Genomic DNA, 46954 nt, shown 5'->3' with positions numbered 1-46954 from the left:
GCCGCACCGGCCTGGAACGTGACACTGGCGGGACTGCCGAGGGTAACCGGGGTGCCGTTGACCGTTGCCGTGACGGCGAAGGTACCCGACGTGGCCGAGGCGATGGCGACGGTTGCCCGGCCGTTTGTCGCGCTCCGCGAGGAAGCGACACCCACGATGTGGGCCGGAGCCTCAACGGTGTAGACCACCGTAGCGTCGGTAATAGCGTTGCCAAACTTATCCACAACGGTAAGGGAGGCCTGATGCTCGGCCGCGTTATCGGCCAGAACCGAACCCGGCGTGGCCTCTACCGTGATACCGCCCGTGCCAAAGTAGGGCGCACCGGGCACGAAGCCCACCTCATCGCCACTATGACGCAACTCAACGCCCGCAGAGCGAGCCGAAACTACCCAGGTGCCCGCCTTCTGCGACGAAACCGTCACCGTAGCGTGACCGGTCGCATCCGTGATCGACGTGGGAGCCGACAGGGTGGCCGACGAGGCAAACTGCGTCTCGGTGCCCCCGATGGGGTTGTTGTACAGATCGGCAAGGTAGACCCCTGCCGTATGGGTCTCGACGCCAGCCACACGGTCGCCCGTGGACAGGGTCAGAGCAGAGTACTTTGCGTCAACGGGACCAGCGACGTAGCTGAGGGTGCCTCCGCTGCCGGGAATACGGGTGGGCGAGCCGTAGACCGTTCCCGTGATGGTTGCCAGCGCGGCCGTGGTGGAGGTCACGGTCACCGTGTATACGCCGGGGGTCGTCTCCACTGCATTACCGAACGTGACTTTCTGACCGGCCGGAGCCGCGAGCTGGATCATATCGCCAACGTTGCGCACGAGGTTACCGTTGGCATCCCGCAGGGTCACCTCGACACGGTGCTGATCGACGTTGTTGGCAATGCGAGCATCTGTCGTCAGGGTCATCTCTGAGGAGGCCGCAACGGGCGGACCCGTCAGGAAGGTCACCGTTGTACTGTCTTTGTCGCTGGCCGTTCCATTGATGGTGAAGGAGACGGTTGCCTCGCCAGCCACGGTCGAGACGAGCGTGACCGAGTAGGTGCCATCGCCATTATCCTTCACGGCACCGAGCGTGCCACGCGTCGTGGTGAACTCCACCTTCTCGCCACCCGTGAGCATCTGCTGGCCCAAGTTATCGCGAGCCGTGACGGTGATGATGCTGGTCTGCACGCCGTCGGCCGCAACCGTGGAGGGTGCGGCGGCGGTCGTGGATTTGGCAATGTTCAGAACCTGCGTAACCGTGACCTTCTGCGCATCACCACAGTAAGCGAGCGAGGTGTCAGAGCAGGTCGTCAGGTCGATGTACTCGGAGGTCGCGTTGGTCACCTGCGAGGTCCACGAACCGAGTTTTGTTGCCTTCGCCGTGATCGTGAGGGTTTTACTTTGACCGCTGGCCAGCGGTCCAACCGTCCACCCGCCGGTGGTCGCATCGTAGGAACCAGCCCCACCCGAGACGTAGCTCATCCCCGCGGGCAGCTTATAGACCACCGAGGTAGAGGGGGTGGCATCCGGGCCGTCATTCGTGACGTTTACCGAGTAATCAACCGTGCCGCCCTGCTCAACCGAGGTCTTCGACACGGAGGCGTTGACCTGAAGGTCGCTGAACCTCATGTTCTTGTCGTATGACGAGTAGTAGGTGCGCGTAGCGGTCTCGCCGCCAGCCAAGCTTGTCTTCCAGGCAATCGTGAGGCCGTTATCCAGGCTCGCGTTACAGTTGGCGGCCGAGAAGAGCAGGTTAACGTCGGGGCAGCCTGCCGGGAACTGTGAGTAGTTGTACGCCAGACGATAAGCCGCGTAGTAGTTTCCAGCGGCCAATTGGGCCCCCGGAGACACCGCGATGAAGGAGATCGTGGCACCCGAAGCGGCAATACACGAGCCAATCGAGCCGTCCACTGATGATTTTCCGTTGTCGGACCCGCCGAGGAAGCAGTCAGCCCACGAAGCCAGTTGAACGTCGGTGCGCGGCTGACCCGCTTTGACCGTCACGCTGATGTCGGAACGCACGTAGTTGGCCCCGGGAACGTAGCTGTCTTTCTTGGTGACCGTTGCCGGAACACCGTTAGTGGTGTCCTGGGTGGTGGATACCCAATAGGGATCTGCCGCTGTACCCGTGCCGCCGAAGTCTTGCTTCGAGACACTCGCGTACGCGGACTGCGTTGTTGTCGTCGGGGTTGAGACGAAGATGCCGGTGTTTTTTGCACCCGTCGTATCCGTGGGCTCGTAATATGCACCACCAAGAGTGCTTGAGATGAGCTGACTTTTGCCGGTGGCGTTCAGCGCAACCTGCTTGATCGGGCTACCGGGGGCAAGAATAACGCCCGTCGAAACCGAACCTGTTGCCGCCTGGGCCGTATCGGCCTGGATACCGACAAAACCACCAACCAGTAGCACTGATGCGGTGAGGAAAGCGAGCGGTCGAACTAGGCGAGCGACCCCCCGGCGTGGTGTGGTGTTGTGCTGCTCTCGGTGCAGTTCAGCGCGTCTGTGGTGCGCGGAAATAGACGTAGGTGGCTTCCCCAAAGTTGGTCCATTCATGACGTTACGATTCCAATAGTGATTGTGAATCGAATCCCCCGCCAAGAGCGCTGACGCGCCCCTACGGGCGCACCAGAGCGCGCCCGTTCAATCCCTGGCCCAACAATACCCGAAGCGCTGCTCATGCCGAAGAAGGGTTATTCCTCGATTTCGCGGTTTCTCAGCGTTATTCCGCCCCAGAAACTCGGTTAAATCACGCGCATCACGCTAAAAAATCACCATCATTTATCCAAAAAATCACCCGGACAAACCACAAACCGCGGTGCTGCCCGGACCGAGAGGGTCAGGCAGCACCGCGGCAGGGTGCGGACCGAGAGGTTATCGGGCGAGCGGGGCGAAGCTGTAGGCCACCAGGTAGTCACCGTTCGCCTTCTGTAACACCAGGGTGACGGAGCGCTTACCGTTATCCATGGTGTAGGTGCGCTCGTCGGGGTTGTCTTCGAGGGAGCCATTAAGGGTGTAGCCGGAGTCGAGGAGAGCCTCGCGGGCCGCATCCTGCGCGTCCTTGTCCGCGACCTTGACGGTGGCTGACCAGCCCTCATCACCCATCTGCTCGGCCCGGACAACCGACCCCTCGGCGAGCTTAAAGTCTTTGGGGAAACCCTCTGGAAGCGAGACCTCCTTGCGCTGCTCGGTAGTGGTGTCTGAGGTGCACGCGCTGAGCGTTGGTGCCAGCATGAGCGCTCCAACAAGTGCAACGGCGGCCGTAGCTCGACGACTAAACATTGATTATCTCCCCTAGTTTGGCCCGTCTCGGGCGAGCACTCGGCACCTGCGATGTGGTCAGCCGGAGTACAACCGCCGATCTGACGACGGACGAATACATAACGGTCCAAGGTTACCCGACCGACCTCGACCGAAGCTGCACTACACCCGTGAAAATACCTCGGATTACTGCGCCTCCGGTGCAGGAGTGCTCTGTTCTTCCGGATAAACGACAGTGGGGCCGGAAGCGATTGCTTCCGGCCCCACTGGTCTTCCCGAGGAAAGACCTACATTGCGTTGACGTCGAGGGGGATGCCGGGACCAAACGTGGTCGAGACGGCACCCTTCTGGACGTAACGGCCCTTCGAGCTCGACGGTTTCAGACGAATAACCTCGTCGAGCGCGGCCGTGATGTTCTCGCTGAGCTGCTCCTGCGTAAAGGACACCTTACCCACAATGAAGTGAACGTTGGCGTGCTTGTCCACGCGGAACTCAATCTTTCCACCCTTGATGTCGGTGACAGCCTTGGCGGGATCCGGGGTCACAGTGCCCGTCTTAGGGTTGGGCATCAGGCCACGGGGACCCAGAACCTTACCCAGACGACCAACCTTACCCATGAGCTCGGGTGTGGAGACGGCCGAGTCAAAGGAGGTGTAGCCAGCGGCCACCTTCTCGATCAGCTCGTCGCCACCCACCTCATCGGCCCCGGCGGCGATGGCGGCTTCGGCCGCTGCACCGGTTGCGAACACAATCACGCGCGCAACCTTACCGGTACCGTGGGGCAGGCTCACGGTTCCACGAACCATCTGGTCGGCCTTACGGGGGTCAACACCCAGCTTGAGGGCGACCTCAACGGTGGAGTTGAACTTTGCAGACCCGGTCTCCCGGGCCAGTGCTACGGCCTCGGCCGGGGTGTAAAACTTGCCGTCTTCGATCTTCTCGGCGGCGGCGCGGTACGCTTTTGACTTCTGTGCCATGATATTTCTCCTCAGCCTTACTCGACCGTGATGCCCATGGAACGAGCGGTACCGGCAATGATCTTCGATGCAGCCTCAATGTCGTTGGCATTGAGGTCAGCCTGCTTGGTCTCTGCGATCTGGCGAACCTGATCCTTGGTGATCTTCGCAACCTTGACGGTGTGCGGGGTGCCCGATCCCTTAGCAACACCGGCGGCCTTCTTGATCAGCTCGGCGGCCGGAGGAGTCTTCAGGACGAATGTGAACGAACGGTCTTCGTACACCGTGATCTCAACCGGGATAACGTTTCCACGCTGTGACTCGGTTGCGGCGTTGTACGCCTTGCAGAACTCCATAATGTTGACGCCGTGCTGACCCAGCGCAGGGCCAACAGGCGGTGCGGGGTTAGCGGCGCCGGCTTGGATCTGAAGCTTAATCAGACCCGAAACCTTCTTCTTGGGTGCCATGTTATGTCCTTTTCTCTTCGAGACTCCATCGCCCCGGGGGGGCGAAGATTCTCTCCCGGGAACACGGTATTTCCGAGCTCCGGTAACCGCCGACAGCTGTCGGCGGAAATCTGTAGTTGTGGCGCACCACCCCATCGCAGCGCCCCGGCGATCATACCCGATCACGGCGCGCGACAACAGAGCTATCGCTAGATTTTGGTGACCTGGTCGAAGCTCAGCTCGACGGGAGTCTCGCGCTCGAATAGGGATACCAGCACGGTGAGCTTGCCGCTGGCCGTGTTGATCTCACTGATCGACCCCGGTAGCCCGGCAAACGAGCCCTCCTTGATCGTGATGGTCTCACCCACCTCGAAGTCGATCTCCGCCTGAATAGCGGACTGGGCCGAGGCCTTGCCCGCACCCGAAGCGGCGCTCGCACCCGCGGCATCCCCCAGCTGGACGGTGGTTTTAAGCATCTCAAAAACTTCGTTGAACCGCAGGGGCACGGGGTTATGGGCGTTACCCACGAAACCGGTCACGCCGGGCGTGTGGCGCACAACGGACCACGAGTTTTCGTTGAGGTCCATGCGCACCAGAACGTAGCCGGGGATGCGCACACGGGTGACCATCTTGCGCTGGCCGTTCTTGATCTCGACCACGTCTTCCATCGGAACCTGGATCTCGTGGATGTCGTCGAGGGCACCCATCGTCTCGCGGCGGTTCTCCAGGTTGGATTTTACCTTGCGCTCGTAGCCAGCGTAGGAGTGGATGACATACCACTTGCCGCGGCGAGTGCGCAGATCGCGCTTGAACTCATCGTACGGATCGACCTCGGGAACATCGACCTCGGGAACATCGACAGCCTCGCTCTCGGCGACGGGGGCCGCATCATCGGCATCCTCAGCCGACGCCGTTCCCTCGGTGTCCGAAAGCTCATCAGCGGACGTCTCACTCACCTCAGAAACCTCGGCATCGTCTGCACCCGCCTCGGGCTCGGCACCGCTGGTTGCCTCAACAAGCGCATCGAGGGCAGCGTCGAGTGTGGCCTCGGGGTTATTCTGGGTTTCTTCGTTCTGCATGACCTTGTTTTCTTAGCCTTGTCGTAATGAATATCGGAGGACTCGGTACCGTCTAAGGGCCGCAACACTGATGCGCAACACCCGGGACCACTAACGACGGCGTTACGCCAGCGGGAGGTGAGGCGCTCGTTGGTAGCTACATCATTGAGGCATCGCCAAACACGAACACCACCAGGAACCCAAACGCCTGATCGAGTACCCAGACGATGCCCATCATGATGAGCACAAAGACCAGAACAACACCGGTGAAGCTGAACAGCTCCTTACGGGTGGGCGTTACAACCTTCTTCAACTCGGCAAAAACTTGCTGAATGAAGAGGATAATGCGACCGAACCAGGTTTTCTTTTCGGCGCGCTCCTGCTTCGCGGAGGCGACAAGCTCCTCGCCGGGCTCGTCTACTACGTTGTCAGTCACTTATTACCAACCTTTCCGGTCCCGTTGGATTCACACCCTCTGGGGTTTGCAGGGCGGACAGGACTCGAACCTGCAACCTGCGGTTTTGGAGACCGCTGCTCTACCAATTGAGCCACCGCCCTAGAGAGGACTGAGATCCCGCAACTTTACCGCGTTTTTCTCTCCTCTGAAGAGGCTAAATAGGCGCAAAAAAGTATTGGGGAAATCAATCACCTCGGATAACTTTACGGGAGATCGGGCGCTGTGTAAAGTTCGGCGAACCCTCCCCCGGAAACATGCGCGGCAGGGGGATGTACGGAGTTCCCGCCAAAAACGGCCACCCTCACCAACGGCGCGGGTGGCCGGAATGGCGTACTGTGGGGAAATGTGGAGCCACTGCGGCTCCCAATGAGGGAGTGACGATGCCCAGCCCAGCGTACAAAGTATTCACGACCGCGTCACGAAGGGTCCGGGGATGCAGAAGCTGACCCTGGGCGTCCTCGCGACGTCATCAATGGAAAACGAGCTGAGGCTGCCCCTGCATCCGGCACACATTGAGCGGATCGACGCCGACCTACGCGCCCGTATCCTGCTGGAGCGCGGCTACGGCGAACGCTGGGGGGTGTCTGATGCGCACCTGGGCTCGCTCGTGGCGGGCATTCACAGCCGCAACGAGGTGATCGCCGCCGCCGATGTAATCCTGTTGCCCAAGCCGCAGGCCACCGACCTTGCCGATCTGCGCGACGGGCAGACCCTGTGGGGCTGGCCGCACTGCGTGCAGGATCGCGCCGTCACCCAGGAGGCGATTGATCGCAACCTGACCCTGATCGCGTTCGAGGCGATGAACCACTGGACGAGCGACGGTGGCTTCGGGCTGCACGTCTTTCACAAAAACAACGAGTTGGCCGGGTACTGCTCCGTGATTCACGCGCTGCAACTGACCGGGTCAACGGGCGACTACGGACGACGCCTGAGCGCGGTCGTCATTGGGTTCGGGGCCACGGCTCGGGGTGCGGTGACGGCGCTCAACGCCCACGGAATCCACGATGTTCAGGTGTTGACGAATCGGGGCGTGGCGGCCGTGGGCTCGCCCATCCACTCGGCGCAGATCGTGCACCTGGACCGCGATGACACCGACCCGGATCGCAGCCGCGTGATGACCGAGGACGGGCCAGCCGAACTGGCGGAGTTTCTCGCACGGAGTGACATCGTGGTCAATTGCACGCTGCAAGATCCGGATGCACCCATCACCTACCTCACCGAGGCCGACCTCCCCGCGTTTGCCCCTGGCTCGCTCATCGTGGACGTGTCCTGCGATGCGGGAATGGGATTCAGCTGGGCGCGACCCACAACGTTCAGCGAGCCGACGGTGACGGTGGGCGACGGCATCCTGTACTACGGCGTCGATCACAGCCCGTCCTACCTGTGGAACTCGGCAACGTGGGAGATCAGCGAGGCGCTCCTGCCCTTCCTGGGCATCGTGATGGGCGGGGCGGAGGCCTGGGCCGCGGACGAGACGGTGAACCGGGCCATTGAGATTCACCTGGGACGGATAGTCAACCCGGGAATCCTGTCCTTCCAGGGGCGCTCGGCAGAGTACCCCTACCCGGCAGAATAGCCACGGGCGGGCGCTCCGAGGCCACAACACTCAGCCACGGGTCGGCGGTGGCAGAAGATCGCGAAGACCCGCGATGAGACTACTGCGCCAGCACGCGTAGTCGTGGCCCCCCGTGAACTCGGTGTAGTGGTGCGGGATGCCCCGAGCGGCCCACTCCGCCGCGAGCGACCGGTGATCGGCAAGCAGAACCCACTCCTGCGTACCCACATGCAGTGAGACGCGCGTGCCCGGCGAGGGGAGGAGGCCGACGGTATCCACACCCCACAGGGAGGCGGAGAGGCTGACGGCCGCGGTGAAACCGTGCCGGGGTGGGGCTGTGGGAGTCGCGGCCGATGGGGTGAGCCGACCCGCAAGAAGTTCGAGCGCGAGACGGCCCCCGAGGCTCTGTCCGGCGAGGACAGCGTCGCGGGGGGCAGCATCCGGAATCCGCTCGGACACCCACGGCAGGAGAGCCGCGAGGAACGCGGCAAAGTCGGCGCGGTTCTCGTCCAGATCGCGCCAGCGGGTAGGGGTATCACCCGCGTCAACACCCAGCAGGATCAGCGGGGCGAGGTGACCGGCGGCCACGGCACGCTGCACGGCATCCGCGAGACCGAAGCGACCGCACCAGGCATCACCGTCGAGGACGACCACAATCGGAAGCGGGCCGGGTGGGGCACCCCGGGCACACCGGCCGGGGGCCGGGCGGGGGTGGACCCCGTGGACGGAGAGCCAGAGGGCTCGCGGGGTACCGCGATAGGGCAGCGTGTGGCTGGGGGGACAGCCGCGGGGGAACCGGGTGGGCGGCGGGGCGCGAAACCAGGGCTGGGGTGGGGCATCCGGGAGTTCCACCACGGAGACGGGGCCACCGGAACGGTTGCGCATACGCAGGGGATTACGGGGGTCGGCCCTCCCGGAGTCGAGCAGGGCGCGCAGGGCGCGATGGTCGGCACCACCCGCAGGATCAAGCCGCCACGGTGGTGCGGTGGCGGCCGCGTGGCTGAGAAACGCGTAGCTGGCGCGCCAGGTGGTGGGCATCCGGACGGTGCGGGTCCAGAGGTCCGTTGTGCCCAGGCGGCGCATCTCGCTCTCCTCCGGCTGGGTCTCATCCGTGATGCGGTTGAGGAAAAGGAAAACCGCGGTAGCCTCGGCGTCGCACCGGAGAAAGGTCACCTCGGCCTGAGGCGGGGCACCGGAGTCACCGGCACACCCGGGTATCGGGCGGATGAGGGGCCAGGCCGGTTCCGCGCGCAGCGCCGCGACGAGCGCGCGCCGAGCAGCGGGGTCGGCCGCGGCAAAATCCCGCTCCAGGCTGCCCTGCATGAAAGGGCTCGGGCCGGGCCGGGGAACCTTGGGTGGGCGAGGTGGTCTGCTCATCGGCATCTCGATCCCGGCACTAAGCTGGGGGCCACTATCTCACACTCTCGAAGGGGGCCGCGTGCCTAGCCGTGGAAGTTCTCGCGTGAGCCTCACGATGACCGAGTTGCGTAGCCGCATCCGTAGCGGTGCCTGGCCGGTGAACAGCCGCATCCCCACCGAGGCCGAACTGGCCGAACTGTTTGGGGTGGGGCGCAGCACCATTCGCGAAGCCGTCCGCAGCCTGGCCAACCTGGGGATGCTCGAAACGGCGGCCGGACGCGGCACCTTCGTGCGCTCGCTGGCCCCCGTGCCGCAGGTGGTGACCGAGACGCTGGGGGCACACCGGCTGGCCGATATCCTCGGCTTCCGGCGTGCGCTTGAGGTGGAGGCCGCACGGCTCGCCGCACTGCACGCCACCGACGAGGGTGTGGCCCGCCTGCGCGCGCTCATCGCGAGCGAGGCCGCGGCGCTGGGGCGGGCCGAACACGACCGGGTAGAACACGCTCAGAGCCGGGCGGTGGAGCGCGGCGTGACCCCGGGGGCCTTTCACTTTGCCGTGGTGGAGATGTCTAGCAACACCCTCCTCACGGAGATGTACGCAAGCGTGATGATGAGCCTGCGCACTGGCCTGGCCTCGGGCGCGGTGATCCACGGGGCAAGCCACGCCGTCCGGCAGGAGGACCACACGGCCCTGCTCACCGCGCTGGACGAGCGCGACGCCGAGGCCGCCGCCCGGGCAGCCGCCCGGCACTCGGACCGCGATCTGGTGGTCGCGAGCGAGCCTACGCATCCGACGACACCTCCCCCGGCCGCGACGGGGTAGCGGGCGGGCCGCCCGACGCGGTGCCGCGGATGCTGTGGCAGATGACGGGGCGGTCATCCGATTTTGCGCCATTCCCTGACGAGCAGCCCGATCAGGTAGAGGCCACCGAGCGCTCCCGAAACCACACCAACCGGCAGCTGAGTGGGGGCGTAGAGGCGCTGAGCGATCAGGTCGCTGCCGAGCACCAACAGGGCACCGGTGAGCGCGGCCAGCCCGAGGCCCACGCCCGACGAGCGGCTGAGCCGGGCCGCGATCTGCGGTGCGGCGAGCGCGATAAACGCGATGGGACCCGCGAGAGCGGTCGCGGTGGCGACGAGGGCGACCCCCACGAGGAGCAGGGCGAGCCGCACCCACTGGACGCGCACACCGAGACCGGTGGCGATGTCGTCCCCCAGGGCGAGCATCCCGAGCGGGCGGCTGAGGGCGGCGGCGCACGGGGCGAGGGCGGCAACCGCGGCGGCCGCGAACAGAACACCACCCCACGGGAGCGCGTTCAGGGAACCGGCCAGCCAGTGCGCGGCATCCTGAGCGGAGTCAAGGTCGGCGCGCACGACGAGCAGCGAGTTGAGCGCAGCGAGCACGGCGGCCACACCGAGGCCCACGAGCACCAGCCGGTAACTGGTGAGGCCACCGCGGTAGGCGAGCGTGTAGACGAGGGCCGCGGTCACGGCCCCACCCGCGAAGGCCCCGCCAGCGACGGCCAGCGGGGTGCCCCCGAGGAGCACAATCACCACGAGTGCCCCCGTGGCCGAGCCGGTGGTGAAGCCGATCACGTCGGGGCTGCCGAGCGGGTTACCGGAGAGGCGCTGGAAGATGCCACCGCTCATCCCCAGGGCCGCACCCACGGTGAGGGCGGCGACCACCCGAGGGAGACGGATATCAGCAACAAAGTAGCTGCCGAGCGGGTCGGTGGCCGTACCCGCAAGCGCACGGAGGATGTCCACCGGCGCAATCCGGTAATCCCCCACGAGGAGACCAACGGTGCCGAGGGCGAGCAACGCAACCACGAGGCACCCGGCGACAACCACACTCCGCCGCTCGGTGCGCAGCGAGACGGGGCCGACCCGAATGCGAAAATAGCGCGCGTGAGCGGGGTAGCCGGGGGCGGTCACAGCGACTCGATCCGGCGACGGCGCACGATCATCACGAGCAGCGGGCCACCCATGACGGCGGTGATGATACCCACCTGGACCTCCTGCGGGGCCACGACCACGCGGGCGAGGAGGTCAGCAACGAGAAGAAACACGGGACCGAGCACAAGGCTGAAGGGCAGCACCCAGCGCTGGTCGGGGCCACACAGCGCACGGGCCGCGTAGGGCACACCGAGCCCCACGAAGCTGAGGGGGCCGACCGCCGCGGTCGCGGCACCGGCGAGGAGGGTCACGGCGAGCATCACGAGCCCCCGGGTGAGGCCCACGCGGACGCCGAGCGCGCGAGCCGTCTCCTCGCCCAGGGCGAGCGCGTTGAGGGCGGGGGCGAGCGCTACGGCCAGCCCGAGGCCCACCAGGATGAACACAACCACCGCGCAGAGCACCGGAAACCCGCGACCCTCCATCGAACCGGCCGCCCAGAAACGGAACTCGTTAAACACGTTCTGGTTGGCCAGGATGATCGTCTGCACGATCGAGGAGATCGCCATGCTCAGGGCCACCCCGGCGAGCGCGAGCCGCACGGGAGTCGCGCCGCGGCGGCCCACGGACCCCAACACGTACACCGCAACCGAGGCTGCGGCCGCACCGAAAAAAGCGCACCACAGGGAGAACCAGATACTCGACACACCCGTGATCGCCACGGCGAGGACCACCGCGAGCGACGCACCCGCGTTGATACCCAATACACCCGGTTCGGCCAGCGGGTTGCGCGTGAGCGACTGCATCAGCGCACCGGCCACGCCGAGGGCCGCACCGACCGCGAGCGCGAGGAGGGCGCGGGGTACACGCTGGCCGTGGATGACGGTTGACAGGAGGCCACCATCCGGGTGCCCAAGCAGGTGCCAGACCGTCCCGGGCGGGATCGGGTTGGAGCCCACGAGCAGGCTGAGCGCGGCGACCAGCAGCACCAACGCGGTGACGGCCAGCAGGAGGCCAGCACGGCGGCGGGTGCGGCGGTGAGCGCGGCGGTGAGCGCGGGGGCGGCTGCGGCGGCGCGGGGGCGGCTGCGGCGGCGCGGGGGCGCGATTCGGGTAGGGGGCACGGCGGGTCCCGGGGGCGGGGGCGCAGCGGGGGGCGCAGCGCTGGGAGGGCTCAGCGCAGGGGGGCACGACGCAGGGGGGCACGTTCACGGTCATGGGTGCCTCCGCTTCACGGCACCGCGCCGCGCATCCGGCACCAGCCCCCACCCCACGAGCCCCGTACTCAGCAGCAGGCAGCCGCCCAGCACACCCAGGCCCGCCAGGGGCAGCGATCCCGCGGGGGCGGTTTGCACGTTCTCGGCGGCACCAGCGGGGGCGGGATCGACCGCGACCTCCCCCGCCGCCCAACCGATCAGCGCGCCCTCCGCGTCGAGCGCGGCAAACCGGTGCACACCAGCGGGCAGATCGTTCGTGGGCACCTGCACGGTGCCGTTGGCCGCGACCCGCTGCCAGCCGAACGGGGTCGGCTCGGAAAACGCGTAGACGAAGACCCACTCGGCGGCGTAATCATCGGGTAGATGGAGCACCACTCGGCCCTCAGCCGGAATCGCAGTAACGCCCCCCTCCGGTGCCGCGGCCAGCGCCGCCCCCGAGGTCGCGGGCGGCGCTGGCACCTCCGCAGGCTCGGCCACCGGCTCGGGCCGCACGGCCACGGCGACCCCACCGCTCACGGTTGGGGTCGCCCCGCCGCTGGCGGCGCTGCCGGGAGCACCGGGAGCCGCCGGGCGGCCCGGGGCGCTCGCCGAGGTATCAGCACCGGCCGCGACGACCGTGAAGTCGGAGTTTCCACGGGCGGTGAAACCGAGCGTTCCCGCCGCGGGGGTGGCCGGGTCCACGGCGGCGGAGGCTAGGAAACGCAGCCAGTGCGCACCGGCGGGTAGATCGTGGGGCAGCACGAGCGAGCCCGAGACCACCCCGCTGGACGGGATGACCTGGGTGTGGATGACGCAGGCACCGTGCGCGGAGACACGACAAACATCCGGGCTGCCGTCATCCAGCTTGATATAAACGGTCTCTCCGGCGGGGAAGCCACCGAGGGAGAAGGTGAGCGCCTCGCCGGGGGCCACGCGGGCGGGCGAGACGCTCGCCCAGGTACCGGGGGTGTCGGGGCTGGGACCGTCGGGCGGCAGGGCCCGGGCACCACCGGCGACCCCGAGGAGGAACAGCACCGCCGCGACGGCCACGAGCAGGGGGCGAAACCTCATCGGGTAACCCGCACAATCCGGGCGCTGCGCAGATGCAGGGTGCCGAGGGTGGCTGCGGCGAGCAGCAGCACGCCGAGCACGCTCAGCAGCAGGTTGCGGGCCCACAGCGGACCGGAGACTAGGCCGACGGCGAGCGGGATACCGGTCCGCGCCCGACTCACCGGTGCGGCCGAGTCTGCGCTGACCCCGGGTCCCGACACCACGGTTGGCACATCGGGTACCGTCCCGACGAGCACACCCGCCCACCCGATCAGCCCGCCGTCGGTGCCGAGTACCGCGATCTTGTGGCGGCCGGCACCCAGATCGGTGATGGTGAGTCGCACCTGGCGGTCCGCATCCGGCTGCACCCAGCCGACGGGTGAGACCGCCTGGCCGGTGTAGGTGTAGAGGAAAACCCAGTCGCGGGCGGGGCCTGCGGGCACCGTGAGGGTGACAACACCGTCCGCGGAGAGCGGGTCGAGCCCGCCACGGAGGGCGCTGGTGAGCTGGCTGGCCCGGCTGACGGGGGGCCCGGGCACCGTGGTGGGGGCCGCCGAGCGCACTGGCTTCGCGGCGATACGGCGGGGGGCAGCTTCGGGAGTGTCCACCGTCACGGGTGGGGCCGCCCGCACGGGTGCGGCGGGCGCGGCCGGAGGGGCAACGGTGACCTCGGCCCACCCGGAGAGCAGCCGCACGCCGGGCTTCGCCCAGGCGTCGCTCTGCACGGTGGCGCGGGAGGGGCCGACCGGGAGGGTGATTCCGGTGGTCGGGGCGAGGAACTGGCCGCGGGCATCCGCTCGGAACCAGGCCGGGCCCCAGGGGGTGCGCGGGGAGGCGCCCACATAGGTGGTGAGGTAGAACCAATCGCCGACGGCCGCGCCCGGAACCGTGACAAGCCAGCCATCCGGGCGCTGCTCAACCGTGACGCCACCCTGCGTGTCCGCGGTGAGCTCGGTCGTGGCGTCTACCGGACGGGGCACGCCGTTGGGCTGATAGTTGCCCACCATAAACGGTTCAGACAGCAGCGTACGCACGGTGTCCCCCGGGGCGAGCGAGCCGGAAAGCAGGCGCAGTCGGTGCTCCCCCTCGGCGAAGGCAGGCACAGAGCTCGTCTCGCTGCCCGTAGGGAGCGTGACGAGCGCGTTGAAGGTGCCGGTTGCATCCGCCTCGATCAGGGCCCAGACGGTGCGATTCTGGTGCAGGCTGGCGTCAGTATGGCTGTAGGCTCCCTCGTCAATTTTGAGACCAATGACCGAGCCGCCCCGGCTGGGATGACACCAGCCGGTGCCCGTGACGTGCAGCTGACCACCGGCGGGGAGGCTCGGGTTCTCAATCGTGACGGTGACGGTGGCGGTGTCCGTTGCCCCCGCGGAGCAGACAACGCCGGGGGTATCGCCCGGGCTGCCCGCGAGCGGCACCCCACTCGTGTCCTCCCCCGAGGCGGACGGGTGCTCACCCATCGCCGCATGCACGGAGACCGGGGTCAACACGGCGAGGAGCAGGGACAGCAGGAGGAGAACGAGAACCACCAGGATCAGACGGGCCGTCGCCCCTCGGGCACTCATCTGAGCGCCTCCGTCACATCGGCCACCAGCCTGTTCATCAGCAAGGGTCCGCCCGTTGAGGTCCACACCGAACCGTCAACCGGGATGATGTGGTCCTCGTGGTACGCGTTCAGCCGGGTGAACCCTGGCACCTCCTGAGCCTCGGTCAGGGCCCGCTCGGCCCCGGAGGCGTCCACGCTGCCACCGGCCTCGGCGTTATCAACCGAGGACCCACCGAGTGTGCCAAAGAATATGTAGTCCGCATCGATATCGGCGAGGTTCTCCAGCGACACGGGCTCGGAGTGGCCGCGCCCGCGCACACTCTGGTGGGCGGGGCGGGTCAGCCCCAGGTCGTTGAGGGCCGCACCCGCGGGTAGCTCGCTGAGGATGAGCGCGGCCGACCCGCCCTGCCAGCGCACAATCGAGAAGGTTTTACCCGCGTAATCGCCGAGATGGGTGGCGGCAGCAGCGACCGCTCTGTCGTAGTCGGCCAGAACCTCCGCGCCCTCCGTGGCCCGGTTGACGGCGTCGGCGACCCGCGCAAAGTTGTCGCGCCACTCGCCGCCAGCGAACCCGGTGTAGACCACAGGGGCGAGCTGGCGCAACGAGTCGAGGAGCGGGGGGTTGTTGTTGATACTTGTCCCGTCCACGAGGATGAGATCGGGCCGGGCCGCACCAATCGCCTCCAGGTTGGGCTGCGACACGCCACCCAGCAGGGGGATGTCGCCCGCCCGCTCCGCCAGGTAGTTCGGCACCCCGGATTGGCCGCGGCCCGTGACGGTGCCGACGGGCTCAACCTCGAGCGCGAGCAGACCGTCAAGCGCTGGCTCGCTGAGCGCCACCACACGCTGTGGGGTGCGGGGGACGACGACGGGGGTGCCATCGGCATCCAGCACCGTGCGAGTCTCCGCAGAGGTCTCGGGGGTCGGGGCGGCAGTGCAACCGACGAGCAGGGCGAGGGCGGCGGCCAGGACGACGACGACCAGGCGGCGATAGGTGGAGGTGGGGATGCGGCGATAGATGGGGATGCGGCGATAGATGGTCACGAGTCCAGGGCTCCTTGGGGTCGGGGGAAAAGGTGGGGGGCAGGCCGCCGAAGGGATCACGACGGCCCGCCCGGGGATACCTACGCTGAGGCGTCCGCAGCTCGGCGACGCCCGCGGAGGACGAGACCGGCCCCGGCCACCAGCACCAGAGCCGCGAACCAGGCCAGGCCCGCATCCTCCGCGCCGGTATTGGTGAGTTGCGCGCCGCCGGAAGAACCCGCGACACCCGAATCAACGGACCCCGCCTCAACCATTGCCGCCTCAACCGCTGCCGCCTCCTGAGCGACCACAAACGGAACGTACCCGAGCAGGTTCGCCCCGTCATACAGCGCAAGATGGTGCTCGCCGCCCGCGAAACCGGACACATCCACCGTCGTCGCACCGTCCAGCACCGGGTGCGCGCCCCGGGCGGTAGCGGCCGAGTAGCCGTACGCCCAGACCCACTCACCGTCGGCGAGGGGGATGTTCCCCACCGTGACGGTGGACCCGGTCTGCACAACCGTCAACTCGCCCGCACCGCGAGGCAGCAGCTCCTCGGTCGTGGCGGCGACCGCCTCGGCACCCTCATGCTCGGTCGGCTCGGGCACGCTCACAAGCAGCGTGGCCACCTCACTCGTCGCCTCACCCTTCAGGTTGCTGAAGACCGCACGATACCGGGTACCCGAGGCCAGTTTCTCGGCTTTCTCGACCGTGAGCGTGACCTGCGTGGCACCGGGGATATCCGACCAGACGGTACCGTTGCTACTCGACTGCCACTGCACCGTCGGGGCGGGGATACCGCTCGCCGAGGCCGTGAACGTGGCGCTGTCGCCCGTCGGCACCGAGACGGAAACGGGCGAAGCCGTGATCGTCGGAGCCCGGTACTGTGCGCCCAGCTCGGGGTAGCCCGCAAACGTCTGGGGGCTGGGTGAGCTGGTGCCCGCCGCGTAGACCGCAGGGGTTGTCGGCGCGACGGCCACGCAGTCGGGATCTACCGCCGTGCTGAGGGTATCGACAACCCGGAACGTGGCCTCGATACTACGGATGGTGTCACCGGCGGCCAGGCTACCGGTGAGGACGCGCAGCGTCTGGGTCTGCCCCGCCCGCCACTCAAACCCGGCCGGGATGGTCGAGTTTGCCGGGGTGGGGAACGGGATGCTGAGGTTCCAGTTACCGGAGGCATCCGCCTGCCACACACCCTGGGCGCGGGCATCGGAGTAGGTGCTGCCGGGAATCTGGTTCTCGATGGTGCGATTGGCCACGTTCACCGGTCCGATGCCGCCCGTGGGCTGGTTGATGAAGACCGGTCCGGACGTGCCCGCGGTGACCTTAAAGCCCGTGCCGGAGAGCACAATCGGCTGGCCCACAACCACCTCGGCGGGGGTGCGCAGAACCGCACCGTCACCGTCCTCTCGTGTGCTCTCAACGGGAGCCAACGGGGTTGCCTCGCAGGTGGCCGCGGTGGCCGTGACAAACGTGGCCTGCACGCTCGTCACGGGGCTACTGTCGAGCAGGGATACGGTGTGTTCACCCGGCGTGATGGCTTTCGTGCCCACGAGGGTTTCGGCCGGAACCGTAACCTTCTCGCCGGTGAAGGAGCCCGAGGCATCCGCCTGGATGCGGCCGCGGGTGGTCTCGCTACCGGCCTCACCCTCGCCACCGCCGACGAGGCCAAACGCGTCGCCATCAATCTTCACCGCAAGCTGCTGGCCGGGGGCGAAACCGCTGCCGGAGAGCACCACTTCGCCGCCGGGGACAATGCTCGTGGTGTTCTGCACGTAAACGTGCGGGACGCTCGTTCCGGGCGTGATCTTAGTGATGCCGTCGGCCGTGATCGGGGTGGGGTCGGCGAGCACGGGCGGGGTACCCGTGTAGCCCTTTACTTCGGTGGCGGAGGTGCCCACGTTTCCCGTGAGAAAGTCGAGGCCCCAGGGGATCTCCACGCCGGTAAAGTCGCCGGACTTGTCCACCACGTAGGCGCTGCCGTTGGCCACGATGATGTGGTTGGCGGACCGGGCGGAGACGGTGATCGTCTCGATCACGCCGCGGCTGAGCGCGTCCACAACGGTGACGGTGCCGTCGGCGAAGTCGGCCACATAGATGAGGTTCTTCTCCGTATCGGCGGCAACGGCGAGCGCCCGACTGCCCGTCTGGATGTTGTATTTGAACGCACCCGTGGTGAGGTCGTAGACCCCCAGGCCCGACCACCCGGAACCGCCGGCACCCTGGTTGGCCGTGTACAGCTCACCGAGGGTGGCGTTGATCGCTACGCTCGACGATTGGAGCGTGCGGGTTCCCTGGGCAATGTTGGGGTTGTTCAGCGGGATGCGCTTCTGTAGCGTCTGCGTGGCCAGATCGATCACGTACACCTCATCGGTCTGGAAATCGCTGGCGTAGAGCGTGCCCGATGCGGGGTCAATGTCGAAGCCCATTGTCACGGGGTAGACACTCTCGCCTGCGGCGGGATAGTCCACGCGGTCGGGGATGTCGATGTCTGTCACATGCTCAAACGTGGTGGTGTTGTAGACCGTCACGGCCACGCGGTCGCCCGTGCCGCGCAGGGCGGCAGAGACATAGGCAAAGCCGCGCTCCTCGTCGATGATGACCTCGCGGGGGTGGTTCACCTCGACCGCGACGGTTGTCGCTCCGGTCTCCGGGTCGCGGGTCGCGTTTTTCTCGTAGCTACTCCAGAGCTGTTTCAGGGTGTCCTGGTCGTAGACGGAAACCTGGTTATCGCGGGTGTTGGTCACCCAGACGGTACCGTTTTTATCGTCCGCATAGACGCCGTGGTTGCTGAGACGCTTAAACCCAGCGGTGGCCCCCGAGCTGTGCGGGATGACGGGCAGGTCGGCCACGGCCTCAATCGTCAGGGTCTCGGGGTCAACCTTGGCGAGCGTCCCCGTGATGATCGGCGGGCGGCCGCTCGAACCGGTCACGTACAGCGAGTCGCTGCGGTCGGAGTGGGCAATCTGGTACTGACCCGGGATGCCCTGGACGCGCTGTGAGTCAAAGCTGAGGTCGCGGGTGACGGGGGCGACAGTCTCGGCGACGGCCTCCGGGGCCGTCTCGGCGTGGGCGGCGGTGCCGATTCCCACGGTGAGGCCGCCGACGGTGAGCGCGGTCGCGACCAGATGAGCGAGCGTACGCTTACCGTGGTGGAATAACCCGGCCGGAGGGCCTGATCGCTGACTGACATGGGTCATGGTGTTTTCTCCTCTGATGCAGGGGGGTGAATTACCTAAAGATCAGACTTTAGTAAGGATTGACTAACTAAGTCTAGGCTCACCTAAGTTATAGCATTCATCGGTGGCTGTCCACCCCGCGGCGCACAACGCCACAACGCCCCCACCCGGGCAGCCCGAAGGGGCTATCACGAGAGGGCGGGGCCGCCGAAGAAAACTCCGACGACCCCGCCCCGAGGGCACAGCGCCTACCGCATGGCGTCCGCGGCTCGGCGACGTCCGCGATACACGAGACCGACCCCGACCAGCAGAACCAGCAGCCCGAATCCGATCAGACCAGCACCCTCTGCACCCGTTCGGGTGAGTTGCGCGGCACCGGCCGCGCTCCCGTCCGTGGACACTGCCGCAACCGGATCCGTCACGACCGTATCGACCGCAATAGCCTCGGCGGGGACCGCCTCCGCGGGGGCAATCGCCACCGGCACGTACCCCAGCAGGGTCGCATCGTCGTAGACGGCAAGCGAGTGCTCACCGGGTTCAAACGCGGAGACATCCACCGTGGTCTCACCACCCGTCACGGCGTGCGCACCCATCTTCTGTGCTGCGGGGTACCCGTACATCCAGACCCACGTATCGTCGGCAACGGGGAGGTTCCCCACCGTCACGGTCGAACCGGTCTGCGTCACCGTCAGATCGCCCGCGTCACGCGTCCGCAGGTCATCAACCGTCGGGGCAACCACAGCGGCGGTCTCGTGCTCGGCCGGCTTCGGCACGTTCACCAGAAGTGTGGCCGCCTCACTGATGGCTTCACCCCTGCTGTTCGTGAAGACCGCACGGTAGCGGTTACCCGATGCCAACGGTTCCACGTTGTCGAGGGTGAGCGTACTCGTCGCGGCACCGACAATATCCGACCACTCGGTGCCGTCGGCGCTCATCTGCCACTGCACGGTGGGCGCGGCAACGCCGCTCGCCGCAGCGGTAAAGGTTGCCTGCTCGCCGGGGGTCACCGAGACGGACAGGGGTGACGCGGTCACGACGGGTGCCCGGTACTGGGCACCCAGCGCGGGGTATCCCGCAAACGGCACGGGACTACTCGACCGGATCTCCCCGGGCTCAAAGATCGCGCGCGCCACCTCGGCGACGGGAACGCACTCCTCCTCCGGGGCCGCGCCGGGCTGGGCGACGACCTTAACCGCGGCTCTCAGGTCTCGCCAGACGTCTCCCTTCGCCATGTTATCGGTGGACACACTGACACTGTAGGTCTGCCCCACCTGCCACTCGGAGCCTGCCTTCAGGGAGGAGTTCTCCGAGGTGGGGAAGGGGATACTGATGTTCCAGTCACCGGAATCATCTGCCTGAAACACCCCGTGGACGAGGGGATAGTTATAGCCCTGAAGGGCCTTCGGGCCCTGGTTCTCGATGGTGCGGTTCTTCACCTGAATCTCGCCCTCCCCCGTCGACGAGGCCAAGCCGATCATGCCGACCGAACCGGCCGACTTATCGGACGTCTTAAAGCCCGTACCGGAGAGAACAATCTGCTCACCCACAACAACCTCGGCTGGGCTGTAGAAGACAGCGTCACCCTCGGCAGTGGTCGTAGTGAGCGGCGGCGAGGCCGACTCGCAGGTGGCCGCGGTGGCCATGACAAACGTGGCCTGCGCACTCGTCTCGGGGCTGCTGCCCCGGAGGGATACGGTATGGTCGCCCGGCGCGGTGACCTTCTGATCGAGGAGCGTCGCGGTGGGGAGCGTGACCGCCTCACCCGTGAAGGAACCGTGGGCATCCGCCCGGATAGGACCGCGCGTAGTCGCCGCGCCCGCCTCGCCCGGGTCACCGGCGACAACGCCATACGCATCACCATCAATAGTGACGGTCAGCTGCTGACCGGCAGCAAAACCGCTGCCGGAGAGCACCAGCTCCTCGCCAGGGAGGAGACTCTTGGTGTTCTGCACGTAGACGCGCGGCGTGACTGCACCGGGTGTGATCTTGGTGATACCGTCCGCGTTAATCGGACGGGGGTCAGCCATAACGGGGGAGTCACCCTCTCGGTAGCCCGGAACCTCGGTGGTGGCGGAACCCACTGCACCGGTCGCGTAGTCCAGGCCCCACGGAATCTCCACATCCGTGAAGTCTCCAGCGTTGTCAACCACGTAGGCACTGCCGTCAGCCACGACAATGTGCCTCGCGGCCCGAACGGAGGCGTCAATCTTCTCAATAACCTCCTGACTGAGCGCGTCAATCACCGTCACGGTGCCGTCATCGTAGTCCGCCACGTAGATAAGATTCTTCGCCGTGTCCGCGGCAACCGCACGGGCACGGCTCCCCGTGTACACACTGTATTTTTCGGCACCGGTCGTGAGATCGTAGACGATGAGGCCAGCCCAACCGCCCATATTATCGCCCGGGATCGCCACATAGAGTTCACCCAGGGTGGCGTTAATCGCGACGCTCGACGCTTGAAGCTTTTTACGCCCACTCTCCCCACCGGGATGTGTGATGGGGATACGCTTAACCAGCTCCTGGGTCTCCAGGTTGATCACGTACACCTCATCGGTACGGGAATCGGTGGCGTAGAGCAGACCCGATTCCTGGTCCAGGCCGAAACTCGTGATGAGGGGAACAGCCATTTTGCCGGGTGTGGGATAGTCCATCCGGCCGGGGATCGTGAGCCCCTTCACGCTCTCAAACGTGTCCGCGTCATACACCGAGATGGAATTAGTTGCGTGCGGTGCCTCCGAAATGTAGGCGCGCCGACGCTTCTCGTCAATGATCACCGCACGGGGCTTATTCACCTCGGCCGACACGGTGATGGCACCGCTCTCCTGCTCCCGCTGTGCGTGGCCCCGGTAGCTACTCGCCACCTCGTCCAGGGTCTCCTGATCGTAGACGGAGAACTGATCGTCGAGGGTGTTGGTCACCCAGACGGTACCCCTGGTGTCGTCCACGGCGATACCGCGGGGGCTCAGACGCTTAAATCCGGCGGTCTCCCCCGAGCCGTGCGGGATGACGGGCAGATCGGCCACGGCCTGAACGGTGAGGGTGTTGGGGTCGAGCTTCGCCAGGGTCGCCGTCGTCACAGGCGATTTCCCGCGTGCGCTCGTCACGTACAGCGAACCGGTGCGTGCGGAGTGCGCCACCTGGCGCTGGCCGGGGAGGCCCTGGGCTCGCTGCGCGACAAAGCTGATATCGCGCGTTACCGGGAGGGTCTCGACGGTATCCGAAGCCGTCTCGGCGAGGGCCGGATTCTCGCCCCCCACGATCAGGCCGCCGGCGGTCAGCGCCGCGACGGCAACCGCGGCAACCGTGCGTTTACCGCGGTGAAACAACCCGGGTCTGTGGCCCGGTTGATGGATAACATGACTCATGATGCTTTTTCTCCTCGTCAGGGGGGTGGTCATACCCTAAACATCCGACTTTGGTTAGGGTTGGCTAATAGTAGCCAGGGTTTACTACCGTACACACCCATCCGGGAGGTATCTACCCCCTCAGCCCCCACGTAGCCGAGAGAAACCCGACAATTGCCGCGGCGTGGGCCGGATGCACCAGCTCCTCATGCCGGGCAGGCAGATTCAGAACGTGCAGCTCACCCGCCACCGAGGGGGCCCAGGCGAGCGGATCACACCACGACTCCGCCCCCGAGGCCGCCGCCCGCACAAAATACACGTCCCCGTCGACAACCGGATGTTCGGCCCGCCACACAAGCCGCATGGTGTTCCCCACAATGCCAACGAGGGCCGCGAGACGGTCATCGCCAAGGCGGCCCAGCGGATGCCCCTCCCGGCTCAACGCCGCGCGCACATCCTCCACCGTGGGCACGTCATCCCCGGCTGGCACACCGCGACCCGCCATCCGCAACAGCGCCACCATCGCCTCACCCGGGCCCGGCTCGGGCCGCTGACGCCACTGACCGCCGGGGTAGGCATCCAGCAGCACCAGCAGCTCTACGCGCTCGCCGAGCTGTTGGAGGCGGGCGGTCATGTGGTGGGCGAGCATCCCACCCACCGACCAGCCGAGCAGCTGATACGGCCCGCCCGGGTGGGTGGCCCGCACGGCGTCAACGTACATCTCGGCCATTTCGGCGAGAGAACCCGGCACAGCTTCGCCCCCAAAACCGCGCGCCTGAATGCCCACCACGGTATCGACGGGCAGGCTCGGGCTCTGCACCATCATCCGCGCGATCGTGCCGTACGGCCAGGCCAAGCCGCCCGCGGGGTGCACACAGTACAGCGGCCGGTCGCCACCGGGGTCACCGGCAAGATGGAGCAGCGTCTCAAAGCCCAGCCCACCCGGGCCGGACCCGCCCAGAAGACGCGCGAGACCGCGCGGGGTGGGGCTCGCAAACACGTCGCCGAGACTGAGCCGAGGCTCCGCGAGACGCGTGAGCAGGGTCACCGCGCTGAGCGAGTTACCCCCGAGGTGGAAAAAATTGTCGTTCCGGCACACCGCGGGCACACCGAGCACGGCGGTAAACGCCGTGGCCACGGCGCGTTCGCGCCCGGGGCGGGGAGCCTCCCCGGCCTCCGCACTCCCCCGCAGCACGGGGGCAGGCAACACGCGCCGGTCAAGTTTGCCGGAGGGCCCGGTGGGCATCCCGGGCAGGCTCACCACCACAGTCGGCACCATGTATCCGGGCAATAGCCGCGCGGCGTGGGCCCGTACCGCCTCGGGTTCAGCATCACCCACGATGTACCCAACGAGCGCGTCGCCCCCGGCGGTGGAGTGCACGGCCGCCGCCGCCTCCCGCACCCCCGGGGCACGGCCGAGGGCGGCGGCCACCCCGTCAAGTTCAATCCGCTGTCCACGCAGCTTGACCTGCCCGTCGAGGCGACCCCGGTACTCAAGCACACCATCGGGGCGGAGTAGACCGAGGTCACCGGTGGGGTAGCGGCCGTCGGCGGCGAGGTTCTCGCGACGCCAGTATCCCGGCATCAGCTGAACCCCGGACAGCCAGATCTCACCCGGATAGCCGGGCGGCAACGGGCAGTGGGTGTGATCGAGCACGTGTACACCCGTGTTCCAGACGGGTGTACCGAGCGGGATACCCCCGGTCGCCGTCACCCCCCGCGGAACCGCGTAGTGGGTCACGTCAATCGCCGCCTCCGTGGGTCCGTAAAGGTTGACCACTTCGGCATCGCAGAGTGCATAAAAAGCCGTGGCCGTGTCGGCACGCAGCACCTCGCCACTACAGAACAGGCGGGTGAGGGAGTCCAGCCCAGGGGTGACGGCACCAGAGGTGCGGGATGAGGCGGCGGCAATGAGCGCCTGGAGCACGGTGGGAACGCAGTGCAGCACGGTGATCCCGGCACGCTCAACGGTGTCGATCAGGGAGTGCGGGTCCCGGTGCACCTCCGGGGCAGCCACCACGAGACGCGCCCCCACGATCAGCGGCCAGAACAGCTCCCAGACCGACACATCAAAGCTGATCGGGGTTTTCTGGAGCACCCGGTCGGCGGGGCCGAGCGGGTAGGCCCCTTGCATCCAGAGCAGCCGGTTGACGATGGCCCGGTGCGTGATCGGAACCCCCTTCGGTCGGCCGGTCGAGCCGGAGGTGAAAATGAGATAGGCAATATCGTCGGGGGCAGGCGGAACGGGACACCCCCGCGGGATGCTCGCCACCGCACGGTCCGCGCCCTCCCCGGCCGGGTCGCGCAGCACGAGCCCGGCGGGGCCCGTGGTCACGATCAGCCGGGGTGCGGCATCCGCAACCATCCCGGCGAGGTGCCCCGGCGGATATCCCGTGTCGAGCGGCAGATACGCGGCACCGCAGCGCAGCACGGCGTGGAGCACGGCGACCATCTCGGGGCTGCGGTCGAGTGATACCGCAACCACGTCGCCGCGCACCACCCCGGCCCCGGCGAGCGCCGCGGCAAGGTCGCCAACCCACGCGTGAAAGTCGCGGTAGGTCCAGGAGGGCGTGGTCCCGTCGGCACCGCCCTCGGCGCGGTCCCCGGTCACCGCAATCGCGTCGGGTACCGCCGCCGCCCGGGCGGCCAGCAGGTCTACGAGGGTACGCTCCGGCAGGTCTACCCGGGCACCGTGCGCCCAGGACCGCACCGCGAGAGCCTCGGGCCCCGCCGGTCCACCCCGCAGCGGCGAGAGCTCACCCAGTTGGCTGGCGGCGCTGAGTCCCGCAGCCTGCCGTAGCTGATCGACCAGTCGCTCGGTGAGGTCGGCGGCGCGCTCCTCGCCGTAGAGGTCCGGGTTGGTGTCCACGTCCAGGTGCAGGCCATCGCCGCGGGGGTAGACGCTCACGGTGAGGTCTTCAACGGGACCGGCCGAGAGGTCCACCATCCGCGCGGGTATCCCCGCAACGGTCGGGTCGTCGTGGAAGGGTTTGATGTTGAGGTGCCAGCCCGCCACCGGGGCAGCCGCGGAGCCGCGGAGCGCGGCGAGCCGGGCCGAGCGCAGTTCGTCGCCCGAGGCCTCCTGGTGGGTCGCTCCCCGGCGGATGCCCGCCCCGGCCCCCGCAATCGCCTCGCCCAGCGTCCGGCCCGGCCCCACCTGGAAGCGCACCGGCAGCACCGTCACGCGCACGGCGGGGGTTGCGGTTTCGGGGCGGCCGCGGCGGCGCATATAGGGCAGCGACAGCACCACCTCCTCCGCCCCGGCGAGTCGGCCCAGCAGGTGCGCCCACACGGCGGCGCAGGCGTCGGGCCACGAGTAGGGACCCGCCTCGGCGGCCACGCGGGTGAGACCCGCGAGCACCACGGCGTCAATCGTGCGCGAGTGCCGTCGATGGGGCGGCGGCACCGGGCCGGTGGGCGGATGCTCGGCGAGCGTCACCGACCCCGCCCGGTATCCCTCCGCCCACGCGTCCGCGTCCGCGGCGGCTCGTTCGGAGGCCGCGTACTCGCCTTCGGCGGCGACCAGCTCGGCGAGCGTGGGGGCCGAGTCCGGCCGTACCTCCCCCGCGTAGACCCGCGCGATCTCGGCGAAGAGCATCGAGTGTCCCACACCGTCGATGAGCAGGTGGTGCGCGCGCTGGTACCAGAGCGTGCGGTGGTCCGCTATGCGCAGCAGCACCTCGGCGACGAGGTCGGCGGGGCGGCCGTCGGCCTCCGCTTCACCGCTGAGGCTCCGGGCCACGGCCATATCGGCGCGCATCCACTCGAGTGCGGCAGCCTCGGGGTGTTCGTGCCTGCGCAGGTCACGCACCTCGGGGTGCCAGGCGGCGGTCTCCGCAACCTCCTGGCCGGGGTGGCCCGAGGAGTCCTGCCCGAACCGGGCCCGCAGCACCTCGTGGCGCGCGGTAACCGCGCGCACGGCGTCGCACCAGCGTGGTCCGTCGAGCGCTGCCGGTAGGTCGAGGTAGCGACCCGTGTTGTACACCGGGCTTCCCGGTGCGAGTTGCTGGGCCATCCATATTCCGTGCTGCGCTCGCAGGAGCGGCATCATTCCCCGTGACATGAAAGTTATCTTAGACTACCCTAACTAATATCTGACTTTAACGAGAAAACAGAAGAGGATGCCCGTGATCTTCACCCCCGACAGCCCACCCCCCACCGCCGCCGAGGCGCGCGAACTGATTGTGCACCTCGCCGAGCGCTACGTACCCGGCGTGCGCGAGCTGCCCGGCAGCACAGACCTCGCCGACCACGGACTCGGCTCAATCGAGCTCATGAGCCTCACCTCGCAGCTCCGCGCCCACGGCTGTGACCTCACCTTCATCGACCTGATCGACGCCCCCAGCATCGAGGCCTGGGTCGCCCTCCTCACACGAGGGGCCGTCACGTGATCCCCGGAGCGACCCCCTATCCCGCCGAGCGCGCTGCCACCTACCGGGCCGCGGGCTACTGGCGCGGTGCCACCTTCGGTGCCCTGCTGCGCGAGAGCGCCACCCGCTGGCCCGGCAACACCGCGGTCACCGACGGCCACACCCGCCTCAGCTACGCCCAACTGGATGCCGCCGCGAGCACCGCCGCCACCCGCCTGGCCCGCCTCGGCATCCGCCCCCGCGAGCGCGTCGTGCTCCACCTCCCCAACACGCTGCCCTACCTCCCCGTACTCTTCGGACTCTTCCGGCTCGGCGCGCTCCCCGTGTGTGCGCTCCCCGGCCACCGGCAGCACGAGCTCAGCCACGTACTCCGTCGCTCGGGGGCACCCGCGCTCATCACCGTGGAACGGCACCTGGGCGTGCGGCACGGCGATATCGCGCGGGAGGCCGCCGCCCGCGTGGACCTGCCCGCGCACCCGACCCACGCCGAAAAACCAGCGCACCCCACCGTGTTCACCGACCCCGCATCCCTCTACACCACCCCCGACCCGATCACCCCGGGCACCCCCGGCCGCAGCCGCCACGAAGACCCGGCCGATATTGCCTTCCTGCAACTCTCGGGTGGCAGCACGGGCATCCCCAAGCTCATCCCGCGCACCGCCGACGACTACCTCTACTCGGTACGCGCGAGCAACGAGGTGTGCCGGATGACCGACCGGGATGTCTACCTCGCCGTCCTGCCCGTGGCCCACAACTTCACCATGAGCTCGCCGGGCATCCTCGGCACCCTGCTCGCCGGCGGCACGGTTGTTCTCGCCGCGGCCCCCTCACCGGACGTCTGCTTCCCGCTCATCGACAGCGAACGGGTCACCGTCACAGCGATTGTCCCCCCGCTCGCGCCCGTCTGGTTGGATGCCCTCCCCGCGCGCCCGGCGCTCTCCTCCCTTCGTCTGCTCCAGGTGGGCGGGGCCAGGCTCGCCCCCGAGGTGGCCCGCCGACTCCTTCACCGGATGCCCGGCACCCTCCAGCAGGTCTTCGGCATGGCCGAGGGCCTCGTCAGCTACACGCGCCTCGATGACACCGAGGAGGCGATCATCCACACACAGGGCCGCCCGCTCAGCCCGCACGACGAGATCCGGGTGGTGGATGACGGCGACACCCCGGTTGCCGCGGGGATAAGTGGACACCTACTCACGCGCGGTCCGTACACGATCAACGGCTACTTCGATGCCCCCCAGACCAACGCCACAAGCTTCACGGATGACGGTTTCTACCGCACTGGCGATATCGTGCGACTGCGGCCCGACGGCGCGATCGAGGTGCGGGGCCGCTCCGGCGACATCATCAACCGGGCGGGCGAGAAAATCTCGGCCGAAGAGGTCGAGAATCTACTGCTCAGCCACCCGGCCGTGCACGAGGCCATCGTGGTCGGCCGACCGGATGCGACGCGCGGGGAGATCATCCACGCGTTCATCGTGCCCCGAAGCGGGGTGGAGGCCACTCCCGCACTCACCGCCCAGACCCTCGGCTCACACCTCACCACACTCGGCACCGCGCGCTACAAGTTCCCGGATGACTACGCGTTCGTGGCCACCCTTCCCCTCACCGCGGTCGGCAAGATCAGCCGCGCCCAGCTCCGCACCCAGCTCGCGGCGCTCCTCACCGAGCCCGCACCGCAGCCCCAGCCGGGTGACTTTTCCTCACACAGCGACGAACTGAAAACCTAGACGAGCTCCAGCACCGGTGCCGCCACCTCGCGCAGCTCGATCAACGCCCCCTCGGGAACACCCACGAGTGCGAGCGATGCGCGATACCCCGGGCTGCCCGGATCAAGGTCGCGGATGCGCAGCGTATCCCACTCCTTCGCCCAGCCAAATCCGGCGGGCGACTCCGGCACGATGTCGTCGGGGTTATCCGTCACCGGGTCCTCGCCACCCCACGGGACGGTCGCGCGGAGCGACTCCTCACTGCGCGCATCCAGCAGGTGTGGCGGATGCAGCAGCCCCACACCCAGTGCCTTGAGAGCCGCCTCCTTGCGGGTCCACCACAGGGTAGCCTGCGCCTCGGGTGAGCCGTCCAGGGTACGGATGGCCTGCAACTCTCCGGGCGCAAACGCGAAGCCGGAGTGGAGCACGGGAACGACGGCGGCAACGTCTTGCACGTCGATGCCGCAGCGGGCATCCGATACCGCAACGCCCACGCGGGAGGCCGAGTGCGTAATCGACATACTCAACTCGCTGGGCCGTCCGCCCACCCACAGCTGCGGGCGACCACGGCGATCGCCGAACCATTGCTCGACCACCGCGACGGTACTCGCGGGGACATCCAGAATCTCGCTGACCAGACGTTTGAGCGTTGCTCGTCCGGTGGTAAACCGCTCGCGATCTATACGGCGCGGTATCCGCCGCCAGCGGGCGCGCTCGGCAATGTCAAGGAGGCGAAAATCGCGTGTACCGAACGGTCGTACGGGCTGGCCGGGGTCAACCCAGCGTACCCACGCTGTTCGGGTTTGGGCAGTAATGTCCATAGCAAGCACACTACCCGACTGGCTTTTTCGGGGCGACTGATTTTGTGATCATAATGAAACCTCCGTCGTGGAAAAACTGTGGTTGGCATAAATAATCGACCTACACGACCCGGTATTCCGGAGTATTTTGCTGGACCCATCGTAGACACACTCGGGCGAATTACCCGGATATTTCACCCAGCGCGGCGAGAAACGTACCGGGCGGGCGGTCTTCATCGGCTCAGCGTCGCCCCTCCGTCAACCACCAACTCCTGCATGGTGAGGTGTGCGGCCCGGTTGGAGACCAGAAAAGCCACGGCCTCGGCGATGTGCGCCGGGTCGGCCAGGCGGCCCAGCGGAATGCCCGCCTTAAAAATGCGGGGGTCTCCCGCGATCAGTGCCGCCTCGCCGCCCGGGACCGCGAGCACCCCGTCGAGCAGGGGAGTGCGAGTGGAGCCGGGCGATACCACGTTGCAGCGGATACCGTGCCCGGCCAGCTCCAACCCCAGCGACTGCGTGAAGAGCGTTGCCGCCGCCTTGGATGCGCCATACCCCGCCATCCCGTGCCGCGGCACGCGCCCGGCGTTGGAGCTGACCACCACGAGCGACCCGCGGCCGCGCGGCACCATGCGGCGGGCCACCGCGGTGGTGACCAGGAAGACCCCCGCAGTATTCACCCGAAACATCCGCTCCCACTCGGTCGGCGGGGTATCCAGGGCCGGGCCGGTGTGCAGGATGCCCGCAGCGCTCACGAGCGCCTCAATCGGCCCGTGGCTCCTCTCGACCCGCTCAACAACCGCGGTCACCTCCTCCGGCGAGGTGACGTCGAGGTGAAGGTCAGGATTCCCCGCCGTGTCGGCCGTCAGTACCCGGTACCCGTCCCGCGCGAGCGCGGCGGCCACGGCCGTGCCGATACCGCCGCATCCGCCCGTGATGAGCGCGAGGGGCGTCGCCGGGCTCACCGCACCGCCGAGAGTTCGGCGCCCTGAGCCAGGTCGTGGGTGACCGTGCGTGTGGGGGCGACAACCGCGCAGCGCTCGGCCGCGTAGGTCAGCGCCTGGCGATGGTAGTCAACGGAGAAATCGGCCACGGCATCCGCCACCAGGAAGGGCTGAATATCGTGCATGAAGGCGTCGGCGGCGGTCATCAGGCAGCCAATGTGCGCATACAGACCCGTGATGATCAGTTGGTCACGGCCCCAGGCGGACATCCGCTCGCGCAGGTCGGTGCGCACAAACGCGCTGTAGCGCCACTTGGTGACCACGGTATCGGTGCCAGAGGGGGCCAGCTCGGACACAATCGCGTCGCCCCCGTCATCACCGAGGCCGGGGCCCCAGAAGTCGGTGAGCAGTCTGCGGTCGCGCGGGCTTTGGCTGGGGGGTTGTGCGCTGTAGACCACGGGAATGCCTGCGGTCTCGGCCTGCTCTCGCAGCAGCTGGATGTTGGCCAGCACGCTCGTCAGGGGCTCGGCCTTCGACTCAAACGCGTCCACAAAGTAGCGCTGCATATCGTGGATGAGCAGCACCGCCCGCGCCGGATGAGGCCGCCAGGCGACACGGTTGGTTGGGTAGTCGGTCTCGATGGGGACGATGTAAGGGGGGATGCTGGGGAGTGCCATGCGGGTACCTCCGAATTAGACAAGCAAAACAAGTAAGCATATCCTTACCATCATCCGATGATAGTCGGTGAGCGTCCATCTCAACAAGATCTCCCCCACCCTTGGCTCATCCCCCGCCGCTTCGCTATCGTTTTCCTATGACCATGCACACCTTCACCGCCACCATCAACGCCCCCGCCACCCGCGTCTGGGACGTGATGCTCGCGGACGCCAGCTACCGCGAGTGGACCGCGGCCTTCAATCCCGGCTCGTACTACACGGGCAGCTGGAACGGCGGCGACACCATCCGCTTCCTGGGGCCCAACGACGACGGCACCGTGGGTGGCCTACTGGGGCTCGTCACCGAGAGCCGCCGCGGCGAGTACGTGAGCGTGCGCTACCTCGGCCTGGTGGAGCGCTCAGAGGACGACACCACAAGCGAACATGCCCAGGCCTGGGCCGGAGCAACCGAAACCTACCGCTTCGCGGAGCGCGACGGCGTCACCACGCTCACGGTTGAGCTCAACACCGAAACCCTCCCGCAGACCCCGGAACTGACACACGTCATGGCCATGATGGCCGATGTGTGGCCACCCGCACTCGCCACACTCACCGCGCTCGTGGAGGCTACTCCCCCGGCCTCGTGAGCGCCGCCTTCTGGGCCCGGGTCAGCGCCCGGTAGACCAGCTCATACGACTGCGCCACGAGCTCCTCCAAAAGCGCATCAGGCACCTCCCCGTCGAGCGCGACCGTGTTCCAGTGCCGCTTATTCATGTGATATCCGGGCCGGATAGCCGCAAAATCGCGCCGAATCAGGTCGTTCATCACGGGTGGCCCCTTGAGTGTGAGCGTGGGCCAGGGCCCGTCACCGCCGTTGCCGAGGATCGCAAACATGCGGCCACCCACCTTATAGACCCGGGCATCCGGACCGAACGGGTACCCGACGGTAGCCGAGGGGCAGGACAGCAGCAGCGTGTCGATACTCTCGAGGCTGTGCAAACGAGTTTCCGTCACGGTCGCCGCCCCACCTCGTGCCGGGCGGCACCTCGCAGCGAGGCATCCACGACGGTATCTACCTCGCGCGGGGCGGGGGCGAACCTCGGAATATCGAAGATCGTGGGCGCCGGGGCGGGCGGCGGTTCCAGCGAAACCACCTCGGTGGGGGCCGTGCGCGGCGCGTGGGCCGGGGTACCGGAGTGCTCGGCGGCCACCGGAGAGTACGGGTTCTCGATCACGCCCACAATACCCACATTCCCCGGGAGTCGCACCGTACCGGTGAGGATGCCGCCGCCCACATCCGCGAGCGGGTCAACCACCTCGGCCCCGCGCGCCTGCAACTCCGACATCGCGCGCCTACCCGAGGCAACACTCCAGTAGGTCGCCACGCCGCGCGCACCGTCCGCACCGGGCATCAGCCCCAACTCGTAGCCGTGCACGTCAAATCCCACGTAGAACGGCTCGTCAAAGTAGGGCTTGACCCCCAACACCCCCTCAAAGAAGGCTCGGGAAACTGCCAGATCGGGTGCGGGATAAACAACGGTGCGTAGTCCGAGAAACATGCTGGCTCCTTGTAGCTGAGCCGCGCCGCGTGCGCAATGCCGCTCGTACCCACGAGACTACCGGTCTCCGAGCGGAACGGGGAGGGGCAATGTATGTTGATGTGCCGGGGTGCACCCGGCATCCGGATGCGCCGCTACGCCGTCACGGGAGGGCCGCCTCAATCGCGGCGATCACCTCGGGCGAGTTGGGCAGCGTCGTCGGACGAAAGCGGTGCACCGCACCGACGGGCGAAATCAAGAACTTCTCAAAGTTCCACTTGACCTTGCCCGCCTTGCCGTTGGCATCCGGGGTCTGCGTCAGCTGGGCAAAGAGCGGATGCGCGTGCCGACCGTTCACCTTCACCTTCTCCATCAGCGGAAAGGTCACCCCGTAGGTGAGGGAGCAGAACTCCTGAATCGTCTCGGCACTCCCCGGCTCCTGAAACGCAAACTGATTGCAGGGGAAACCGAGCACCGTGAAGCCGCGCTCGCCGTACGTGCGCTGCAACTCCTCCAGGGTCTCGTACTGTGGCGTGAGGCCGCATTTGGAGGCCACGTTGACCACGAGCACGGCCTGACCGGCGTAGTCGGCGAGTGAGGTGGGGGTGCCGCCGATGGTCTCGAAACGGATATTGCGAAGGCTCATACCCGCGAGTGTACGCCTCCCATCCGGGGCTATGGAGAACCCGGAAACCCCTTCGATGCGAAGCGGCGGGAATTCCCCTCGGTCTCACCCCACACCTCGAGCCATCCCGCGCCGGGCTCACCGCACCGCACGCCCGTAGATGCGCCGAGAGAGCTCCGCCGCCGTCCCCCGCACCGCGTCCACCACCGCGGGTAGCCCCGCCAGCGGAAGGTCTTCCGGTCGAAACGTCACGGCCAGCCCCGCCACCGGCCAGTCCCGGTGGTCGGCCACGGCGACCGCAACGGAGGACAGCCCGCTCGTCACCTCCCCCTCCTCCACCGCGTAGCCGCGGGTGGTCACCCCGTCCAGCACGGCGCGCAACCGCGAGTAGCGGTTCACCCCGTCGGATTCGTTATGCCGCTGCACAAACGCGGCAGCGGTGGGAAATAGCGCCCGCACCTGGGCCCGTGGCAGCGCGGCGAGAATAGCGCGGCCGCTCGCGGTGAGGTGGCTGGGGAGCCGCACATCAACATCCGTCACCAGTGAGGGCGCGTTGCGGGCGCGCTCCTCCACGATGTAGAGCACATCGCGGCCGTGCAGCACCGCGAGGTGCGCGCTCAGCCCCAGCCGGTCCACGAGCCCGGCGAGCACCGGCCGACCCAGGCGAGACAGCGGCTCCTGGCGGGCATACGCCGAACTCAGCTCAACCGCGGCGATACCCAGTCCGTAGCGTTTCTCCTCGGGCAGGTGCATCACAAAGCCGTTACGCTCCAACACACTCAGCAGGTGGTAGACGGAGGAGCGGGGCAGTTCGAGCCGGGTCGCAATCATGGAGGCCGGCAGCGGGCCCCGAGACGTGGCGAGCAGACGCAGGATGCGCAGCGTGTTGTCGGCGGCGGGGACGTGCGAGGACTCGCTCATTCCCGGTCGCCGCCCCGCACGCGCATCCTCGCCTCACTCACAGGGCACAGCCTAGTCGAGGGTACCGATGACGTTCTCGACGGCCCGCAGCACACCACCACCCTGCACGAACGCGGTGGCGCTCGTGATGGTCGGTGACAGGAACTCGTCGGTGGCCGGCGCGTTAATCTCGGTGCGGAAGAGGGCGTGCACCGCGGCGGTGGCCGGTGCCGGGGTGCCCGCAACCGCGGTATCCCGCTCGCGGAAATCGAGCGCGCGGGTCGAGGCGAGCAGCTCAATGGCGAGCACGCGGGCGAGCCCATCAACCGAGCGGCGCAGTTTACGGGCTGCACTCCACCCCATCGAGACGTGATCTTCCTGCATCGCAGAGGAGGGGATCGAGTCCACCGACGCGGGCACGGCCAGACGCTTGAGCTCCGAGACGACCCCGGCTGCGGTGTACTGGGCAATCATGAGACCCGAATCGAGGCCGGGGTCGGCGGCGAGGAACGGCGGCAGCCCGTGATTACGCGACACATCAAGGAAGCGATCGGTGCGCCGCTCGGAGATGCTCGCCACATCGGCGGCGGCAATCGCCAGAAAATCGAGTACGTAGCCCACCGGGGCACCGTGAAAGTTGCCGTTAGACTCCACCCGGCCATCGAGCGTCACCACCGGGTTATCCACCGCCGAGCCCAGTTCGATGCGGGCCACCGCGGCGGCGTGCGCCAGCGTGTCGCGGGCCGCGCCGTGCACCTGTGGGGAGCAGCGCAGCGAGTAGGAGTCCTGGACCCGGGTAAATTCACCGTCCACCGCGCGGGTAATCAGACCCGAGCTGGCCAGCACCCGGCGAATGTTTGACGCCGCACTGGCCTGCCCCGGGTGCGGCCGCAGCGCCTGTAGATCGGCCGCAAAAACCGTGTCGGTGCCCAGCAGGGCCTCCACACTCGCCGCCGCGGCGACATCCGCAACACGCAGCAGATCCCGGAGGTCGTGGAGGGCGAGGAGGAGCATCCCGAGCATCCCGTCGGTTCCGTTAATCAGGGCCAGCCCCTCCTTCTCGGCCAGCACCACGGGGGTGATGCCCGCCTCGGCGAGCGCCTCGCCGCTGTCGCGGAGGGTGCCGGTGCGGTCGCGCAGCTGGCCCTCACCCATCGCGGCGAGCGCACAGTGGGCGAGGGGCGAGAGGTCGCCCGAGCAGCCGAGCGACCCGTACTCGTGCACCACGGGGGTGAGCCCGGCGTTGAGGATATCGGCGTAGGTCTGCGCCGTCGTGAGACGCACCCCGGTGCGCCCGGTAGCGAGGGTGTTGAGGCGCAGCAGCATCAGGGCGCGGACGACTTCGCGCTCGACCTCCTCCCCCGTGCCCGCGGCGTGCGAGCGCACAAGACTGCGTTGCAGCTGGGCACGCTGGTCGCGGGGAATATGCACCCGGGCGAGCGCCCCGAAGCCGGTGGATACCCCGTAGTGTGGGCGGCTATCCCCGGCGAGCGCCTCGATCACGCTACGGCTGGCGGTGATGCGCTCGGCGGCGTCCTCACCGATGGTCACGGGGGCGTCCCGGCGGGCCACAGCGACGACGTCGTCCGGGCTCAGCCCGGGCGAACCAAGAACGATGGTGGGGTGATCTGTCATATCTACGATTGGACTCCATCGAGTGGAGCTGGCGCGGTCAGAAGGTGCCCCTGGTGTCTGGCATTCCAGACACGGCAGAATGTCCGCGGCTGGCACCCACGACTCGATGCACCGCCTCCCGCGTGTCTGGCCGACGAGACACGGATGCTGTCGCCCCGACTCCCCGCCACCACCCCCACTTGCTAGCGTCACAACATGACACCCGCACAGCTGTCGCACGACCCGCTCTGGCCGCGCACCGGGTCCTGGCCCGCGCCCGGCACCCTCCCCACCGGGGCCAACGCCGACCTCGGCCTCATCGGCCTGCCCACCTGGCGCACCTCCCTCTCCCCCACCCAGGCGCACACCACACCCAACGCCATCCGCGCGGCGCTGCGCCGCTACGGCAGCACCACCCGGTTGCGCGACGGGAGAACCCTGGCCCTCGACAACCTCCTCACGATTGTGGACGCCGGAAATGTGGCCGAGCCCGACGCCCCCGTCGGCGAGACCGGGGCCGTGGATGCCGTCGCCGCGCTCGCCGCCCGGGCCCGGCTCGTCCTCGCCCTCGGCGGCGACAACGCGGCCACCGTGCCCGCGGTCCTCGGCACCTGGGGAGCAGATATCGCAACGGCCGGTCTGATCACATTCGATGCCCACCACGACCTGCGCGACGGCGTGAGCAACGGCTCCCCCGTGCGCCGCCTGGTCGAAGCCGGACTCGATGGTCGTCGTATCGTTCAGATCGGTATCGCCGATTTCGCGAACTCAGTCGCCTACACGCGGCGGGCCGCCGATCTGGGCATCACCGTCATCCCCCGCAACGACCTACACACCCGTCCCCTCAGCGAGATCATCACCGAGGCGTGTGACGTCGCGGGGAGCGGCGGCGGCCCCATACACGTAGACATTGACGTGGATGTGTGCGACCGCTCCGTGGCCCCCGCCTGCCCCGCGTCACTCCCCGGCGGTCTCGCCGCGCACGAACTGCGCACTGCCGCGCGCCTCGTCGCCCGAGATACCCGGGTGGCCTCCATCGACCTCACCGAGATCGACGCCACCACAGACACCCCCGACGGTCGCACCGTGCGGCTGGCGGCACTCCTCGTGCTCGAAACCCTGGCGGGGCTGGCCGAGCGCTAGCACCCCAGCTTCCCCTACGCTTGTAGGGCGCACACCCTACCCCCGCCCCTCAGATCGAAGGACACGTACGCAATGACGCCTACCCCCGGCATCCTCCAGCGAGGCCTTGGTGCCCGCCACATCCGCTTCATGGCCCTCGGCTCCGCCATCGGCACGGGCCTGTTTTACGGGTCAGCCGCGGCCATTCAGACCGGCGGACCGGCCGTGCTGCTCGCCTACATGATCGGCGGCGCAGCCGTGTTTATGGTGATGCGCGCCCTCGGCGAGATGGCGGTGCGGCACCCCATCGCCGGGTCATTCGGCCAGTACGCCGCCCGATACCTCGGGCCGCTCGCGGGCTTCATCACCGGCTGGACCTATACCTTCGAGATGATTATCGTGGCACTCGCCGATGTGACCGCGTTTGGCATCTACATGGGATTCTGGTTTCCGGATGTGGAGCGCTGGATCTGGATCGTGGCCGTCGTCTTCATCATCGGCGCGCTCAACCTGCTGAGCGTGAAGGTGTTTGGCGAGCTGGAGTTCTGGTTCACACTGGTCAAGGTGACGGCCATCATCGGCATGATCGTGGGCGGCATCGCCATCATCGTCTTCGGTTTCAATACCCAGTCGGAGAACGCGTCGGGCGTGGCCAACCTGTTCTCGCACGGCGGCTTCTTCCCGAACGGCTTCGAGGGCTTTGTGGCCTGCTTCTCCATCGTGATGTTTGCGTTCGGTGGCATCGAAATCATCGGCATCACGGCGGGCGAGGCGGAAGACCCGAAGCGGATGATCCCCCGGGCCATCAACACCGTTCCCGTGCGCATCCTCCTCTTCTACGTGCTCACACTCGGCGTGATTATGTCGCTCGTGCCGTGGAACACTCTCGACGGGGAGAGCAGCCCGTTTGTGGCGATCTTCTCCACCCTGGGCATCCCGGCAGCCCCCGCCATTCTCAACGTTGTGGTGATTACGGCGGCCCTCTCGGCCATTAACAGCGATATTTTTGGTGCCGGTCGGATGCTCTTCGGGATGGCCCAGCAGGGTCAGGCCCCCCGCGTCTTCACCCGGGTGACCGCGAGCGGTGTGCCCTGGATGACCGTCGTCGTGATGGGTGCGGCCCTGCTCGTTGGCGCGTACCTCAACGCGGTGATCCCCGAGAATGCCTTCCTGCTCATTGCGTCCATCGCCACGTTTGCCACGGTGTGGGTCTGGCTGATGATCCTGTTCTCGCACGTGCGGATGAAGCGGGAAATTGCCCGCGAGAGCCTCCTGCCCTCGGAGTTCCCGGTGCCGCTGTGGCCGATAGCCTCCTACGCCACAATCGGGTTCATCATCTTCGTGATCGGCGTGCTCGGCTGGTTTGAGAACACCCGGACCGCACTCATCGTGGGGCTCGTGTGGCTGGCCGTACTCGTGGTGGCCTATGCCACGCTCGTGCGGACGACGGGGCGGATGAAACCGGCACTGATCGACGAGACCGCGCCAATTCCGGTGGTGGATCGGGGGGTCGCTCGCGGCGACGAAATGGCGTTGAACTCCACAGAGTAGCGTGGTTGATTTTCTGCTAATAGTGCCTGGTGCTATGTTTTAAACCATGTCATTTGATTCCCCCGACGATAGGTGGTGTCAATTCGTGGTAGCAGCAACTGGTTTGGTGAGTAGCTGTGGGAAGACTTCAGTGGGCGTGTAGAACCCGAGCGTTTGTCGGGGTCGGTTATTCAACTCGTCAGCGATCGCGTCCAAGTAGGGTTGGTGCGTCGTGATCTCGGTGCCTTTCGGGAGATACTCTCTGATGAGTCCGTCTGGATGTAATGTCGTAGGGTCGAAGCGATCGATCGAGTGCCCTGGGGCACAGGATACTGATCGCGGCGTTACGGAGTTTCGCCATGGTATGGGGTCTGTTACCCGTGCAGAGTTAGTGTCGGTCCTCGTGAAAGATGACGTCCCCAACCCAGTGGAGCCGGTTCTCGATATCCCCGTGTCCGTGAAGCCACGCTGCGATCTGCTCGGGCTGCGCGCCACCACCCGCGGGTCACCAATCCCTCAAGTCGCTAACGCGTTACGAGCAAAGTTCAGAGAGAACGGCATCCGTGTGGGGTTTCGGTTTCGAAGGCAGACATGAAGACTCTCCATCGCGCCCGCGGACCCCGCACCACCCCCACCGAAACGCTACCCCCACCCACAAATAAGCTTGCCGACCCCTGATCACAGACAAACGAGCGGAGGGGCCCGCCATCACTGACGGGCCCCTCCGGTACAACGGGGGTGAACTACTGGGCACTCACCCGGCGGCGCAGGACAACAAGTCCCGCACCAACGAGCAGCAGCAGGGCTGCGGCCGCACCGAAGGGAGCCACCGAGGCACCCGTCTGGGCGAGCGTGCCGGAGCCGCCACCGGCCACCGTGACGGTGCCATCCGCATTCATCACGAAGGTGATGACGGTGGGCACCGAGGTGTACTTACCGTCTACCACCTGAACCACCGAGATGGTGTGCTCACCGGCGGCGAGGGCCACATCAACCTTGGCCGACCAGGGGGCCGTTGCGGCGCGTGCCAGGGCAGCGACGGTGGGGGCATCGTTCATCACGACGCCATCGAGGGTCGCCGTTACCACGGCACCCACCAGGCCGGTACCCGTCACCGTGGTGGGTGCGGAGGCCGCGTCAAACGCCTGACCTGCGGTGGGGCTCGTCACAACGACGGACTCGGGAACAACATCAAATGTGTTGCTGCCGACCGGTCCGGTGTCGCCATCCAGCTCCTGGGTAACGGTCACGGTGAAGTCGTCACCGAGGGTCAGGGAAGCCGGAATTGTCCAGTTGCCGCTGGCGTCAACGATGGCGGTACCGGTCACGGAACCCGCGATGGTCACGGTGGCCCCGGGGAAGCCGGTGCCCTTCACCTCGGTAACCTCGGTGGCCACCTTCGAGTTATTGGCCGGCGAGGTGAGCACGGGAACCTTCATCACCTGGGGAACCAGGTTGAACGAGTACAGCTTCGAATCGGAGAGGTTGTAACCGTTCTTGGCCTGCACGCTGACTCCGTAGGCTCCCAGGGTAGCGGGAGCGTTGAACGTCCACGTGCCGTTGCTGGCCGTGGTCACCTCAAACGGGGCACCGACCGTCGGGGTCACCAGAACGGTGGTACCCGCCTGAGCGGTACCGCTGATGGGGGTGCGACGCTCCACATCGGCACCCTCGGCGGCCGAGGTGATGACGGGGGTGTCGAGCGCAAGCTTCACGGTGTACCCGTCGGTGTGAGCCAGGCTATTTTTCAGGTCCGAGGCCCACAGGAAGGCGGGCTGACCGTTCGCGGCAGGGTGCCCACCGCTGAGGATACCAACGGCCGTATTGCCCTGGAAGACGGCTCCACCCGAGTCACCGTGGTCGGCAACGAGGCCGTAGGTGCCGAATCCGTAGACGTAGCGATCGTCGATCAGGGTCCAGCCATCCACGATATCCACACTCGCATCGGAGGTGTATCCGGTGGTGCGACCCGACTTACTCACGGGCTTACCCACCTGGGCCGTGCCCACCGAGGTGATCTTAATTGTCGAGGCTGCCAGGTCATCCGAAGCTCCGGTTGTCCAGTCGGTAACCTCGGGCTTGAGCGTGAGGAAGGTGTTGTCAACGTCGATGACGGCGACATCAATACTGTCCCGGTTCTCCCCACCTGCCGTGTTACCCACGCCACCAAACTGGGAGAAACCAAAATCGCCGAGACCGTCAAGGAGACCAACCGGGTTATTCGTGCCGGTCACCGCCTTTTCCGTAGAGGGGACGGTCAATTTGATGTCAGCACGACTACCGTCACCGGTGCAGTGGCCCGCGGTCAATGCGGCATCGTTACCTGCACGGTCCCAGGCGGTAAAGCCGATGGAGCAGACAAAACCACTGGTGTAGTACCCCGCACCACCCACAACCTCATCCGCGCTAAACGCTTCCATCTCGCCGCCAATGGTCTGCACCTTGACGTTGTCATACGTGTTCGAGAAGTCCGTAATGGCCGCCTTCGAGGCGGCGTCCTGGTCGGTAGTGGGTAGGGCGACAATAACGAAGTCGCCATTCTTGTCCTTACCCACAGCCTGTACACCGTCGTTCAGCAGGAGCTCTTTCGCCTGCGCAGTGTAGGCGTCCCCGCTCGTGGGAGCATCCGTCGAGTCGGGAGCCGCGTAGGCGGCGGAGCCCATAAAAAGCCCCGTCGATCCCAGGGCAGCTACGACACCGAGGGCCGCAAACCGGGTTAACCGGCTGCCAGTTTTTTGCATGCGTTTTTCCTCCAGATAGATATGCTGTATCCCCCCGCATGTTTGCCTACAAACCCTTGGGTTTGCAGGCAAATTTCAGACTAACAGTCTATGCAAAACAAAAACTAATCGCGGATAAAAATTCCTGATCGGAACGGCTAGCCTCGTTTCACTCGGGCGCGTCTCCCCACAAAGCGCTCAGAAGAAACCTGAGAAAAATCAAGAAATTTAACGCAGGCGCTGCCCGGCGCGCCACACGGAGCGGGTGAGCGGCATCCCCGGCCGGTAGGCGAGGTGGGTGGCAGACGGAGCATCCAACAGCTGAACATCGGCCCGGGCACCCACCACGAGAGCCCCCACCCGGGGCCGACCCGGTCGGGAGCGATCACGGTCCAGAGCAATCGCGCCGCCAAGAGTTGCCGCACGCACCGCCTCCTCCACGCTGAGGCCCATCTGAAGCACAGCCGTGGCCACACAGAAATCCATAGAGGAGGTGTACGAGGTTCCCGGGTTGCAATTGCTGGCGAGGGCAATCACAACCCCCGCATCGGCGAGCCGACGAGCCGGAGCGAGGGGCATCCGGGTGGAGAGGTCACACGCGGGCAGGATGGTGGCCACGGTGCCACGGGTCGGATGATCGGGCCGCCAGGTCGCGGCGAGGGCAGCCACATCCTCCTCGGAGAGGAAGCCGAGATGGTCCACGCTGAGCGACCCGTACTCCACCGCGAGCCGCACGCCCGGCCCGTGACCGAGCTGGTTACCGTGCACATGCGTGGCGAACCCGCGGCTGCGGGCGGCCGTGAGTACCCGCTCGGTTTCGGCGGCGTCGAAAGCCCCCGACTCACAGAACACGTCAACGGCGGAGATAAACGGGGCCACGGCATCCAGCATGGGTCCGGTCACACTCGTGAGGAAGGCCTCCCGGTCGGTGCCCTGCGGCACGACGTGGGCACCCAGGAATGTCACCTCCTCGACCACCTCGGCGGCCAACCGGGCCGAGCGAGTCTCATCGGCAACCGTGAGTCCGTAACCGGTCTTGGTCTCGATCGTTGTGGTCCCACCCGCCCTGGCCTCGGCGACCAGGCGGGCGAGAGTAGCGCGCAATTGCTCATCGGTCGCGGCCCGCGTGGCCGCAACCGTCACATTAATGCCGCCGGCCGCGTAGGGCTTCCCCGCCAGGCGCGCCTCAAACTCGGCCGTGCGGTCACCCGCAAACACCATATGGGTGTGGCTATCCACCCAGCCGGGAAGGACGGCGCAACCGTCGGCATCCACCCGCTCATCTGCGGCGGGGGCCTGGGCCGCTGAACCCACCCAGGCAATCGTCTCGCCCTCCAGCACCACGGCCGCATCGTGCAGCCGCGCGTAATCGGTCTCCTCATTGTTGGTGGTCAACTCGCCGATATTAGTGATGAGCAGGCTCATTCGGGACTCCTGGGTGTGTTCTACGTGAAACATGGTGGTCCGTACGGGCGAGGCACCCGCACGGACCACGCTAGTCGCGAATACGTGGTGGCATGGGGATGCGGACGCCCCGCTCCGCGGCGACCTCGGCTGCGCGCGCATAGCCGGCATCCACGTGGCGGATAACCCCCATACCCGGGTCGTTGGTCAGCAGGCGGGCCAGCTTCTCGGCGGCGAGCGGGGTGCCGTCGGCAACACTCACCTGACCCGAGTGGATCGAGCGGCCAATGCCCACGCCACCACCGTGGTGAATCGAGACCCAGGTGGCACCGGAGGAGGTGCTCGTCAACGCGTTGAGCAGCGGCCAATCGGCGATAGCATCGGAGCCGTCAATCATGGCCTCGGTCTCGCGGTAGGGCGAGGCCACCGAACCGGAGTCGAGGTGATCTCGGCCGATCACAATGGGCGCAGAAACCTTCCCCTCGGCCACCAACTCGTTGAAGCGCACACCGGCCCGGGCGCGGTCGCCGTAGCCGAGCCAACAGATACGGGCGGGCAGCCCCTCAAACTCAACGTGTTCCTGGGCCGCCTGAATCCAGCGCTTCAGATGCTCGTTCTCCGGGAACAGCTCCAGGATGGCCCGGTCGGTCACCTCAATGTCCTTCGGGTCGCCCGAGAGCGCCACCCAGCGGAAGGGCCCCAGCCCCTCACAGAAAAGGGGGCGGATATACGCCGGGACAAATCCGGGAAAGTCGAACGCCCGGTCGTAGCCACCCTGGCGGGCCTCATCGCGGATGGAGTTGCCGTAGTCGAAGACCTCGGCCCCGGCATCCTGGAACTCCACCATAGCCCGCACCTGGGCGGCCATCGAGGCGCGGGCCAGGCGGGTGAACTCCTCCGGGTCAGCGGCGGCGCGCGCGGACCACTCCGCCACCGGGATGCCCGCGGGCAGGTAGGAGAGAGGGTCATGCGCCGAGGTCTGGTCGGTGACGATGTCAATCGGGATGCCGCGGCGTCTCAGCTCCGGGAAGACCTCGGCCGCGTTACCCACGAGCCCCACCGAGAGGGCCGTCCGACTCTCCTTCGCGGCGAGAACCCGGGCCAGCGCGGCGTCGATATCCGTCTCGACGACGTCCAGGTAGCGCTTACCGGCGCGACGGTCGAGACGCGCCCGGTCAACATCGACAATCAGCACGGCCCCACCGTTGAGGGTCACCGAGAGGGGCTGGGCCCCGCCCATACCACCGCAGCCGCCCGTGAGGGTCAACGTGCCAGCGAGGGTGCCACCGAAACGCTTTGCAGCGATTGCCGCGAATGTCTCGTAGGTTCCCTGCAGGATGCCCTGGGTGCCGATATAGATCCACGAGCCCGCCGTCATCTGGCCGTACATCGTGAGGCCCTCCGCCTCCAGCCGACGAAATTCGGGCCACGTTGCCCAGTCACCCACCAGGTTGGAGTTGGCGATCAGCACACGCGGGGCCCACACACTGGTGCGGAAAACACCCACGGGCTTGCCGGATTGCACGAGTAAGGTTTCGTCATCCTCCAGATCGGTGAGCACCGCCGACAACGCGTCGAAACTGGCCCAGTCCCGGGCTGCGCGGCCCGTGCCGCCGTAGACAACCAGATCATCGGGGCGCTCGGCCACCTCCGGGTCAAGGTTGTTGTGCAGCATCCGGAGGGCCGCTTCGGTCTGCCAGCTCCGTGCCGTGATGTCTGTGCCGCGTGCGGCCCGCACGGGCCGTGCCCCTGGTAACGCCATCGTTGTGCCTTTCGTGTGGTCGGTCTCCTGCTATCCAACCGTGCGGGATGCCCCCGCCGACCTCGCCTCCCGACGGTACTGTCTGGGTGATCAGACACGCTGGGGACGGTACCCGGCTGGGTGTTTCTGGGGCGCGCAGAGAAGGCGGCCCGATCCCGGAGGCTCGCAACGGGGGGATACGCCGAAGCGCCCGAGACGGTGTGCCTCGGGCGCTTCGTGGGGTAAGGATTCGCCGCGCTACTCGACCGGCACCGGCGCCGGGTCGCTCGACGCCGAATCGCTCGACGCCTGGTCCGGCACAGTGGAGCCGGTATCCGCCTGCCCGGCCCGGCGCAGTCGCCGGTTCTCGCGGCGGTTTTCCACCACAAAGTAGAGCGTGGGCAGCACCACGAGGGTGAGCAGTGTGGAGGACACCAGACCGCCAATCACAACAATTGCAAGCGGCTGCGAGATGAAGCCGCCGTGACCGGTGAGGCCAATCGCCATGGGGGTGAGTGCAAAGATCGTGGCGAGAGCCGTCATCAGGATGGGGCGTAGACGGCGCGAGGCCCCATGCTCCACGGCATCCCGCACGCTCAGACCCCTGGCTCTGTACTGGTTCACCAGGTCCACCAACACGATGGCATTGGTGACCACAATTCCCACGAGCATGAGTACCCCCACAAGCGAGGCAACACCGAGCGGGATACCCGACACGATCTGCAACAGGATGGCCCCGGTCGCCGCAAAAGGAACCGACACGAGCAGCAGGAGCGGTTGCAGCAGACTCTTAAACGTGGCCACCATGACGATGTAGACGATCAGGATCGCGGCCAGAAGGGCGAGTCCCAGCTGCGAGAACGACTCAGCCTGATCGGCGGTGACTCCGCCGACCTCGGCCGAGACACCGGCCGGTAGGTCCACCTCGGCGAGCGCCGCAGTCACGTCGGCATTGGCCTGGGTGAGGTCGTCAGCAGCAGGCTCAGCGTCAACCGTGGCTGAGCGCGAACCCTTGACCGTGCTGATCGAGACGGGACCATCGACGACCTCAACGGTCGCGAGGTCGCTCAGCGGCACCACACCGGTGGCCGTGGGGATCGTCAGCGCGGCCAGTTCTGCCCGGGTCTGCGGCGGATCCTGGGAGGCCAGGTAGACCGTGACGGTGGAGCTGTCGAGAGCAATCGAGCCGATGATGGCGGGCTGCATGGCCTGCGCCACGATTGTGCCCAGGGCAGACTCGGTGAGACCGGCCTTCGCCGCCGTGGCCCGATCAGCTCGCACCGCAATGTAGGGGCGCGAACTACTCAGGTTGCTCTCCACCTGGCTGAAGCTGTCGTAGCTTTGTAGCTTCTTCACCACGGCGTCGGAGGCCTCGTTGAGTTTGTCCTGGCTGGGGGCCGTGATGTCCACGCTAATGGCTGAGGAGGCGCCGAAGCCACCACCACTCGCATTGATGCTGATCTCGCCAGCATCCTTAATCGTGTCGAGGGTGGAACGCACCGTGTCTTGCAGAGCGACCTGGTCGGCATCAGCATCCGTTGTGATCGAGAACGTGGTCTGACCGTCTCCGCCGCCACTGCCGAAGAGGCTACTCAGGGCGGTTGCCCCCGAGGTAATCGTGAGCTGAACGGTGTCAACACCGGCCGTGTCGAGCAGGGCGTCCTCCACGGTCTTGGCGGCGGCGGACTTCTCGTCGAGGCTCGCCCCCGGCGTGAGGGTCTGGGTCACGGTGAGCGTGTTCTGACCGTCGGAGCCGAGGAAGTTGGTCTTCATGAACGGCGCGAGACCAAACGTTCCCACAAGCACGAGCACGGCCAAGAGCAGGGTGACGATGGGCTTACGCAGTGTCCAGCGGATGATCGGGTCATAGCCCTTCTGCAGGCGCGAGTGTTCCTCATCCTCCAGCAGAGCGTGGCTGGGCTGAGCCTCCGCGGGGGCGGCCACTGTCGGGGCCGCGGCACCGGTAACGGCGGCGGCACCGGTAACGGCGGCGGCACCTGCCTTCTGCGCGGCCTTCGCCTCCTGCCGGGCACGCTTAGCCTGGATCTTCTCGGGCCGGAGGAACCAATAGGCCAGCACGGGCACAATCGTGAGCGCCACCACGAGGGAGGCGAGCAGCGAGATCGTGACGGTCATCGCAAAGGGCCGGAACAGCTCGCCCGTCATCCCGCTGACAAACGCCATCGGGAGGAACACCGCCACGGTCGTGACGGTCGAGGCGGTAATGGCACCGGCCACCTCACGCACAGCCTTCACAATCGTGAACTCGCGCGTCTCGCCCGTATCGTGGCTGAGATGTCGGGTGATGTTCTCGATCACCACAATGGAGTCATCCACCACGCGCCCGATAGCAATCGTGAGCGCGCCGAGCGTGAGGATATTGAGGGTGTAGTCGGCAGCCTGAAGCCCCAGGAACGTAATCAGCACCGAGGTGGGGATAGAGATCGCGGTCACGAGCGTGGCCCGGATCGAGAAGAGGAACAGCAGGATGATGATCACGGCAAAGACGAGGCCCAGCAGGCCCTCGGTCGCGAGACTCTCAATTGAGTCCTGTATATAGGGGGCCTGATCGAACACAATCGTGAACTTCACACCGTCCACGGTCTTGGCCAGATCCGGCAGGGCATCGCGCACGGCCGTGGACACCTCAACGGTGTTGGCCGCAGGCGATTTGGTAACCGAAATGGTCAGCGCGGGCTGACCGTCCACCCGGGAGATCGAGTCAACCGGGTTATTCTCCAGCGTCACGGTCGCCACCTCGCCGATGGTGACGGGCGTGGCGGGGGCGGAGGCCAGTCCGGGGATCGCGGTGGGTGCGGTCGCGGGGATCAACGGAAGCTGCTCAATCTGCTTCACATCGTCGAGCTGCGCACCCGCCTGGACCGCGAGCGACTGGCCATCCTCGGTGATGGTACCGGCACCAAAAAGAACCCCGTTGCTCTGCATCGCCGCAGAAATGGCCTGAGCGGTGAGCCCGGCGGCAG

The 46954-nt window shown here is 66.9% G+C and carries 34 protein-coding genes, 1 tRNA gene and 1 pseudogene (1 of these 36 cut by a window edge); 7 read left to right on the top strand and 29 right to left on the bottom strand.

The window, feature by feature from the left end; all coding sequences use genetic code 11:
- The 7 genes from FB466_RS13330 to FB466_RS13300 all read right to left on the bottom strand — a co-directional run.
- On the bottom strand, positions 1-2390 hold a 2390-nt coding region (locus FB466_RS13330; RefSeq protein WP_211344840.1), incomplete at its 3' end, for an invasin domain 3-containing protein.
- Between the two features lie 462 nt (positions 2391-2852).
- Complete coding sequence (locus tag FB466_RS13325) at positions 2853-3260, bottom strand: hypothetical protein (protein ID WP_141919057.1); 408 nt, start codon at positions 3258-3260, stop codon at positions 2853-2855.
- 266 nt (positions 3261-3526) lie between these two features.
- Positions 3527-4216 carry a 50S ribosomal protein L1 gene (rplA, locus tag FB466_RS13320; protein WP_141919055.1) on the bottom strand — a complete coding sequence of 230 codons (690 nt, stop codon included), beginning with the start codon at positions 4214-4216 and terminating at the stop codon, positions 3527-3529.
- A gap of 17 nt (positions 4217-4233) precedes the next feature.
- The gene (gene rplK, locus FB466_RS13315) at positions 4234-4662 is read right to left on the bottom strand and encodes a 50S ribosomal protein L11 (RefSeq protein ID WP_141919053.1); all 429 of its coding nucleotides are present in this window, start codon (positions 4660-4662) and stop codon (positions 4234-4236) included.
- 188 nt (positions 4663-4850) lie between these two features.
- The gene (gene nusG, locus FB466_RS13310; protein ID WP_141919051.1) at positions 4851-5720 is read right to left on the bottom strand and encodes a transcription termination/antitermination protein NusG; all 870 of its coding nucleotides are present in this window, start codon (positions 5718-5720) and stop codon (positions 4851-4853) included.
- A 136-nt stretch (positions 5721-5856) separates the two neighbouring features.
- Positions 5857-6135, bottom strand: a complete 279-nt coding sequence (gene secE / locus FB466_RS13305) for a preprotein translocase subunit SecE (RefSeq protein ID WP_141919049.1) — start codon at positions 6133-6135, stop codon at positions 5857-5859.
- A gap of 49 nt (positions 6136-6184) precedes the next feature.
- Positions 6185-6257, bottom strand: a tRNA-Trp gene (locus FB466_RS13300).
- Positions 6258-6589: 332 nt separating this feature from the next.
- Here FB466_RS13300 and FB466_RS13295 point away from each other — a divergent pair.
- Positions 6590-7732, top strand: a complete 1143-nt coding sequence (locus FB466_RS13295; RefSeq protein WP_141919047.1) for a N(5)-(carboxyethyl)ornithine synthase — start codon at positions 6590-6592, stop codon at positions 7730-7732.
- Positions 7733-7762: 30 nt separating this feature from the next.
- On the opposite strand, the gene FB466_RS13290 is transcribed toward FB466_RS13295, so the two are convergent.
- On the bottom strand, positions 7763-9088 hold the full coding sequence (locus FB466_RS13290; protein WP_170206141.1) for an enterochelin esterase domain-containing protein: 1326 nt from the start codon (positions 9086-9088) through the stop codon (positions 7763-7765).
- An 85-nt stretch (positions 9089-9173) separates the two neighbouring features.
- On the opposite strand from FB466_RS13290, the gene FB466_RS13285 reads away from it, so the two are divergent.
- The gene (locus tag FB466_RS13285; RefSeq protein WP_170206139.1) at positions 9174-9893 is read left to right on the top strand and encodes a FadR/GntR family transcriptional regulator; all 720 of its coding nucleotides are present in this window, start codon (positions 9174-9176) and stop codon (positions 9891-9893) included.
- Between the two features lie 53 nt (positions 9894-9946).
- Here the strand turns inward: FB466_RS13285 and FB466_RS13280 are convergent, their stop codons facing one another.
- The 8 genes from FB466_RS13280 to FB466_RS13245 all read right to left on the bottom strand — a co-directional run bounded on the left by FB466_RS13280 (position 9947) and on the right by FB466_RS13245 (position 26351).
- The gene (locus tag FB466_RS13280) at positions 9947-11005 is read right to left on the bottom strand and encodes a FecCD family ABC transporter permease (RefSeq protein ID WP_211344839.1); all 1059 of its coding nucleotides are present in this window, start codon (positions 11003-11005) and stop codon (positions 9947-9949) included.
- Entirely contained in the window at positions 11002-12180 is a 1179-nt protein-coding gene (locus tag FB466_RS13275) for a FecCD family ABC transporter permease (protein ID WP_141919042.1), read from the bottom strand. Before FB466_RS13275 ends, FB466_RS13280 begins: the two co-directional genes overlap by 4 nt.
- Positions 12177-13229, bottom strand: a complete 1053-nt coding sequence (locus tag FB466_RS13270) for a hypothetical protein (protein WP_141919040.1) — start codon at positions 13227-13229, stop codon at positions 12177-12179. Before FB466_RS13270 ends, FB466_RS13275 begins: the two co-directional genes overlap by 4 nt.
- The gene (locus FB466_RS13265; RefSeq protein WP_141919038.1) at positions 13226-14773 is read right to left on the bottom strand and encodes a hypothetical protein; all 1548 of its coding nucleotides are present in this window, start codon (positions 14771-14773) and stop codon (positions 13226-13228) included. The genes FB466_RS13270 and FB466_RS13265 overlap by 4 nt, the downstream gene beginning before the upstream one ends.
- A complete protein-coding gene (locus FB466_RS13260) occupies positions 14770-15798 on the bottom strand; it encodes an ABC transporter substrate-binding protein (protein ID WP_211344838.1) in 1029 nt (342 codons plus the stop codon). Before FB466_RS13260 ends, FB466_RS13265 begins: the two co-directional genes overlap by 4 nt.
- Positions 15799-15878: 80 nt before the next feature.
- A complete protein-coding gene (locus FB466_RS13255; protein WP_141919036.1) occupies positions 15879-18980 on the bottom strand; it encodes an immunoglobulin domain-containing protein in 3102 nt (1033 codons plus the stop codon).
- A gap of 227 nt (positions 18981-19207) precedes the next feature.
- Positions 19208-22324: a hypothetical protein gene (locus tag FB466_RS13250; protein WP_141919034.1), complete on the bottom strand. Its 3117-nt coding sequence runs from the start codon at positions 22322-22324 to the stop codon at positions 19208-19210.
- A 112-nt stretch (positions 22325-22436) separates the two neighbouring features.
- A complete protein-coding gene (locus FB466_RS13245; RefSeq protein WP_281285181.1) occupies positions 22437-26351 on the bottom strand; it encodes an amino acid adenylation domain-containing protein in 3915 nt (1304 codons plus the stop codon).
- Between the two features lie 73 nt (positions 26352-26424).
- Here FB466_RS13245 and FB466_RS13240 point away from each other — a divergent pair, with 73 nt between their 5' ends.
- Both FB466_RS13240 and FB466_RS13235 read left to right on the top strand, forming a co-directional pair.
- Positions 26425-26694: a phosphopantetheine-binding protein gene (locus tag FB466_RS13240; protein WP_141919030.1), complete on the top strand. Its 270-nt coding sequence runs from the start codon at positions 26425-26427 to the stop codon at positions 26692-26694.
- Positions 26691-28400 (top strand): (2,3-dihydroxybenzoyl)adenylate synthase, encoded by a 1710-nt coding sequence (locus FB466_RS13235; RefSeq protein ID WP_141919028.1) that lies wholly within the window; start codon positions 26691-26693, stop codon positions 28398-28400. The genes FB466_RS13240 and FB466_RS13235 overlap by 4 nt, the downstream gene beginning before the upstream one ends.
- On the opposite strand, the gene FB466_RS13230 is transcribed toward FB466_RS13235, so the two are convergent.
- The 3 genes from FB466_RS13230 to FB466_RS13220 form a co-directional block, all read right to left on the bottom strand.
- On the bottom strand, positions 28397-29200 hold the full coding sequence (locus tag FB466_RS13230; protein ID WP_141919026.1) for a 4'-phosphopantetheinyl transferase family protein: 804 nt from the start codon (positions 29198-29200) through the stop codon (positions 28397-28399). The two genes, FB466_RS13235 and FB466_RS13230, sit on opposite strands and share 4 nt — an antisense overlap.
- Before the next feature lie 212 nt (positions 29201-29412).
- Positions 29413-30141, bottom strand: a complete 729-nt coding sequence (locus FB466_RS13225; protein WP_141919024.1) for an SDR family oxidoreductase — start codon at positions 30139-30141, stop codon at positions 29413-29415.
- Positions 30138-30797, bottom strand: coding sequence for an isochorismatase family protein (locus FB466_RS13220; protein WP_141919022.1), 660 nt, complete (start codon positions 30795-30797; stop codon positions 30138-30140). The genes FB466_RS13225 and FB466_RS13220 overlap by 4 nt, the downstream gene beginning before the upstream one ends.
- A 137-nt stretch (positions 30798-30934) precedes the next feature.
- Here FB466_RS13220 and FB466_RS13215 point away from each other — a divergent pair, with 137 nt between their 5' ends.
- Positions 30935-31423, top strand: a complete 489-nt coding sequence (locus FB466_RS13215; RefSeq protein ID WP_141919020.1) for an SRPBCC family protein — start codon at positions 30935-30937, stop codon at positions 31421-31423.
- On the opposite strand, the gene FB466_RS13210 is transcribed toward FB466_RS13215, so the two are convergent.
- The 5 genes from FB466_RS13210 to hutH all read right to left on the bottom strand — a co-directional run bounded on the left by FB466_RS13210 (position 31404) and on the right by hutH (position 35474).
- Positions 31404-31790, bottom strand: a complete 387-nt coding sequence (locus FB466_RS13210; protein WP_211344837.1) for an MmcQ/YjbR family DNA-binding protein — start codon at positions 31788-31790, stop codon at positions 31404-31406. The two genes, FB466_RS13215 and FB466_RS13210, sit on opposite strands and share 20 nt — an antisense overlap.
- Entirely contained in the window at positions 31787-32335 is a 549-nt protein-coding gene (locus tag FB466_RS13655; RefSeq protein WP_211344836.1) for a VOC family protein, read from the bottom strand. Before FB466_RS13655 ends, FB466_RS13210 begins: the two co-directional genes overlap by 4 nt.
- Positions 32336-32477: 142 nt before the next feature.
- On the bottom strand, positions 32478-32960 hold the full coding sequence (locus FB466_RS13200; protein ID WP_141919018.1) for a glutathione peroxidase: 483 nt from the start codon (positions 32958-32960) through the stop codon (positions 32478-32480).
- Between the two features lie 117 nt (positions 32961-33077).
- Positions 33078-33860 carry an IclR family transcriptional regulator gene (locus FB466_RS13195; RefSeq protein WP_141919016.1) on the bottom strand — a complete coding sequence of 261 codons (783 nt, stop codon included), beginning with the start codon at positions 33858-33860 and terminating at the stop codon, positions 33078-33080.
- Between the two features lie 51 nt (positions 33861-33911).
- On the bottom strand, positions 33912-35474 hold the full coding sequence (hutH, locus tag FB466_RS13190) for a histidine ammonia-lyase (RefSeq protein ID WP_141919014.1): 1563 nt from the start codon (positions 35472-35474) through the stop codon (positions 33912-33914).
- Between the two features lie 195 nt (positions 35475-35669).
- Between hutH and FB466_RS13185 the strand changes: the two genes are divergently transcribed.
- Both FB466_RS13185 and FB466_RS13180 read left to right on the top strand, forming a co-directional pair.
- Positions 35670-36596: an arginase family protein gene (locus FB466_RS13185; RefSeq protein ID WP_141919012.1), complete on the top strand. Its 927-nt coding sequence runs from the start codon at positions 35670-35672 to the stop codon at positions 36594-36596.
- 72 nt (positions 36597-36668) lie between these two features.
- Positions 36669-38126 carry an amino acid permease gene (locus FB466_RS13180; protein ID WP_141919009.1) on the top strand — a complete coding sequence of 486 codons (1458 nt, stop codon included), beginning with the start codon at positions 36669-36671 and terminating at the stop codon, positions 38124-38126.
- 78 nt (positions 38127-38204) lie between these two features.
- Here FB466_RS13180 and FB466_RS13825 read toward each other — a convergent pair.
- The 5 genes and pseudogenes from FB466_RS13825 to FB466_RS13150 all read right to left on the bottom strand — a co-directional run.
- A pseudogene (locus FB466_RS13825) lies at positions 38205-38381 on the bottom strand (IS30 family transposase); the annotation flags it as partial.
- A gap of 467 nt (positions 38382-38848) precedes the next feature.
- Entirely contained in the window at positions 38849-40846 is a 1998-nt protein-coding gene (locus FB466_RS13165) for a S1 family peptidase (RefSeq protein ID WP_141919005.1), read from the bottom strand.
- A 207-nt stretch (positions 40847-41053) separates the two neighbouring features.
- Positions 41054-42250: an imidazolonepropionase gene (gene hutI / locus FB466_RS13160; protein ID WP_141919003.1), complete on the bottom strand. Its 1197-nt coding sequence runs from the start codon at positions 42248-42250 to the stop codon at positions 41054-41056.
- Between the two features lie 70 nt (positions 42251-42320).
- On the bottom strand, positions 42321-43991 hold the full coding sequence (locus tag FB466_RS13155) for a urocanate hydratase (protein ID WP_141919002.1): 1671 nt from the start codon (positions 43989-43991) through the stop codon (positions 42321-42323).
- Between the two features lie 237 nt (positions 43992-44228).
- On the bottom strand, positions 44229-46954 hold the 3' portion of the coding sequence (locus FB466_RS13150) for an efflux RND transporter permease subunit (RefSeq protein WP_141919000.1). It continues 580 nt past the right edge of the window; 2726 of the gene's 3306 nt are visible here — the last part of the coding sequence; its start codon lies off the right edge, out of view — the gene reads right to left on this strand; the stop codon is at positions 44229-44231.

Origin of the sequence: Klugiella xanthotipulae (genome assembly GCF_006716695.1) — a bacterium.
GTDB classification, from domain to species: domain Bacteria; phylum Actinomycetota; class Actinomycetes; order Actinomycetales; family Microbacteriaceae; genus Klugiella; species Klugiella xanthotipulae.
This window is presented reverse-complemented; position numbering and strand designations above follow the sequence as displayed.

What these genes read in the sequence shown, in the direction of transcription:
- FB466_RS13155 (WP_141919002.1), bottom strand. Translation starts at nt 43,991, where the DNA reads ATGGCGTTACCAGGGGCACGGCCCGTGCGGGCCGCACGCGGCACAGAC.
- FB466_RS13215 (WP_141919020.1), top strand. Translation starts at nt 30,935, where the DNA reads ATGACCATGCACACCTTCACCGCCACCATCAACGCCCCCGCCACCCGC.
- FB466_RS13185 (WP_141919012.1), top strand. Translation starts at nt 35,670, where the DNA reads ATGACACCCGCACAGCTGTCGCACGACCCGCTCTGGCCGCGCACCGGG.
- FB466_RS13220 (WP_141919022.1), bottom strand. Translation starts at nt 30,797, where the DNA reads ATGGCACTCCCCAGCATCCCCCCTTACATCGTCCCCATCGAGACCGAC.
- hutI (WP_141919003.1), bottom strand. Translation starts at nt 42,250, where the DNA reads ATGAGCCTGCTCATCACTAATATCGGCGAGTTGACCACCAACAATGAG.
- hutH (WP_141919014.1), bottom strand. Translation starts at nt 35,474, where the DNA reads ATGACAGATCACCCCACCATCGTTCTTGGTTCGCCCGGGCTGAGCCCG.
- FB466_RS13325 (WP_141919057.1), bottom strand. Translation starts at nt 3,260, where the DNA reads ATGTTTAGTCGTCGAGCTACGGCCGCCGTTGCACTTGTTGGAGCGCTC.
- nusG (WP_141919051.1), bottom strand. Translation starts at nt 5,720, where the DNA reads ATGCAGAACGAAGAAACCCAGAATAACCCCGAGGCCACACTCGACGCT.
- FB466_RS13295 (WP_141919047.1), top strand. Translation starts at nt 6,590, where the DNA reads ATGCAGAAGCTGACCCTGGGCGTCCTCGCGACGTCATCAATGGAAAAC.
- FB466_RS13250 (WP_141919034.1), bottom strand. Translation starts at nt 22,324, where the DNA reads ATGAGTCATGTTATCCATCAACCGGGCCACAGACCCGGGTTGTTTCAC.
- FB466_RS13230 (WP_141919026.1), bottom strand. Translation starts at nt 29,200, where the DNA reads ATGGACATTACTGCCCAAACCCGAACAGCGTGGGTACGCTGGGTTGAC.
- FB466_RS13290 (WP_170206141.1), bottom strand. Translation starts at nt 9,088, where the DNA reads ATGAGCAGACCACCTCGCCCACCCAAGGTTCCCCGGCCCGGCCCGAGC.
- FB466_RS13165 (WP_141919005.1), bottom strand. Translation starts at nt 40,846, where the DNA reads ATGCAAAAAACTGGCAGCCGGTTAACCCGGTTTGCGGCCCTCGGTGTC.
- rplA (WP_141919055.1), bottom strand. Translation starts at nt 4,216, where the DNA reads ATGGCACAGAAGTCAAAAGCGTACCGCGCCGCCGCCGAGAAGATCGAA.
- FB466_RS13200 (WP_141919018.1), bottom strand. Translation starts at nt 32,960, where the DNA reads ATGAGCCTTCGCAATATCCGTTTCGAGACCATCGGCGGCACCCCCACC.
- FB466_RS13270 (WP_141919040.1), bottom strand. Translation starts at nt 13,229, where the DNA reads ATGAGGTTTCGCCCCCTGCTCGTGGCCGTCGCGGCGGTGCTGTTCCTC.
- FB466_RS13195 (WP_141919016.1), bottom strand. Translation starts at nt 33,860, where the DNA reads ATGAGCGAGTCCTCGCACGTCCCCGCCGCCGACAACACGCTGCGCATC.
- rplK (WP_141919053.1), bottom strand. Translation starts at nt 4,662, where the DNA reads ATGGCACCCAAGAAGAAGGTTTCGGGTCTGATTAAGCTTCAGATCCAA.
- FB466_RS13265 (WP_141919038.1), bottom strand. Translation starts at nt 14,773, where the DNA reads ATGAGTGCCCGAGGGGCGACGGCCCGTCTGATCCTGGTGGTTCTCGTT.
- FB466_RS13245 (WP_281285181.1), bottom strand. Translation starts at nt 26,351, where the DNA reads ATGCCGCTCCTGCGAGCGCAGCACGGAATATGGATGGCCCAGCAACTC.
- FB466_RS13655 (WP_211344836.1), bottom strand. Translation starts at nt 32,335, where the DNA reads ATGTTTCTCGGACTACGCACCGTTGTTTATCCCGCACCCGATCTGGCA.
- FB466_RS13240 (WP_141919030.1), top strand. Translation starts at nt 26,425, where the DNA reads ATGCCCGTGATCTTCACCCCCGACAGCCCACCCCCCACCGCCGCCGAG.
- FB466_RS13180 (WP_141919009.1), top strand. Translation starts at nt 36,669, where the DNA reads ATGACGCCTACCCCCGGCATCCTCCAGCGAGGCCTTGGTGCCCGCCAC.
- FB466_RS13255 (WP_141919036.1), bottom strand. Translation starts at nt 18,980, where the DNA reads ATGACCCATGTCAGTCAGCGATCAGGCCCTCCGGCCGGGTTATTCCAC.
- FB466_RS13275 (WP_141919042.1), bottom strand. Translation starts at nt 12,180, where the DNA reads ATGACCGTGAACGTGCCCCCCTGCGTCGTGCCCCCCTGCGCTGAGCCC.